The sequence below is a fragment of the Bacteroides sp. MSSM.1001136sp1_RTP21357st2_D2_RTP21359_211015 genome (assembly GCF_040913205.1).
Classification (GTDB): Bacteria; Bacteroidota; Bacteroidia; order Bacteroidales; family Bacteroidaceae; genus Bacteroides; species Bacteroides ovatus.
Genome location: NZ_JBDFVF010000025.1, coordinates 57,672 through 113,527, shown reverse-complemented (window position 1 = coordinate 113,527; position 55,856 = coordinate 57,672). Strand labels below are relative to the sequence as shown.

48 protein-coding genes, 1 tRNA gene and 1 pseudogene (1 of these 50 only partly in view) are annotated in these 55,856 nt (G+C 40.4%); 24 read left to right on the top strand and 26 right to left on the bottom strand.

All coding sequences use genetic code 11. The features are described 5' to 3' along the window. Positions 1-124: 124 nt before the first annotated feature. Both AB5217_RS16530 and AB5217_RS16525 read right to left on the bottom strand, forming a co-directional pair. Entirely contained in the window at positions 125-1,021 is an 897-nt protein-coding gene (locus AB5217_RS16530) for a LysR family transcriptional regulator (RefSeq protein ID WP_032846940.1), read from the bottom strand. A gap of 70 nt (positions 1,022-1,091) precedes the next feature. Next, a complete protein-coding gene (locus tag AB5217_RS16525) occupies positions 1,092-1,679 on the bottom strand; it encodes a DUF6621 family protein (protein ID WP_004302071.1) in 588 nt (195 codons plus the stop codon). A gap of 285 nt (positions 1,680-1,964) precedes the next feature. Between AB5217_RS16525 and clpB the strand changes: the two genes are divergently transcribed. After that, the gene (clpB, locus tag AB5217_RS16520; RefSeq protein WP_004302069.1) at positions 1,965-4,553 is read left to right on the top strand and encodes an ATP-dependent chaperone ClpB; all 2,589 of its coding nucleotides are present in this window, start codon (positions 1,965-1,967) and stop codon (positions 4,551-4,553) included. Between the two features lie 56 nt (positions 4,554-4,609). Here clpB and AB5217_RS16515 read toward each other — a convergent pair whose 3' ends face one another. From AB5217_RS16515 to nusB, 6 genes are all read right to left on the bottom strand, one after another. Beyond that, on the bottom strand, positions 4,610-4,858 hold the full coding sequence (locus AB5217_RS16515) for a hypothetical protein (protein ID WP_004302068.1): 249 nt from the start codon (positions 4,856-4,858) through the stop codon (positions 4,610-4,612). A 475-nt stretch (positions 4,859-5,333) separates the two neighbouring features. Beyond that, complete coding sequence (locus AB5217_RS16510; protein WP_004302066.1) at positions 5,334-5,762, bottom strand: DUF5606 domain-containing protein; 429 nt, start codon at positions 5,760-5,762, stop codon at positions 5,334-5,336. 20 nt (positions 5,763-5,782) lie between these two features. After that, entirely contained in the window at positions 5,783-6,400 is a 618-nt protein-coding gene (coaE, locus tag AB5217_RS16505) for a dephospho-CoA kinase (protein WP_004305634.1), read from the bottom strand. Further along, complete coding sequence (locus AB5217_RS16500; RefSeq protein WP_032843193.1) at positions 6,390-7,403, bottom strand: CdaR family protein; 1,014 nt, start codon at positions 7,401-7,403, stop codon at positions 6,390-6,392. The genes coaE and AB5217_RS16500 overlap by 11 nt, the downstream gene beginning before the upstream one ends. 20 nt (positions 7,404-7,423) lie before the next feature. Continuing rightward, positions 7,424-7,747 (bottom strand): preprotein translocase subunit YajC, encoded by a 324-nt coding sequence (gene yajC / locus AB5217_RS16495; protein ID WP_004302063.1) that lies wholly within the window; start codon positions 7,745-7,747, stop codon positions 7,424-7,426. A 39-nt stretch (positions 7,748-7,786) separates the two neighbouring features. Further along, complete coding sequence (gene nusB, locus AB5217_RS16490) at positions 7,787-8,713, bottom strand: transcription antitermination factor NusB (RefSeq protein ID WP_004302062.1); 927 nt, start codon at positions 8,711-8,713, stop codon at positions 7,787-7,789. A 168-nt stretch (positions 8,714-8,881) separates the two neighbouring features. On the opposite strand from nusB, the gene AB5217_RS16485 reads away from it, so the two are divergent. From AB5217_RS16485 to AB5217_RS16470, 4 genes are all read left to right on the top strand, one after another. Further along, on the top strand, positions 8,882-9,283 hold the full coding sequence (locus AB5217_RS16485) for a PUR family DNA/RNA-binding protein (protein WP_004302061.1): 402 nt from the start codon (positions 8,882-8,884) through the stop codon (positions 9,281-9,283). A 137-nt stretch (positions 9,284-9,420) separates the two neighbouring features. Continuing rightward, positions 9,421-10,011, top strand: coding sequence for a 50S ribosomal protein L25/general stress protein Ctc (locus AB5217_RS16480; RefSeq protein WP_004302060.1), 591 nt, complete (start codon positions 9,421-9,423; stop codon positions 10,009-10,011). Between the two features lie 136 nt (positions 10,012-10,147). Then, complete coding sequence (pth, locus tag AB5217_RS16475; RefSeq protein WP_032843194.1) at positions 10,148-10,714, top strand: aminoacyl-tRNA hydrolase; 567 nt, start codon at positions 10,148-10,150, stop codon at positions 10,712-10,714. 101 nt (positions 10,715-10,815) lie between these two features. Continuing rightward, positions 10,816-11,232: an RNA-binding S4 domain-containing protein gene (locus AB5217_RS16470; RefSeq protein WP_004302058.1), complete on the top strand. Its 417-nt coding sequence runs from the start codon at positions 10,816-10,818 to the stop codon at positions 11,230-11,232. A 144-nt stretch (positions 11,233-11,376) separates the two neighbouring features. Here AB5217_RS16470 and AB5217_RS16465 read toward each other — a convergent pair whose 3' ends face one another. The 6 genes from AB5217_RS16465 to AB5217_RS16440 all read right to left on the bottom strand — a co-directional run bounded on the left by AB5217_RS16465 (position 11,377) and on the right by AB5217_RS16440 (position 20,533). After that, entirely contained in the window at positions 11,377-11,802 is a 426-nt protein-coding gene (locus tag AB5217_RS16465; protein ID WP_004302057.1) for an HIT family protein, read from the bottom strand. A 49-nt stretch (positions 11,803-11,851) separates the two neighbouring features. Then, a complete protein-coding gene (locus tag AB5217_RS16460; RefSeq protein WP_004302056.1) occupies positions 11,852-14,125 on the bottom strand; it encodes a cation:proton antiporter in 2,274 nt (757 codons plus the stop codon). Between the two features lie 151 nt (positions 14,126-14,276). Continuing rightward, positions 14,277-15,362 carry a glycine cleavage system aminomethyltransferase GcvT gene (gene gcvT / locus AB5217_RS16455; protein WP_004302054.1) on the bottom strand — a complete coding sequence of 362 codons (1,086 nt, stop codon included), beginning with the start codon at positions 15,360-15,362 and terminating at the stop codon, positions 14,277-14,279. Positions 15,363-15,423: 61 nt separating this feature from the next. Next, the gene (pepT, locus tag AB5217_RS16450) at positions 15,424-16,647 is read right to left on the bottom strand and encodes a peptidase T (protein WP_004302053.1); all 1,224 of its coding nucleotides are present in this window, start codon (positions 16,645-16,647) and stop codon (positions 15,424-15,426) included. Positions 16,648-16,799: 152 nt separating this feature from the next. Then, a complete protein-coding gene (locus AB5217_RS16445; protein WP_004302052.1) occupies positions 16,800-18,209 on the bottom strand; it encodes an amidophosphoribosyltransferase in 1,410 nt (469 codons plus the stop codon). Between the two features lie 164 nt (positions 18,210-18,373). After that, entirely contained in the window at positions 18,374-20,533 is a 2,160-nt protein-coding gene (locus tag AB5217_RS16440) for a glycoside hydrolase family 97 protein (RefSeq protein WP_004309779.1), read from the bottom strand. A gap of 356 nt (positions 20,534-20,889) precedes the next feature. Between AB5217_RS16440 and crcB the strand changes: the two genes are divergently transcribed. The 4 genes from crcB to AB5217_RS16420 all read left to right on the top strand — a co-directional run bounded on the left by crcB (position 20,890) and on the right by AB5217_RS16420 (position 24,296). Further along, positions 20,890-21,267 carry a fluoride efflux transporter CrcB gene (gene crcB / locus AB5217_RS16435; protein WP_004309778.1) on the top strand — a complete coding sequence of 126 codons (378 nt, stop codon included), beginning with the start codon at positions 20,890-20,892 and terminating at the stop codon, positions 21,265-21,267. 30 nt (positions 21,268-21,297) lie between these two features. Beyond that, entirely contained in the window at positions 21,298-21,960 is a 663-nt protein-coding gene (locus AB5217_RS16430; protein ID WP_008644437.1) for a pentapeptide repeat-containing protein, read from the top strand. 179 nt (positions 21,961-22,139) lie between these two features. Then, positions 22,140-23,420: a phosphopyruvate hydratase gene (eno, locus tag AB5217_RS16425; RefSeq protein WP_004302046.1), complete on the top strand. Its 1,281-nt coding sequence runs from the start codon at positions 22,140-22,142 to the stop codon at positions 23,418-23,420. 402 nt (positions 23,421-23,822) lie between these two features. Continuing rightward, a complete protein-coding gene (locus AB5217_RS16420) occupies positions 23,823-24,296 on the top strand; it encodes a hypothetical protein (RefSeq protein ID WP_004309775.1) in 474 nt (157 codons plus the stop codon). A gap of 169 nt (positions 24,297-24,465) precedes the next feature. Here AB5217_RS16420 and AB5217_RS16415 read toward each other — a convergent pair. Beyond that, positions 24,466-24,539, bottom strand: a tRNA-Thr gene (locus tag AB5217_RS16415). A 308-nt stretch (positions 24,540-24,847) separates the two neighbouring features. Between AB5217_RS16415 and AB5217_RS16410 the strand changes: the two genes are divergently transcribed. Genes AB5217_RS16410 through AB5217_RS16385 form a run of 6 tightly spaced genes read left to right on the top strand, consistent with a single transcriptional unit; the run spans position 24,848 to position 29,359 of the window. Next, entirely contained in the window at positions 24,848-25,405 is a 558-nt protein-coding gene (locus AB5217_RS16410; protein ID WP_004316473.1) for a DUF4199 domain-containing protein, read from the top strand. A gap of 32 nt (positions 25,406-25,437) precedes the next feature. Beyond that, positions 25,438-26,388 carry a glycosyltransferase family 2 protein gene (locus tag AB5217_RS16405; protein WP_004302041.1) on the top strand — a complete coding sequence of 317 codons (951 nt, stop codon included), beginning with the start codon at positions 25,438-25,440 and terminating at the stop codon, positions 26,386-26,388. 21 nt (positions 26,389-26,409) lie between these two features. Beyond that, positions 26,410-26,994: a DUF6452 family protein gene (locus AB5217_RS16400; protein WP_004305613.1), complete on the top strand. Its 585-nt coding sequence runs from the start codon at positions 26,410-26,412 to the stop codon at positions 26,992-26,994. Next, complete coding sequence (locus AB5217_RS16395; protein ID WP_032843191.1) at positions 26,978-27,727, top strand: DUF6048 family protein; 750 nt, start codon at positions 26,978-26,980, stop codon at positions 27,725-27,727. The genes AB5217_RS16400 and AB5217_RS16395 overlap by 17 nt, the downstream gene beginning before the upstream one ends. Before the next feature lie 6 nt (positions 27,728-27,733). Continuing rightward, complete coding sequence (locus AB5217_RS16390; RefSeq protein WP_004302038.1) at positions 27,734-28,315, top strand: manganese efflux pump MntP family protein; 582 nt, start codon at positions 27,734-27,736, stop codon at positions 28,313-28,315. Between the two features lie 30 nt (positions 28,316-28,345). After that, positions 28,346-29,359, top strand: coding sequence for an FAD:protein FMN transferase (locus AB5217_RS16385; protein WP_032843190.1), 1,014 nt, complete (start codon positions 28,346-28,348; stop codon positions 29,357-29,359). An 88-nt stretch (positions 29,360-29,447) separates the two neighbouring features. On the opposite strand, the gene AB5217_RS16380 is transcribed toward AB5217_RS16385, so the two are convergent. Together AB5217_RS16380 and AB5217_RS16375 are read right to left on the bottom strand one after the other, a co-directional pair. Next, positions 29,448-29,819 (bottom strand): DMT family protein, encoded by a 372-nt coding sequence (locus AB5217_RS16380; RefSeq protein ID WP_004302024.1) that lies wholly within the window; start codon positions 29,817-29,819, stop codon positions 29,448-29,450. A gap of 15 nt (positions 29,820-29,834) precedes the next feature. After that, complete coding sequence (locus AB5217_RS16375) at positions 29,835-30,581, bottom strand: ATP-binding protein (protein ID WP_004302023.1); 747 nt, start codon at positions 30,579-30,581, stop codon at positions 29,835-29,837. 183 nt (positions 30,582-30,764) lie between these two features. Here AB5217_RS16375 and AB5217_RS16370 point away from each other — a divergent pair, with 183 nt between their 5' ends. From AB5217_RS16370 to AB5217_RS16355, 4 genes are all read left to right on the top strand, one after another. Further along, complete coding sequence (locus AB5217_RS16370; protein ID WP_009040379.1) at positions 30,765-32,186, top strand: tetratricopeptide repeat protein; 1,422 nt, start codon at positions 30,765-30,767, stop codon at positions 32,184-32,186. A gap of 16 nt (positions 32,187-32,202) precedes the next feature. Further along, on the top strand, positions 32,203-32,673 hold the full coding sequence (locus tag AB5217_RS16365) for an NfeD family protein (protein ID WP_004304887.1): 471 nt from the start codon (positions 32,203-32,205) through the stop codon (positions 32,671-32,673). A gap of 22 nt (positions 32,674-32,695) precedes the next feature. Continuing rightward, the gene (gene floA / locus AB5217_RS16360) at positions 32,696-33,697 is read left to right on the top strand and encodes a flotillin-like protein FloA (protein ID WP_004304885.1); all 1,002 of its coding nucleotides are present in this window, start codon (positions 32,696-32,698) and stop codon (positions 33,695-33,697) included. A 156-nt stretch (positions 33,698-33,853) separates the two neighbouring features. Next, the gene (locus tag AB5217_RS16355) at positions 33,854-34,732 is read left to right on the top strand and encodes a nucleoside phosphorylase (RefSeq protein WP_004302019.1); all 879 of its coding nucleotides are present in this window, start codon (positions 33,854-33,856) and stop codon (positions 34,730-34,732) included. Between the two features lie 117 nt (positions 34,733-34,849). On the opposite strand, the gene AB5217_RS16350 is transcribed toward AB5217_RS16355, so the two are convergent. Together AB5217_RS16350 and AB5217_RS16345 are read right to left on the bottom strand one after the other, a co-directional pair. Continuing rightward, positions 34,850-35,509, bottom strand: coding sequence for an NAD(P)-dependent oxidoreductase (locus AB5217_RS16350; RefSeq protein ID WP_128858385.1), 660 nt, complete (start codon positions 35,507-35,509; stop codon positions 34,850-34,852). A gap of 82 nt (positions 35,510-35,591) precedes the next feature. Continuing rightward, a complete protein-coding gene (locus tag AB5217_RS16345) occupies positions 35,592-37,499 on the bottom strand; it encodes a PAS domain-containing hybrid sensor histidine kinase/response regulator (protein ID WP_080706930.1) in 1,908 nt (635 codons plus the stop codon). A gap of 134 nt (positions 37,500-37,633) precedes the next feature. Between AB5217_RS16345 and mnmE the strand changes: the two genes are divergently transcribed. Both mnmE and AB5217_RS16335 read left to right on the top strand, forming a co-directional pair. Further along, positions 37,634-39,031, top strand: coding sequence for a tRNA uridine-5-carboxymethylaminomethyl(34) synthesis GTPase MnmE (gene mnmE, locus AB5217_RS16340; protein WP_032846428.1), 1,398 nt, complete (start codon positions 37,634-37,636; stop codon positions 39,029-39,031). 52 nt (positions 39,032-39,083) lie between these two features. After that, positions 39,084-39,926, top strand: a complete 843-nt coding sequence (locus AB5217_RS16335) for a TrmH family RNA methyltransferase (RefSeq protein ID WP_004310964.1) — start codon at positions 39,084-39,086, stop codon at positions 39,924-39,926. A 14-nt stretch (positions 39,927-39,940) separates the two neighbouring features. Here AB5217_RS16335 and AB5217_RS16330 read toward each other — a convergent pair whose 3' ends face one another. Together AB5217_RS16330 and AB5217_RS16325 are read right to left on the bottom strand one after the other, a co-directional pair. After that, a complete protein-coding gene (locus AB5217_RS16330) occupies positions 39,941-40,417 on the bottom strand; it encodes a low molecular weight phosphatase family protein (RefSeq protein WP_004310965.1) in 477 nt (158 codons plus the stop codon). A 15-nt stretch (positions 40,418-40,432) separates the two neighbouring features. Beyond that, positions 40,433-41,473, bottom strand: coding sequence for an alcohol dehydrogenase (locus AB5217_RS16325; RefSeq protein ID WP_229115816.1), 1,041 nt, complete (start codon positions 41,471-41,473; stop codon positions 40,433-40,435). A 249-nt stretch (positions 41,474-41,722) separates the two neighbouring features. Between AB5217_RS16325 and AB5217_RS16320 the strand changes: the two genes are divergently transcribed. The 3 genes and pseudogenes from AB5217_RS16320 to AB5217_RS16310 form a co-directional block, all read left to right on the top strand. Then, positions 41,723-44,500, top strand: a complete 2,778-nt coding sequence (locus tag AB5217_RS16320; RefSeq protein ID WP_042994148.1) for an AAA domain-containing protein — start codon at positions 41,723-41,725, stop codon at positions 44,498-44,500. Between the two features lie 464 nt (positions 44,501-44,964). Beyond that, positions 44,965-46,041, top strand: coding sequence for a YhcG family protein (locus tag AB5217_RS16315; protein WP_032845663.1), 1,077 nt, complete (start codon positions 44,965-44,967; stop codon positions 46,039-46,041). A 10-nt stretch (positions 46,042-46,051) separates the two neighbouring features. Further along, a pseudogene (locus tag AB5217_RS16310) lies at positions 46,052-46,870 on the top strand (AAA domain-containing protein); the annotation flags it as partial. A 1,030-nt stretch (positions 46,871-47,900) separates the two neighbouring features. Here AB5217_RS16310 and AB5217_RS16305 read toward each other — a convergent pair. The 5 genes in view from AB5217_RS16305 to AB5217_RS16285 are tightly spaced (at most 43 nt apart) and all read right to left on the bottom strand, a layout consistent with a single transcriptional unit that may run on beyond the window. Next, a complete protein-coding gene (locus tag AB5217_RS16305; RefSeq protein ID WP_004310970.1) occupies positions 47,901-49,151 on the bottom strand; it encodes a DUF1735 and LamG domain-containing protein in 1,251 nt (416 codons plus the stop codon). A gap of 32 nt (positions 49,152-49,183) precedes the next feature. Beyond that, positions 49,184-50,845, bottom strand: coding sequence for a BT_3987 domain-containing protein (locus AB5217_RS16300; RefSeq protein WP_032846438.1), 1,662 nt, complete (start codon positions 50,843-50,845; stop codon positions 49,184-49,186). A 12-nt stretch (positions 50,846-50,857) separates the two neighbouring features. Next, positions 50,858-51,808, bottom strand: coding sequence for a glycoside hydrolase family 18 (locus AB5217_RS16295; RefSeq protein ID WP_004310972.1), 951 nt, complete (start codon positions 51,806-51,808; stop codon positions 50,858-50,860). 43 nt (positions 51,809-51,851) lie between these two features. Beyond that, the gene (locus AB5217_RS16290) at positions 51,852-53,459 is read right to left on the bottom strand and encodes a RagB/SusD family nutrient uptake outer membrane protein (RefSeq protein WP_004310973.1); all 1,608 of its coding nucleotides are present in this window, start codon (positions 53,457-53,459) and stop codon (positions 51,852-51,854) included. A gap of 19 nt (positions 53,460-53,478) precedes the next feature. Continuing rightward, positions 53,479-55,856: the 3' portion of a TonB-dependent receptor gene (locus AB5217_RS16285; protein ID WP_004310974.1), read on the bottom strand. 964 nt of this gene lie beyond the right edge of the window; 2,378 of the gene's 3,342 nt are visible here — the last part of the coding sequence; its start codon lies beyond the right edge, outside the window; its stop codon occupies positions 53,479-53,481.

Sequence of the window (55,856 nt, the reverse complement as noted above, 5' to 3'; positions counted from 1 at the left end):
GGGCAGGAATTAAACTACTGAGAGCGAAGATTATTTATTCACAATAGAAGAAGTACCACCAAATTTGACGAAGAACCATTTTTCTTATTCTGGAGAAGCGATTGCACGAGAGAAAAAGACAAACTTACAGGCTTTTACTATGATGTCCGGCGAAACGCATAAACACCTGTGACAATCCTCCCTCCTGCCCTTGCAGCTGTACAAAGTTAAATTCGCGCAGCATCGGCATTCCTTTTATTTCGACTACACGGAGATTGCCAGCTACAAGCTCTTTATGCACCGAACGGATAGAAACAATTCCCATACAGTCCGTATGTTCCAAAAAAAGCTTGATACTCTCTGTACTACCGAGATACATCAATACATTTAAAGAAGAAAGTTTGAGATTATGTTGCAATAAGGCACGTTCAAACACATCTAATGTACCGGAGCCCCTCTCCCGCAAAACCAAAGGAATATTCAGCAAATCTTCCGGAGTAATCTCATCCGTGACAGCTAATTTACTCTGTGTATGCACCACGGCAACCAGTTCGTCTTTCAAAAATGGAGTATATTTCAGATTAGGTAAGCGGAAGATCCCTTCGACCAGTCCCAAATCAATCCGATGCTCTTGCAAGGCAGCTTCCACTCCCCGGGAATTTCCATTAATCAAAGAAAGATTGATTTGCGGAAACTTGGCTATAAAGTTCGCTAACAGAGGAGGAAGTACATATTGCGCAATCGTAGTACTGGCCCCCAATTTCAGTTCGCCGATATATTCATTATGCAACAGATGCATCTCATATTCTAATTGTTTATAATCGTCCAAGATTTTCTCGCTATGTTTCAACAGCAATTCTCCGGCCTTAGTCAGTGAGATTTTGCTCCCTTGACGGTCGAACAAACGAGCTTGATAGTAAGTCTCCAGCTCCTGAATATGTTTGGTGATAGCAGGTTGACTGACAAACAATTCTTGCGAAGCCTTCGTAAAGCTTAGATTCTTCGCTACGCTCTGAAATACTTTTAAACGAAAATCGGACACGGCAATTATGATTAACAGTTAAGAAATCAATGACGAATAATGAATTACAGAAAGAATAAAAGCACAATAGTTATTGCAATTCTTCCGCTTTTATCCCCAACGCCTGCATGACAGGGAAAGCCAGCATATCCCATTTATAATCCACCGGAAGTTCGGGCTCATTCATACGGAATTGAATGACCTCTTTGCCTTTCACTTCATGCAAAGCATCAGTCACTTTCTTTCCATACTCCTCATTGAAAGAAATAACGATCATCCTTTTCACGTCTGCCGAATCGGAAACGATAGAGAGTAAATCCAAAAACAAATCTTCTCTTGACACCATTCCTTCCGATGGAACGCTGGCAAAAGAATATTCACCATAAGGGCTCTGAAACGCAACTCCATTCAATTCTTCCTGCAAACCGGAAGGTTGGCAATATTGCAATCGACTGGATTCTTTATCATACACAAAAAGAAATTGCACCTCGTTCTTCCCTTCTGTAATCCCTGCATCCAAGGTTATATAGGTGGTCAACATCGAAAGGTCTATCTCTTGTAAAGAACGATGCAAAGTTTCTTCAAAATATCCTTTTATATCCGTTATTACAAAATTCAAAAAAGCAGCGTCAATCAACACCACTGTTTCAGCAAGTTTTATTTGGGGCTTATCACTCATATACCATCTATATTATTACAGCGGATAAAGATACTACAATACTTTTATTTATCCACTTTTCAATATTTATTTTCTTTCATCACAGGCTAAGATTACACAAACAAGCGTATCAGGTAACAAATGATATTTTATAGCAAATTCGTCAGTTACTCCCAGATAAAAAGGTCATTTTGTCCTTTAACTCCTTAATACTCATGCTATTTTGTCATATTTTTATACTTGGCAAATCTTTTGCGCCCTCTTAGGTGTTATTAAAAACGTGAAATAAGAAAGGAGAACAAAGATATGAACTTTAACAATTTTACCATCAAATCTCAAGAAGCGGTACAGGAGGCCGTGAACCTGGTACAAAGCCGGGGACAACAAGCCATTGAACCTGTCCACATCATGCAGGGAGTAATGAAGGTGGGTGAAAATGTCACTAACTTCATCTTCCAGAAACTTGGCATGAACGGACAGCAGGTAGCTCTTGTTGTCGACAAACAGATCGACTCCCTGCCAAAAGTATCCGGCGGAGAACCGTATCTGAGTCGTGAATCTAACGAAGTATTGCAGAAAGCAACACAGTATTCTAAAGAAATGGGCGATGAGTTTGTTTCATTAGAGCATATCATACTAGCATTGCTGACTGTGAAAAGTACCGTCTCCACTATCTTGAAAGATGCCGGTATGACGGAAAAAGAATTACGCAATGCCATCAGCGAGTTGAGGAAAGGAGAAAAAGTAACGTCACAATCTAGTGAAGATACTTATCAATCATTGGAAAAGTACGCTATCAACCTGAACGAAGCTGCCCGTAGCGGAAAACTGGATCCTGTAATTGGACGTGATGAAGAAATCCGCCGGGTACTCCAGATATTGAGCCGCCGTACAAAGAATAATCCGATTCTAATCGGTGAACCGGGAACTGGTAAGACAGCAATCGTAGAAGGCTTGGCACATCGTATCCTTCGAGGAGATGTACCTGAAAACCTGAAAAACAAACAGGTCTATTCATTGGATATGGGAGCATTGGTTGCCGGTGCAAAGTATAAAGGTGAGTTTGAAGAACGACTGAAATCAGTTGTCAATGAAGTGAAGAAATCAGAAGGTGATATAATTCTGTTCATTGATGAGATTCATACACTGGTAGGAGCCGGAAAGGGTGAAGGCGCCATGGATGCTGCAAACATTCTAAAACCTGCCTTAGCTCGTGGAGAACTACGTTCTATCGGAGCAACAACCCTCGACGAATATCAAAAGTACTTCGAAAAGGACAAAGCTTTGGAGCGTCGTTTCCAAATCGTACAAGTGGATGAACCGGACAACTTAAGTACTATTTCTATCCTTCGTGGACTGAAAGAGCGTTACGAGAACCATCACCATGTGCGTATCAAAGATGATGCCATCATTGCAGCCGTCGAATTGAGTAGCCGTTACATCACCGACCGTTTCCTGCCGGATAAAGCCATTGACCTGATGGATGAAGCTGCAGCCAAACTGCGTATGGAGGTAGATTCTGTTCCTGAAGAACTGGATGAAATCTCCCGCAAAATCAAGCAGTTGGAAATCGAACGGGAAGCTATTAAACGTGAAAACGATAAACCGAAACTGGAAATCATCGGTAAGGAGCTTGCCGAACTTAAAGAACAGGAAAAGTCCTTTAAAGCCAAATGGCAGAGTGAAAAAACGCTGATGGATAAAATCCAGCAGAATAAGGTTGAGATAGAGAATCTTAAATTTGAAGCAGAAAAAGCTGAACGTGAAGGTGACTATGGTAAAGTAGCCGAAATCCGTTACGGTAAACTTCAGGCTTTGGACAAAGAGATAGAAGATACTCAAAAGCAGCTACGTGATATGCAAGGCGATAAAGCCATGATTAAGGAAGAGGTAGATGCTGAGGACATTGCGGATGTTGTTTCCCGTTGGACAGGTATTCCTGTCAGCAAGATGCTGCAAAGTGAAAAGGATAAACTATTGCACTTGGAAGAGGAACTTCATCAACGTGTAATCGGTCAGGATGAAGCGATTGAAGCCGTGGCAGATGCCGTGCGCCGTAGTCGTGCCGGATTACAGGATCCGAAACGTCCGATTGGCTCGTTCATTTTCCTCGGAACCACCGGTGTAGGTAAGACCGAACTGGCGAAGGCATTGGCAGAATTCCTGTTCGATGACGAAACGATGATGACTCGTATCGACATGAGCGAGTATCAGGAAAAGCACAGTGTTTCCCGTTTAGTCGGAGCGCCTCCGGGATACGTAGGATATGATGAAGGCGGTCAGCTGACAGAAGCTATACGTCGGAAACCTTACTCTGTTGTCCTGTTTGACGAGATAGAAAAAGCTCATCCGGATGTTTTCAATATCCTGTTACAGGTATTGGATGACGGACGACTGACTGACAATAAAGGAAGGGTGGTCAACTTCAAAAATACAATCATCATCATGACTTCGAATATGGGTAGTTCTTATATACAAAGTCAGATGGAGAAGTTGCACGGTTCCAATAAAGAAGAAGTGATTGAAGAAACGAAGAAGGAAGTCATGAATATGTTGAAAAAGACGATTCGCCCGGAATTCCTGAACCGTATTGATGAAACGATCATGTTCTTACCATTGAATGAAAAGGAAATCAAGCAGATCGTACTCTTACAAATCAAGGGAGTTCAGAAAATGCTTGCCGAAAACGGAGTGGAACTGAAACTGACGGAAGGAGCATTGGACTTCTTATCTCAAGTGGGATATGATCCTGAATTTGGAGCTCGTCCGGTAAAGAGGGCTATTCAACGTTATCTATTGAACGATCTATCCAAAAAGTTACTTTCCCAGGAAGTCGACCGCAGTAAAGCAATTACCGTTGACGCTGGTGGAGACGGATTGGTATTCAGAAATTAAGAGTTTCCATTTAAATAGAATACCGGTATGCTTGATAAGAAGCATACCGGTATTATTTATATCCCTGAATATGTAAATCTCCGGACTTCCGGTTGGCAATTCGGATGGCTCATTACCAAAACATAGGTACCCTGTTGAGGGATTTCCATAGTCAATAAAGGCAAAGCAAATTTATGTTTGCCTTTTAATTCTCCCTGTGAATCGTAAAGGAATACCATTGTACCTGCCAACAAACCTGTCAGGCATAATGTCCCTTTTTCATTGTCCAAACGGACGTTTACTTCTTTATTTGTTATTGTCTCCATACCCTACATCAAAAACCATCTGCTCCCCTAGAAGGCTATTAAAAATAAAAAGCGTGGGAACTTACTACAATTATCCCCCCTTGACGCTTTAGACATCTACTAGCTAAATCATGCAAAACAACTAATGTTCAACCACATATTTACATACATGGCAGAACACGAGCGTTTAAACATTATTCCTAAGTAGTTCAATATTGTCCAGATCTCAAGTCTTGAATAATATCTTTATAACGCTTTTGTTCTCTATTGTTATTCACCGTTCACTACTGCTATTCCCAAGAATAGTGAACAGCGACAAAGATACATAAAAAAGCATCATTATTTACAATATAAGTAGAAGATATTTATTTTAGTAAAAGATTACCCAAATAATACTAATTTTTTTCTGAACATACAAGTGTTTATACGAAAAAACATGATAAGCATTTAAAATGCTTATCATGTTCTCTATTTTTGATTAAATAAACGGTACAGATTATTCTGCAGCTGCTTCTTCCTTAACTTCACCTTCCGGTTTAAATTCTGTGATTCCATTAGAAATCAAAATGTTATACCAAGCTACCAATTTCTTGATATCTGCTACATATACGCGTTCACGATCAAAGTTTGGTAATACTTCAGCCAAGTATTCACGCAATTGTTCAGGAGTAGCCTTTTTCGGGTCGATAGAAGCCTGCGCTGATTTCTCTTTCTCTTTTATAGCTTCCAGCACATCATACAAAGGCACTTCTGCATCGTCCGTATACATTGCTATATCGGCCAAAGAAATAATTTTTTCATTACCATAAGCGGGGAAACGTTTCTTCTCAGCATTGACTGATTCAACAATCAACATATTTTTTCCTTGCGAAATAAGTTTGTATAATCCCGGTTTACCTGAGATAGACAAGATAGTCTTCAACATAGTATATATCCTTTTATTTATTAATTATTTTTTGCGGAGCAAAGGTAATGATTATTTTTAGATAGCAAAGAAATAAGCTCCAAAACCTGCGGAATTAACGATGTTTCATCATCATTGACTATCACGAAATCAGCATGACTTCTCTTAACTTCATCACTCATTTGTGCCTCAATACGCTTCATCACCTGTTCTCTCGATGAACAATCCCGTTTTATGGCGCGCTCCACTCTCACTTCCAGCGGCGCATACACCATAACCAGAAAATCAACTTCACTCCTAAAACCGGCTTCCACAAGTATGGCAGACTCCATACCTACCAATTGTTCACCACCAAACCGGGCAGCCCACCGACGAAAATCTTCTTTCACCTGTGGATGAATAATTTCATTCACTTTCTGCACACGATTCGGATGACCGAACATATAGGATGCCAGCAAAGAACGATTCAACACACCATTTTGAAACACATCCTGACCGACCAGCGCACAAAGTTCCTGACAAATCACCGGATCTGTCTGCGTGATACGCTTTGCTTCTATATCTGAAATATAAACAGGAATTCCCATTATTCCAAATAATCTGGAAACCACACTTTTCCCGCTACCGATACCACCGGTTATACCAATCTTAATCGACATTAGAAGTAATTTGTTCTATCAAGAAGTCTACTTGCTCAGGAACAATACGGATTTGATTGATTCCACTTGGGAACGACTTCAATTTAACCGTATATTTATCAGAACCCAGCTTCAACAACTCTTCATAAGAAATATTGATGATAAAATCGCTTGCTTTTATGCTGCGAAACCGCTTCAACCCCACCTGAAAAGTAATCTGAACTTTGGAAGGGAAGGTACGCAATGCCTTATCGGCTGGGAAATTAACTCCGTGTAATGGCACCTCTACTGTTTTCTCCGTATAAATATCTACCGGAAATATCATTTCTACCGAAGCCGGAACAAACTTCACTCCTCTTTCAGAATTCAGCGGAATTCGTCGCCGGGTTGTATCTGAAATATTCTCCAGATTTATCTTTTGAGTATATGCGATGGTGATAGTATCCAGAATTCCTTCCGGAGCATAAACTAATACAGAATCCGGATTACAAATCGTATCTGATACATAATATTGAAGTCCGGCTGTCACTTTCCCCTGAAAGCGGACAGGTACTAACTTAGACTTTCCTTCAGAATAGATATACTCTAATGTATCCGGCTTGATTGAAAGAATTTTGGAAGACACATTCAATTGACTCAATATCTTTTTCTCAAAATCAGATGCGTAAATCTTCACATGATTATCTTTTCCTTTATAATCAAGAAAACCTAGATTTACCGGGAAAAAACTTTTCCCCAGCATATAATTGAGCAGCACCGTACCTTTATCTTTCACTCTGACGCGAAGTTCGGAAGGCGGTTCCGAAGTCAGCACTACATTATTGGGAACATCTTTTATTCGTACCGGAATGGAGAACTCGGCTTCATAGTCACTATTCAGAGTCTGAAGCAGCCAAAATCCACCGGCTATCAAGAAGAAAAATAAAAAAATTAAGAACTCTCTGCTCTTATCACTGAGCAGAAAATCCTTAATTTTCTTTGATAGTTTTAAATATGTATATTCTATTTTCCTACGATCAAACATAGGCACTTATTTATCAACTATTATTTAGATTGATTGCTAGCAGCTGAAGCATCAGCGAAAATAGAATTCTTGTCTATTTTAATCTTTACATTAGAAGCAATCTCAAGTACTATGTAATCGTCAGTAATTTCCTTGATTGTTCCGTGGATACCACCTGCAGTAATCACATTCTGATTTACCTGAAGAGATTTACGGAAATTTGCTATTTCTTTTTGCTTCTTATTCTGAGGACGGATCATAAAGAAATACATGATAACAAACATAGCTATCAGCATGATCCACATCATACTTCCACCTCCGGCAGCACCGGCAGGAGCTTGCAATAATACAGTCAATACGTTCATAAATAATCTGTTTTAGTTTCTACTATATGGACAAAGGTATCAGTTTTTAGTCAACTTACCTTCTTTTTTTAATTGATTAACTATTCCATCCAGCGTACCGTTGATAAAGCTACCGCTTTTAGCTGTGCTATACAACTTCGCTATCTCTACATATTCATTTAACGAAACACTGACCGGAATGTTCGGGAAACTAAGAATTTCTGCTAATGCAGTCTGCATAATGATAACGTCCATAAATGCAATACGGTCCAGATCCCAATTTTTTGTATTCTCACTAACCAAATGACGGTAATAGTCGGAATTCAAAATAGTACGACGGAACAGACGACGTGCAAACTCTTGATCTTCGTCATCCTTAAATTCCGGAAGCAGTTCCTGGTTGGCACCCTTCTTTTCATCAAAACGTTTGATCGTTTTCAGGACGAATGTATCTACAATTTCTTTGTCATCATTCCAATACAGACTCTGATCTTCCAATACCTGATCGAGAGAATCATTATTAAAGATGTATGTTTTATAGAGTTTTCTCCATAATTCACGATCGGCCTCGTATGAGTGGTCGTCAGAAGCCATATAATCTTTATAGATATCGGTTTCTACAATTTTCTCATAAAGTTCCTTGATGAAGTCCTGGTCGTTTGCCCAGGTTCTTTTTTGATTGGCTATAAACTCTACCAATTGCTTATTGACTTCCAATTGAGCAATAAACTTGTTATCTACGAACTTCCTGTTGGGATACAACTCCTCTTTCGTAGGTGCCAATTTAGCTTTTGCCGCATCAATACGTTTTTGTGCATACTCTGTCAATGCTATCATCAGCATTAGCAAATAATTATAAAGGTCATACGCCTTTGAAAGACTAAAGAATAACTCTTTCTCCGCTGAGTCTAGATTTTTGCTGCCATTTTGATAATAGGCATATACTATCTGTATAATCTTAAGACGAATAAGAACTCTGTTGATCATAATTCAAATTAATACTGTTGTTATCGAACTGCAAAAGTAGATATTTTTAATGAGTTTCCACTAATAAATCACATTTTTTAATGCAGTATTTGATTCTCTGCGCTTTTTCTTTTGACAGTTTAAAAAAAATATCCAATTTTGAGGCCGATTATAAACGGACCGAAAGATATGGAAGATTTAAAAAAGAAAATGAGCGCAGACATGAATGATAAGGAGATTGTATTCTCCAAGTCCATTAAAGCAGGTAAACGCATCTATTACCTTGACGTAAAGAAGAATCGTAAAGATGAAATGTTCCTGGCTATTACAGAGAGTAAGAAAGTGATAACGGGAGAAGGTGACGATTCTCAGGTTAGTTTCGAAAAACACAAAATCTTCCTATATAGGGAGGACTTTCAGAAGTTTATGGCAGGACTCGAAGAAGCAGTCAACTTCATTGAGTGCAGTGATGCGAACGAATACATCGCCCGCCTGAACACCGAAGCGGATGAAGAAAGTGAACAGAAAGCAATCGAAGAAGCCCGGGAAAACAAGTTAGAGAGCGAAATTAAGATCGATATTGACTTTTAAGAAAGTAACTCTTTGATATTTCAAAAAAAAGACGTACTTTTGCACCGCTTTTTTGCAACATCGTGTGATAATCCACATCGTGTGATGGTGAATTAAGCAAGCTAACTTAATTTAGAGTAACACAATTTTTTAAAGAAATGAAATCAATTGAAGTAAAAGGAACTGCAAGAACAATTGCAGAACGCTCTTCTGAACAAGCTAGAGCTTTGAAAGAAATTCGTAAGAACGGTGGTGTACCTTGTGTACTTTACGGAGGTAATGAAGTAGTTCACTTCACAGTGACTAACGAAGGACTTCGTAACTTAGTTTATACTCCGCACATCTACGTTGTAGACTTGGTTATCGATGGCAAAAAAGTAAACGCTATCCTGAAAGATATTCAGTTCCATCCGGTAAAAGATACTATCCTGCACGTTGACTTCTATCAGATTGACGAAGCTAAACCTATCGTAATGGAAGTACCTGTACAGTTGGAAGGTCTTGCAGAAGGTGTGAAAGCCGGTGGTAAACTTGCACTGCAGATGCGTAAGATCAAAGTGAAAGCTTTGTACAATGTAATTCCTGAGAAACTGATCGTTAACGTTTCTCACCTGGGATTGGGCAAGACTGTTAAAGTTGGCGAATTGAGCTTCGAAGGCCTTGAACTGATTAGTGCTAAAGAAGCCGTTGTATGTGCTGTTAAGTTGACTCGTGCAGCAAGAGGTGCAGCAGCAGCCGCTGGCAAGTAATTGAGATTATCCCTGTAAAGAGATATACTTCAAACGCAGATTAATGCAGATTAAAGCAGATGTTCAGTCTGCATTAATTTGTATTAATCTGCGTTTCTCTTTCTATATTAATGAACTGTTTTACGGAAAAACGATGATAAAATATTTAGTTGTCGGACTGGGAAACATTGGTCCCGAGTATCATGAAACCCGACATAATATCGGATTCATGACAGTAGAAGCATTGGCCAGAATTAACAATGCTCCTCCTTTTATGGATGGACGCTATGGATTCACCACCAGCTTTTCCATCAAAGGACGTCAGTTGATCCTGCTCAAGCCATCGACTTTTATGAACCTGAGTGGATTGGCCGTTCGCTATTGGATGCAGAAAGAAAATATTCCATTGGAAAATGTGCTGATCGTAGTAGATGATCTGGCTCTTCCTTTCGGAACGTTACGCCTAAAAGGAAAAGGAAGTGATGCAGGCCATAACGGATTAAAGCATATTGCCGCCACTCTGGGCACTCAAAACTATGCCCGCCTGCGTTTTGGAATCGGGAGTGATTTTCCACGTGGCGGACAAATCGATTACGTACTCGGTCACTTCACTGATGAAGACTGGAAGACAATGGATGAAAGACTGGAGGTGGCAGGGGAAATTATCAAAAGTTTCTGTCTTGCCGGTATCGACATCACAATGAACCAGTTCAACAAGAAATGATGAACCCGTTCTATAAAAAATAAAGATAGTAATGAACGGTTAGCGATCAATGATACCGTCCACTAACCGACTAATTACTTATCACTAAATAACTAACTAAAATGGCTGAAGCAAGAATAGATAAATGGATGTGGGCTGTCCGCATCTTCAAGACACGTACGATTGCAGCAGAAGCCTGCAAAAAAGGACGTATTACCATCAACGGTTCGCTGGTCAAAGCTGCCCGTATGATAAAACCGGGTGATGTTATTCAAGTGAAGAAACCACCTATCACATACTCATTCAAAGTATTACAACCGATTGAGAAACGTGTAGGAGCTAAACTGGTATCGGAAATGATGGAAAATGTAACGACTCCCGATCAATATGAATTACTTGAAATGAGCAAAATCAGCGGATTCGTAGACCGGGCACGTGGAACCGGACGCCCGACCAAGAAAGATCGCCGGGAACTGGAAGAATTTACAACTCCAGAGTTTATGGATGATTTTGACTTTGATTTCGATTTTGAAGAATAGGATAAATAGAAAAAGATAAATAAACGATGAATCGTAAATAATGAACGGTGAACAGACTGCGTTATATCCACAGGCTTGCTCACCGTTCATTGTTTACGATTTGTATAGCTTACCACTTATAGAGTTGCAGTTCGCCCTTTCTTTTTACAGATTCGCTTTAACAGCATCAATCAGTTCCTGATATTCTGCGTCAGTCAGATAAACCTTTCCCGGGTTCATTTGGAATATACCTCCATAATCAGGTCCATCCACATATTTAGGTGCTAAATGAAAATGCAAATGAGACAATTTATCCGAGTAAGCACCATAATTAATCTTTTCCGGCTGGAAAGCTTTCTGCATGGCACGAGTGACACGCGCTACATCTGCCATAAAAGCATTACGGTCTTCATCACTCAATTCATTCAAATCGTTCACATGGTCTTTATAAGAAACAAGACAACGTCCACGGTAGGTTTGTTCCTTAAACAAAAACACACGTGACACACTCAATTGCGCAATCTCAATCATCAGATTATGCAACGTTTCATTGTTCTGGCAATACAGACATTCTTTCGGATCACTCTTCATGATATTATTATTTTAAGTTTTTATCGTTGCAAAAATAAGTATTCCATTCTTATCCGGCTTGTACTTTTTCGTTTTTTTGATCGACTAATTGGTACACATCCTCTTTTTCGCCTACCACCCAAACAACATCGCCTTCTTCGAGTGGAGCATTTACATCAGGAACCATCAGTGTACCGTCTTCACTTTCAACACCGGCTATCATACAATGATATTTGTCGCGGATACCCGATTCACGAATCGTTTTACCCAGAAAAACAGAATCACTGTCAATGATAAACTGCTTCAAAGCCATCTCGCTCTTTTCATAAACCTCCCAGTCTATCTTCGCTCCGTTTTGCATCGCCTCATTAAACACACTTAATTGTTCATCCGTCCCTATCACCTGTATCTTATCCATTGGAAACAGACGAACAGAACCACCGGGGATATTAATCCTCCTCTTTCCACGAAGAATAGAAGCAACATGAACTCCAAACTTCTTCCCCAAGTTCAGCTCCATCAATGTCTTTCCCGCCCAACTGGATTCACCCGGAATTTCCATATCGGCAAGATGCAAATCATGCGACAACAAACGACCGGCATACTCCGGCTTTTTCTCTCCCAGATACTCTGCACGTACATCTCTGGAACGGAGATTCTGGAAGAAACGACGTTCAATCAATATCGATTGCTTTTTCAAACGGCGAGACCATACCATCAACAATACAATAAGTACAGCCACTCCAATAATCAATCCGATAGACGCCTTAAATAATCCGGAAATAACAAAGATGACAAAAAGTGCCGCTATCATAATACGAATCACGATTGTCGATACCAGCGGCGCGCGGTTGGCACGGCTATCATGCCATAAGGTCATAAACTCAACCGAATGATTTTTCTTCACCATAATGGCACGCAAGAAAGGAGCAATACACAGAATCATAAATACCGCTCCCAACAACGATGCCCAGAAATGAGGCAGATTCTCTTTAAAGAATGGCACAACAAAACGAAAAGAAAGTGCAATAATCGACATACTGACAATTGAATAAACAACTGTTATACGTACCATTGACAAGATTAGCTTCTTCCACAAATTCTCGTGATTCAGAGCTGTTTGCGAACCGGAAGAATAACGCATCATTATTTTTTTCCATGATTCCGGAAGATGAGCATCCACAAAAGTAGAAGCCGGCTCGGCAAAACGAATCATATAAGGAGTCAGGAAAGTAGTAATCACAGAAACCGCTACCACTATCGGATACAGAAAATCACTCGTTACATGCAAAGAGACTCCCAAAGAAGCAATAATAAACGCAAATTCGCCGATCTGCGTTAAACTAAAGCCGCATTGCATAGCCGTCTTTAAAGGCTTTCCGGAGAGAATAACACCGAATGTACCAAAAACGGCCTGTCCCAAGATAACAGCCAAAGTAATAACTATAATAGGTACGGCATATTCTACAATCATTGCAGGATCCACCATCATACCGACCGATACGAAAAAGATAGCTCCAAAAAGATCCTTTACCGGTTTCACCAGCCGGTCTATGGATTCCGCCTCGATTGTTTCCGCCAGAATAGATCCCATTATAAATGCACCAAATGCAGCAGAAAATCCTGTATGAGCCGCCATCACTACCATACCGAAACAAAGTGCCAACGACACAATAAGCAGAGTCTCCTCTCCCATCAATTTCCGGCAGCGTTTCAAGAATTCAGGAATCAGATAGATACCGACAACAAACCACAGAATAAGGAAAAACAATAATTTCCCGATACTCTCCAACATCTCGGTACCTTCAAAATGTTGGCTTACCGCCATAGTGGAAAGCATCACCATTAATACAATAGCCAAAATATCTTCCAAAATCAAGATACTCAACACAAGTCCGGTGAACTGCTTCTTCCTTAATCCTAAATCATCAAAAGCTTTATAAATAATAGTAGTAGACGACATCGCAATCATACCGCCCAAGAACAGACTGTCCATCCTGTGCCAGCCGAAACCCATGCCGACTCCTATTCCCAACAAAATCATACAAAAGATGATGGTACAGGCAGCAATGATGGCAGAACCACCCACCTTGACAATCTTCTTAAAACTAAATTCCAAACCAAGAGCAAACAGCAAGAAAATAACACCAATATCCGCCCAAGTCTTAATATTGGCAGTATCCATCACTGAAGGAGTATACGGCATATGCGGACTTGCCAGAAATCCGGCAACTACATATCCCAAGACCAGAGGTTGTTTCAACTTCTTAAACAACAAAGTCATAACACCGGCACAAATCAATATAAGTGCGAGGTCAGCTATAAGAGTAGGTAATTGAGACATTATTTTATCGTATTTGATGACAAAATTATATTATTTCTATGGGATAAACAACATATTTACGAATATGTTTTGCAATAACCATCATAAAATAAGTTAGCCCCGGATAGAGTCGTAACTTATCCGGGGCTATACACAATAACAAGCTTATTTTTTACTTTCTAAAAGGCGGTTTCACTACCACAGCTTTCAATTTCCGACCACGCATATCGATACAGATTTCCGTACCCACCTTACTATATTCCGGTTTCACATATCCCATACCGATACCAATCTTACGGGTAGGCGACATCGTACCGGAGGTCACCACTCCCACTTTCTCGCCTTCATCATTCACCAGTTCATAGCCATGACGGGGAATTCCGCGATCAACCATTTCAAAGCCAACCAGTTTACGGGTAACACCTTCCGCTTTCTGTTTTTCCAGCATCGGACGGTTGACAAAATCCTTGCCCTCCACAAACTTAGTGATCCATCCCAATCCGGCTTCTATCGGAGAAGTCGTATCATCCAGATCATTGCCATACAGACAGAAGCCCATTTCCAACCGGAGCGTATCACGGGCACCCAAACCGATAGGTTTAATGCCATACTCTTCACCAGCTTCAAAAATAGCCTTCCATATAGAATCAGCCGCAGACGGATAGAAATAAAGCTCAAAACCTCCCGCACCGGTATAACCCGTATTGGAGATAATCACATTCTCTTCACTTGCAAACGTTCCAACCTTAAATGTATAATAAGGAATAGTAGCAAGATCAATATCCGTCAACTTTTGCAGAACCGAAATAGCCTTCGGACCCTGTATAGCAAGTTGAGCTATGTTATCCGACGAATTTTCCAACTCGGCTCCCTCCGTATTGTGAGAAACACACCAGTTCCAGTCTTTTTCCATATTGGAAGCATTCACCACCAACATGTATTTTTCCGGTTCATACTGATAAACCAGCAAATCATCTACAATCCCCCCATCCTCATTCGGAAAACAAGTATATTGTATTTTACCCGGAGCCAGTGCCGCCACATTGTTAGATGTTATTTTCTGCAGAAAGGCCAACGCTTGCGGTCCTTTCACCCAAAATTCTCCCATGTGCGATACATCAAATACACCGACACCTTGACAAACAGTTATGTGTTCATCAATGATACCGGAGTATTCAATAGGCATATTATAACCTGCAAACTCGTGCATTTTAGCACCAAGTGCTATATGTTTCTCTGTAAACGGAGTGGTTTTCATTATTTTAAAGTATTAAGTTTTAAGTATCAGGTATTAAGTATTACCGGAGCTTACCGTCTTTTTATTTGGAAGCCACCAGTTCTGCTATTTTTACGATCACTTTCATTGCTTTCTCCATATTCTGGATAGGCACAAATTCGTAACGACCGTGGAAATTCAGACCACCGGCAAAGATATTCGGACAAGGCAATCCCTTAAAAGAAAGCTGCGCACCATCCGTACCTCCACGAATCGGTTTTACATTCGGTTTCACACCCACGGCTTCCATAGCTGCAAAAGCAGTATCGATGATGTGCATTACCGGTTCTATTTTCTCACGCATATTATAATACTGGTCGCGCAGTTCGAGTGTCGCAGTACCAGCTCCATATTCAGCGTTCATTTGAGCTACCAGACGTTCTATCTCTTTTTTACGGTTCTCAAATTTTGCACGGTCATGATCGCGGATGATATAAGACACAGTGCTTTGCTCCACATCCCCCTGAATACCAATCAAATGATAGAATCCTTCATAGCCGGTCGTATGTTCCGGTCTTTCCTGTGAGGGAAGCATCGTAATAAACTGATTGGCAAGATAGATAGAGTTAATCATCTTATCCTTGGCATATCCCGGATGCACATTACGTCCTTTAAAGGTTATTTTTGCGGCAGCAGCATTAAAGTTCTCAAACTCCAACTCCCCTACTTCACCTCCATCCATCGTATATCCCCATTCACAACCGAATTTCTCTACATCGAATTTATGAGCACCTTCACCGATTTCTTCGTCAGGATTGAAGCCGATACGGATTTTACCGTGTTTGATTTCGGGATGTTCCTTCAGATAAACCATCGCTGATACAATTTCCGCGATACCGGCTTTGTCGTCGGCACCGAGCAACGTTTTTCCGTTGGTTACAATCAAGTCTTCTCCCTTATGATCCAGCAATTCCGGGAATTGTGATGGAGAAAGGACTACATTCTCTTCAGCACAAAGCACAATATCCGAACCGTCATACTTTTCCACAATGCGCGGAGTGACATCTTTACCCGTCATATCAGGACTTGTATCCATGTGGGCAATAAACCCGATAGTGGGTACTTCTTTATTTATATTGGCAGGAAGTGTAGCAAAAAGATAGCCATGCTCATCCAAAGTAATATCTTCCAATCCCAAAGATTCCAACTCTTTTTTCAAGTATTCAGCAAAAATCATCTGCTTCGGAGTACTTGGAGTAAGCCCTGTCGATTCATCAGATTGTGTATCGAAGCTTACATACTTTAAAAATCTGTCTACTAAAGTCATATTGTTTTAATTACAAGTTACTAATTACAATTTACAAATTGATAGTTTATAGTGCCGTAAAGGTAAAAAAAGAGCCGTGAATTACAAAGCAATTCACGGCTCTTTTTATTGTATACTTTTATCCGGATACTTAAATATCCTATTTGACTACTTTAAAAATGGCTGCTACCATCAAAGCAATGTGTACAAACCTTGCATTTAGGTAATCCGATAGCCTCAATCAGCGTTTCCAGTGTATTAAACTTCAATGAACTGAGACCGAAACGCTCTGCAATAATACTAACCATCTTATCGTATTCCGGAGAACCGGTAGTAGCATATTTCTCCAGGTTCTTATTCTCATCCCCTTCCAGTTCCTTGATAATACGACGGGTAATCAACTCCAATGCATTTTTAGAAGCCGAAAAACCAACAAACGGACAAGCATAAATCAATGGCGGACAAGCGATACGCATGTGCACCTCCTTTGCTCCGTAATCATACAGAATCTTCACATTGTCACGTAATTGAGTTCCCCGCACGATTGAATCGTCACAGAACAACAAACGTTTATTTTGCAGCATGGCACGGTTGGGAATCAACTTCATCTTAGCAACAAGCGAACGCATCTCCTGATTGCTCGGAGTGAAGCTACGAGGCCATGTCGGTGTATATTTTGAAATAGCACGATGGTAAGGAACCCCCTTTCCTTCAGCATATCCTAAAGCCATACCCACTCCCGAATCAGGAATACCGCAAGCACAATCCACTTCCGATTCATCTGTCTGTCCCATTTTCAATCCGCTGGTGAAACGCACTTCCTCTACATTCTTTCCTTCATAACAAGAAGTCGGGAAACCGTAGTACACCCACAAAAACGAGCAAATCTGCATATCCTCATTGGGCTTGCGAAGCTGGTCAACATGATCGTCATACATACGGACAATCTCACCGGGACCTAAATATCTCTCAATCTCATAATCCAGATTCGGAAAACTGGACGATTCGCTCGTTGCAGCATAAGCACCGTCTTTCCTTCCAATCACCACCGGAGTACGTCCCCATCGGTCACGGGCAGCGATGATACTACCATCTTCCGTCAGAAGCAACATCGAACAAGAACCCTTAATGTGCTTAAACACATTTTCGATACCTTCCACAAAAGTTCTGCCTTGTATAATAAGTAATGCGATAAGTTCCGTCTGGTTGGTGTTGCTCGAACTAAGTTCGGCGAAGTGCATGTTTTGACTGAGAAGTTCTTCTTCCAATTCCTGGATATTGACTATTTTAGCGACTGTGACAATGGCGAAGCGCCCGAGGTGAGAATTGATGATGATAGGTTGTGCGTCTGTGTCGCTAATGATGCCGATGCCGGCGTTTCCTTTGAATTTGTCCAGTTCTCCTTCAAACTTGGTTCGGAAATAAGTACTTTCCAAATTGTGAATGGAGCGTATAAAACCTTTTTCCTCACTGTATGTTGCGAGTCCTCCTCGCTTGGTACCCAGATGTGAGTTATAATCTGTGCCGTAGAATAAATCAGTCACGCAGCTAGTTTTCGAGACTGTTCCGAAAAAACCTCCCATGTTGTTCTCTTTATTGATGATGTTTTAAAAAAGATGGCGCAAAAGTACAAAAAAGAATTCGTCCTATAAAAAAAGCGCTCCGCAAAGTTTTAGTTTTCTTTGCGAAGCACAACTAATATTTATTAAAAAGCGGGGAATCCGAAAACAATCTTTTTACCGGAATCTTATTTCCATTTCTTGATCGTTTTCAAGTCAGCGGGAGTTGCTTCAATCAAACTTACTGCAAATCCTCCGCTACGTGCCAGCTTCACAGACATCTTATTCTTGTTTGTAACAAGTCCTTTTTTTATCTGGTAAGAAGTAGGATTCTTTTCAAAATCCGCCTCCTTTCCGTCAGCATAAAGAGTAGCTACATATTGTTTTCCCGGTTCGAGAAAATCAAGTGTAAAAGCAGAAGTACGGGGATTCTCATCGGTGATACCACCTACAAACCAGTTATCAGTACCTTTTGCCTTACGTGCTACGGTAATATAATCTCCCGGTTCCGCTTCCAGATACTTGCTGTCATCCCAATCAACGGCTACATCCTTGATAAATTGAAATGCATCCATGTGACGTTCGTAACTCTCCGGAAGGTCGGCTGCCATTTGCAAAGGACTGTACATCGTTACATAAAGTGCCAACTGTTTTGCCAAAGTTGTACGTACAAAACTGTGGTCGCCTGACAGGAAAGAAAGTTTTGTATCAAAGATACCCGGTGTATAATCCATCGGTCCACCAATCTGACGGGTGAAAGGAAGCAAGGTGGTATGGAACGGCTTATTCCCTGCAAAGGCTTCATATTCCGTGCCACGAGCCGATTCATTACCGATCAGATTCGGATATGTGCGACATAATCCTGTCGGACGGGTTGCTTCGTGAGCATTTACACAGATCTTATATTCGGCCGCTTTTTCCACCGCATATAAATAATGATTGTTCATCCACTGTCCGTAATGATGTTCTCCACGCGGAATAATATTACCTACATACCCGCTCTTCACAGCATTGTATCCGTTATCTATCATAAACTGATAGGCTTTATCAAGATGGCGCTCGTAGTTACGTACAGAAGCGGAAGTCTCGTGATGCATCATCAGCTTCACTCCTTTTTCCTTTGCATACGCATTGAGCATCTTCACGTCAAAATCAGGATACGGAGTTACGAAATCAAAGACATAATCCTTCGAATTTCCGAACCAGTCTTCCCAGCCTTCATTCCAGCCTTCCACTAAGATCTGGTCGAATCCATGCTCTGAAGCAAAGTCAATGTAACGCTTCACTTTGTCATTATTGGCTGCATGACGCCCGCTCGGTTTTGTTTGGGAATAATCCGTCTGTCCCAGTTTCACAGAATAAACATCATCCGTGTACGACCAGGAACTTTTTCCGGTAATCATTTCCCACCACACACCGATGTATTTCACCGGCTTAATCCAGGAAACATCTTCGTAGGCACAAGGTTCATTCAAGTTCAAAGTCAATTTGGAAGCCAGAATATCACGAGCATCATCACTGACAATCACCGTGCGCCAGGGTGAACGGCAAGGCGTTTGCATATAACCTTTATCCCCTTTTGCATCAGGAGTCAGCCATGATTCAAAAATCAGGTTCTGATCGTCAAGGTTCAGATGCATACAAGAATAATCAACCAAAGCCGCTTCATGCAGATTGATATACAACCCGTCGGCTGTCTTCATTTGCAAAGATGTCTGCACACCTGTTGGTGAAAAAGGAGTTTGAGAAGCATTTGGAGTAATTGCCCCTTGCAACAATCCGCGAATCTCTGAAAGCTTGGATTCGGTATAGTCATATTCCTGCGTATCATAATCGCCTGGAATCCAGAATGCCGTATGATCGCCGGCCATAGCAAACTGCGAATGTTCTTCTTTTATAACGAAGTAATTCAGATTCTTTTGCTGCGGGAACTCATAGCGGAACCCCAAGCCATCATTATAAAGACGAAAACAAATAATCAGATTACGATCTTGCGCCTTTTGATTCAGGGTAACAGCCATTTCATTATAATGGTTGCGGATCGATTTCACCTCTCCCCACACCGGTTCCCATGTTTCATCAAAAGCAGAAGTTTTAATATCGGCCAGAGTGAATCCATTCATCAGTCCGGGATCATTTTTCAATTCCAGTCCCAGTTTCGAAGGTTTAATCACCTCTTTTCCTTTATAAGAGAGTTCATACACCGGTTCTCCTTGCATGTTGACAGAGAAATTAAGTTTTAATTGTCCGTCAGGAGAAGTGATACTTTCGGCCTTTGCTGATGTGCCGAAGAAAAAAGAGAGCAACAGGCAGACCCACATTGCAGTTCCTATTTTCATGTTCTTCATGATATAAATGAGTTAGTTAATAATCGTATGGCAAAGATAGACCGGAAATCCAAGTAGTGTTTTTCTTTATAAAGAAAATATAGAGGAATACAGATTCAAAAACGAAATAAGTACTTAATAATAAAACAGATAACACATTTTGTCTCCCCCAAAAATATAGTGTCTATGGTGATTAAATTAAAAGGATTAAATATGAATATTGCATAATCTTTCTATATTTGCAGATTATTATCTCAATCACATCAACAAACATTTTATTATTTATATGACACAACACCTTAGTTTATCCCGGAGGCTTCCAACAATTCGAAAAGGATTTTGAAGCCGCCTACAAATAATATCAATCTTTCAATCAAATGAGTAAAGAAGTTATCTATATCTTTATCGGTGGAGGAACTGGTAGTGCACTACGTTATTTTATCCAGTTGTTAATGCACGAACGAATCGTCCCTTATCATTTTCCATGGGCCACTTTCACGGTCAATCTTCTCGGCAGTTTTCTCATCGGTCTGTTCTATGCTCTTTCAGAGCGATTCCACCTTCCGTTCGAGGTCCGTTTGTTTCTGACAACGGGTTTATGTGGAGGTTTCACAACGTTCTCTACTTTCTCCAGTGATGGCGTAGGTCTGCTGAAAGGAGAATTTTACGGAGCATTTGTTCTATATACATTATTAAGTATAGGAATAGGATTAGCCGCAACGTTAGCCGGCGGATATGTGGGAAAACAGATTTAATAATTCGAATATAAATCCTACCTTTACGGCATGATTAAAAGAAACCCAACCAAACCCGTCCGCGTTGTTCCTCCCATGATGGAAGAACAGGAAGTCAGTACTATTACCCTACAGGAATGGCTCGACAGAGAAGAAACCGTCTCTCATCTTTTATTCTGCAAAGGAAAAGAAGAAGGCATCGACAAATCTTACAAAAGTTTCAAAAACTGCACCTTTCAGCATCAGACATTCAGCGAATGTAAATTCCGTTCCTCTCAACTGAGCGATGTCAGGTTCGAGAACTGCGACCTATCCAACATTTCTTTTGCTGAAAGTTCGCTCTACCGGGTAGAATTCATTTCCTGCAAACTATTGGGTACCAATTTATCGGAAACAACGATGAATCACGTCTTGCTGCATGACTGCAACGCAGGTTATATCAATCTGGCTATGAGTAAAATGAACCAGGTACGTTTTGCACACAGCCAGCTCCGCAACGGAAGTCTGAACGACTGCCGTTTTTCATCCGTCGCATTTGAGAGTTGCGATCTCGTAGAAGCCGATTTTTCACACGCTCCGCTTCGCGGAATAGATTTGCGCACTTCCCGTATCAGCGGAATCACGCTTAACATCAGCGATCTGAAAGGGGCTGTCATCACTTCCCTGCAAGCAATGGATTTGCTTCCACTGTTAGGGGTTATTATCGAAGATTAAAATCCTGCAAATTCACCCCGCCGCACTCAAACAAAAAGCATCGTCCCGTTGTTATAGTATAAGGTCGGACTAACGACATATAGGGAATAGGCACAAAAAGAATACCTATTTATAGTGATTTCTCACTCCCCGTCAAGTCCGTACTTTTGCAGAAATCTTATTCAAAAACAATAGAAACGATGAAAATTGAAAAAATTGTAGCTCGAGAAATTCTCGATTCAAGAGGTAACCCCACAGTAGAAGTTGACGTAGTATTGGAATCCGGCATTATGGGACGTGCATCTGTGCCGTCAGGTGCTTCCACAGGTGAACACGAAGCATTGGAACTTCGCGATGGTGACAAACAGCGCTATGGTGGAAAAGGAGTACAAAAAGCGGTTGATAATGTAAATAAAATCATCGCTCCGAAACTGATTGGTATGTCTTCACTCAATCAGAGAGGTATCGACTACACAATGCTGGCATTGGACGGCACTAAGACTAAATCGAATTTAGGTGCTAACGCTATTCTCGGTGTATCTCTTGCCGTAGCTAAAGCTGCTGCCAACTATCTGGATCTTCCTCTATACCGCTATATCGGTGGAACAAATACGTATGTAATGCCTGTACCGATGATGAACATCATCAACGGTGGTTCACATAGCGATGCTCCGATCGCATTCCAGGAATTTATGATCCGTCCCGTAGGTGCTCCTTCTTTCAGAGAAGGTCTGCGCATGGGTGCTGAAGTATTCCACGCTTTAAAGAAAGTCTTGAAAGACCGTGGCCTTAGCACTGCTGTAGGTGATGAAGGTGGTTTCGCACCTAACCTCGAAGGTACGGAAGATGCTTTGAATTCTATTCTGGCCGCTATCAAAGCAGCAGGATACGAACCGGGCAAAGACGTTATGATCGGTATGGACTGTGCTTCTTCCGAATTCTACCACGATGGTATTTACGATTATACCAAGTTTGAAGGTGAAAAAGGTAAGAAACGCACTTCCGCAGAACAAGTTGACTATCTGGAAGAACTAATCAACAAATTCCCTATCGACTCTATCGAAGACGGTATGAACGAAAACGACTGGGAAGGCTGGAAAAAGCTGACCGAACGCATCGGCAACCGTTGCCAGTTGGTAGGTGACGACCTGTTCGTAACCAACGTAGATTTCCTTGCAATGGGTATCGAAAAAGGCTGTGCCAACTCTATCCTGATTAAAGTAAACCAAATCGGTTCGCTGACAGAAACACTGAACGCTATCGAAATGGCTCACCGTCATGGATACACTACTGTTACTTCTCACCGTTCGGGTGAAACAGAAGATGCTACTATCGCCGATATCGCAGTAGCTACTAACAGCGGACAGATCAAGACAGGTTCTTTAAGCCGCTCAGACCGTATGGCTAAATACAATCAGTTACTCCGCATTGAAGAGGAACTGGGAGATTTGGCTGTATATGGTTACAAGAGAATTAAATAATTCAATATTCTCTTACTTGAATAATTCATCCCCGGACAATTAGATTATCCGGGGATTTTTACATATTAACCATTCACTAAATCTTTTTGCATTGTAAGAAAACTAGCTTCACTAAGCATCAATAAATATCTCCAATATTTTGCGAATTGAATTAATAAGGCTACATTTGCAACGTCTAACATATTAACAGACGGTGGGGAAACCTGCCTACTATCGCAGCGAGCATTTTTATGTTCGTATGTGAACTCTTATATGGGCGGTTTCGTACCCCCATAGAGAGTGTTAATGCACCTCTAAACCTGCCGTCGGTATGTTAGACAATGGGACAGGCGAAACCGCTTTTTTATTAGCACTTCTTCCTCTCCCATCAATCTATTATTCATCTTTTAAATTCTAATGATTATGGAAAACAGTCAATTAAAAGACTTACAGGAAGAGGTTTCAGAAGCTACGAAACAGTATATCCTGACTACATTCAATTCTGAAAATGGAATGAAAACGTATTATTTGCAGATGTCAAACATAATACGCTCTGCGCACATTAATCCTCCCATTGACACCGAATACAACAGTTTAAAAAAGCTAAGCAAAAAGCTCAAGCAATATTGTACTTTCATTCAAACACTTGGCGAACATGAATGGGACAAGGGAATAGCCGATATTCAGAAAGCATTAGGCATTTATCTAATGCAAAATAACATCGAAAGTAAAGAACGCAAACAAACGAACCAAGAAATTGCCTCTCAACTGCAATTCATCGTTTTTCTCTCCGGGAATATAAATATCATCAAGCAACTTCATGGAATATTGCAACGCCATTTATCCAATGTGATGCTTTTACTCAGATCCTATCCTGAGCATAATATACAAGAATGAATAACAATGATGAATCAAAAAGAAACTGTAAATCTTTGCTTTTCTTAAAAATGGAATATTACAACAATTAGGGAACTGTGCATTTCGATAATATGCGAATATATATAAAAAAGCATCCAGACTAATACCTGAATGCTTTTTTCTTGGATTTGTTATATATCCTTTTTTGAGCCTCTTGTCGGATTCGAACCAACGACCCCGAGATTACAAATCACGTGCTCTGGCCAACTGAGCTAAAGAGGCGGGTGGGTAAGCTATCTATATCGCGCCGCTACAACCAACTACCTTTGCTGCGATCAAGCCCTGGAGGATTCGAAGGGAGCTGGCCGTATAGGACTTACCCGTTTTTCGGTTGCAAAGGTAGGCATTTTTATGTATTCTGCAATAGCTGCAGACAACTTTTTTACTAACAAAAGACTAACAGGCTACATTTCAGGCAATTAAAATTGCAAAAAAATATTCAGACAGCAACTTCCTCTGCTTTATTAACTTTAACAACCAGATTTCCCCTACCAACCGATATTATTTGTACCTTTGTGCGCAATTTATAAATGAAGATGACAGAGAACAGAAGCTATTTACAAAAATATGCCATGCATTTTGGCACGTATATGGGAATCTACTGGATATTGAAGTTCATATTATTTCCGCTGGGATTCCACATACCTTTCCTTTCGCTTTTATTTGTAATCCTGACATTGTCCGTACCTTTCATCGGATATCACTATGCGAAAATGTACCGGGATAAGATTTGCGGAGGAAGTATCCAATTTTCACATGCCATGCTCTTTACCATATTTATGTATATGTTTGCTTCTCTGCTGGTAGCTGTGGCTCACTACGCCTATTTCCAATTCATCGATCATGGATTTATCATCAACTCTTACATCCAGTTGTGGGACGAACTGATGACCAACACCCCGGCTCTGATAGAAAACAAAGAAGTTATAAAAGAAACAATAGATACCGCCCGTTCACTTACTTCCATCAATATCACCATGCAACTATTGTCATGGGATGTATTTTGGGGAAGTATCCTGGCCATTCCCACCGCATTGATGGTAATGAAAAAGGCCAAATCGGAAAATGACGGAGTGTCTCAATCGTAATTTGTAATTCGTAAGTAATTAGTAATAAAAAAATGGATATATCAGTTGTAATCCCATTATTCAATGAAGAAGAGTCACTACCCGAACTCTATGCTTGGATAGAACGGGTAATGCAAGCCAACGGATTCTCATTCGAAGTGATTTTCGTTAACGATGGAAGTACCGACCATTCATGGGAAGTGATCGAAAAGCTTAAAGCTCAATCGGAACATGTAAAAGGTATCAAATTCCGCCGTAACTACGGTAAATCACCTGCACTCTACTGTGGATTCGCTGAAGCGGAAGGAAACGTAGTCATAACGATGGATGCGGACCTACAAGATAGCCCAGACGAAATCCCCGAACTTTACCGGATGATTACAAAGGATGGCTACGACCTGGTATCCGGCTGGAAGCAAAAGAGATATGATCCAATTTCAAAGACACTGCCCACCAAGTTGTTTAATGCTACTGCCCGCAAAGTATCAGGCATCAAAAACCTGCACGACTTCAACTGCGGATTGAAAGCCTATCGCAAAGAGGTCGTAAAACATATCGAAGTGTACGGTGAGATGCATCGTTATATACCTTATCTGGCAAAGAACGCCGGATTCAAGAAAATCGGTGAAAAGGTGGTACACCACCAGGCGCGTAAATACGGCACAACAAAATTCGGACTGAACCGTTTCGTAAACGGGTATCTGGATTTACTCTCTCTTTGGTTCCTCTCCAGATTCGGCATCAAGCCGATGCATTTCTTCGGACTGTTGGGATCATTGATGTTTCTGATAGGAATGATTTCTGTCATCATCGTAGGTGCCAGCAAACTATATGCCATGTACAACGGTCTCCCCTACCGACTGGTGACCGACTCTCCCTATTTCTATTTGTCACTTACGGCAATGATTATAGGTACGCAATTATTCTTAGCCGGATTCCTTGGCGAACTCATCTCGCGCAATGCACCGGAACGGAATAACTATCAGATAGAAAAGAAAATTTGATTCACATTCAATAAACTGACTATGAAGAATTTAATTCGTATCTTTCTCATATTGACTATCATTGGCGGTGCAGTCAGCTTACACAGTGCCTGCTCGGATGAGAACGATTGCTCATTGGCAGGACGTCCGATGATGTACTGCACAATATATACCATTAATCCGGATAACCCTACTATTGCATTAAAAGACACGCTTGATTCATTAACAATCACAGCATTAGGCACCGACTCTATCATTCTGAACAATGAAAAGAATGTGCATACCCTGATGTTGCCACTACGATACACAAGTGACACTACTGTGTTCATATTCAGATACGATCCCAAACGTAGAGAAAAAGATTTTGACACATTATACATTGTACAACAAAATACTCCTTATTTCCAGTCCATGGAATGTGGTTATATGATGAAACAAAATATAATCAGCGCTAAATTTGGGAAACCGGGAAGACCGGGTAACCCTCCTCCCTATGGCAACGAGCAGCCGGACCAGATAGATTCTCTTCATATAAAAAATAAAGAAGCCAATACAAATGAAATCGAGAACTTGCAGATATTCTATAATTATCGGCCAGAACGCACACCTGATGAAACGACTAATTAGTCTGCTTCTGCTCTTTTGCATTGGGCTTCCGTTGCTGGCACAACAGCAACGTCCGGCGCAAACGCCCAAAAGAGATCAGAAGAAAAAAGAGGTTGCCGAGATAGATACCATTCCGCTCTACAATGGTACGTATGTCGGTGTGGATTTATATGGCATTGGAAGCAAGCTGCTGGGAGGCGACTTTATGAGTTCTGAAGTCAGCGTAGCCGTTAACCTCAAGAATAAATTCATCCCTACTATTGAGTTTGGTATGGGAGGAACAGATACCTGGAGCGAAACAGGCATACACTATAAGAGCAAAATGGCTCCATTCTTCCGAATCGGTGTGGACTACAACACCATGGCAAAGAAAAAAGAGAAGAATAGCTACTTGTATGCAGGACTTCGCTATGCATTCAGTCCATTTAAATATGATGTTTCCACAATGCCGGCAGATGATCCTATCTGGGGAGATGTAATAGGTAACCCCAGTTTGGAAGACGGTTATTGGGGAGGAAGTGTGCCATTCAGCCATCTGGGTATGAAAGGATCGGTGCAATGGCTGGAAATCGTTTTAGGCGTCAAAGTACGTATTTACAAAAACTTCAACATGGGGTGGTCGGTACGTATGAAATACAAAACCAAAGCATCTACCGGAGAATATGGAGACCCATGGTACGTGCCCGGTTACGGAAAGTTTAAATCAAATAACATGGGAATCACTTATTCCCTTATTTATAAATTGCCTCTTTAGAATACAATGACAGGACTAGAGATTTGGCTGCTTGCAATAGGTCTGGCGATGGATTGTTTCGCTGTCTCAATTGCAAGCGGTATTATTTTGAAACGTACCCGTTGGAAACCCATGCTAATCATGGCTTTTGCTTTCGGCTTTTTTCAGGCAATCATGCCATTTATCGGATGGATGTGTGCAAAGACATTCAGTCATCTTATAGAAAGTGTAGACCATTGGATTGCTTTCGCGATCCTTGCCTTCTTAGGCGGACGAATGATTTTAGAATCTTTCAAAGAAGAAGAATGTTGTAAACTGTTCAATCCGGCAAATCCGAAAGTGGTATTGACTATGGCAATAGCCACAAGTATTGATGCATTGGCAATCGGCATTTCCTTTGCCTTTCTGGGAGTTCAGGACTATACCGAAATCCTTCCTCCTATCAGCATCATCGGGTTTGTTTCATTTGTCATGTCACTCATCGGTCTGATCTTTGGTATCCAATGTGGCTGCGGCATCGCCCGGAAACTGAAAGCAGAGTTATGGGGAGGTATCATTCTAGTCATTATCGGACTAAAGATATTAATTGAACATTTATTTCTTCAATAAAACGAGTTTTCTCATCAAATAGAAGAGCGTATGAAAACAAAAAAAAGTTTCCTTTGGCTGGCTTTCCTGATTTTGGCAACTATCTGGATATTAGTCAGACATAATCAACAAGTTGGCTATTACAGTGTCAAAGGTTTGGTGTTTGGGACAGTATATAAAATTACTTATCAGCATGACGGTGACTTAAAACCGGAAATAGAAGCTGAACTAAAACGCTTCGACCAATCTTTATCGCCATTCAATGACAGTTCTGTTATCAGTCGCGTCAACCGCAATGAAGAGCTGGTGACTGATAGTTTTTTCCAGAAATGCTTCCATCGCTCGATGGAAATTTCCCGCGAGACAAAGGGTGCTTTCGACATTACAGTAGCCCCTCTTGCCAATGCTTGGGGATTCGGTTTCAAAAAAGGTGCTTTTCCTGATTCATTAATGATAGACAGTCTGTTACAAATCACCGGATATAAAAAAGTGAAAATGGATAACGGCAAAGTTATCAAACAGGATCCTCGTACCATGTTAAGTTGTAGTGCCGTTGCCAAAGGGTATTCGGTAGACGTAATTGCACAACTGCTCGACCGTAAGGGAATAAAAAACTATATGGTAGATATAGGAGGCGAGGTGGTAGTGAAAGGGAAAAATCCTTCCAAAGGCTTATGGCGCATTGGAATCAATAAGCCCATCGACGATTCACTGGCCGTAAACCAAGACTTACAGACAATTCTTGAGATAACAGATTTAGGCTTGGCTACTTCCGGAAACTATCGCAATTATTATTATAAGGATGGGAAGAAATACGCCCATACGATTGACCCTAGAACTGGCTATCCGGTACAACACAATATCTTGTCCTCTACGGTAATCGCCAAAGACTGTATGACTGCCGACGCCCTTGCCACCGCCTTCATGGTGATGGGACTGGAAGAAGCGGAAGCTTTCTGCAAAGCGGATACAACGATTGACGCCTACTTTATTTATAGTGGAGAAAATGGAGAGTTCAAGACTTATTATACGGAGGGAATGAAAAAATACATAACTACTCCGTAATATATATATATATATATATATATTTATATATTATACAAACAGAGGTTCTACTTGAGTAAAACAGAACCTCTATTCAATTGGCAAATATCTATTTCATAAACACGAAATACACTGCTGCAATCAGACAAATAAATGCAGCCAGATGATTCCAATGTAAAGCCTCACCTTTAAAGAAGATGGTAGTGAACACTGTAAAAATAACAAGTGTTATTACCTCTTGAATGACTTTTAGTTGCATCAATGAAAACGGGCCTCCATTGCCTATAAAGCCAATACGATTGGCCGGTATCTGACAGGAATATTCAAAAAAGGCGATCGCCCAGCTGAACGCAATCACACCAATCAGCGGAAGAGCTGCGAACCAACTGTACTCCTGTTTCATCTTTAAATGTCCGTACCAAGCAAATGTCATAAAGACATTAGATACGATCAGCAACAAAATGGTATAGAATCCTTTCATAACAATCTATTCAAATTAATCTATTTTATCCGGTAATAAATCTTCCTGTACATTGGTCATACTTCCCCAAAGACTGTAACGCGCCTCCGGGTTCATCGCTTCCAGTTGCCTCAAAATACCTTTCATATCACTCCGGCTGGACTGCGATTCATAAGGACAATTCTTCACTTGCTTCTGATAATGACGCAAAGCTGCCAATTCTACCAAATCGGCTTCATGAACCAGACACATCGGACGAATAATTGTCATATCAAACTTCTTCATCACCAACCGGGGCGGCATTGTACTGAAAGCTCCCTGATAAGTGATATTCATCAATAAAGTTTCCAAAATATCATCCATATGGTGACCGAGAGCGATTTTATTGCATCCGTGTTCCTTAGCAACTGTGAACAGGGCTTTCCGACGGTTCCATGAACAGAGGAAGCAGGGAGATTTACGTGTGTCGGTAGCAGGATCAAAAGCTGTCTCATACTGCACAAAGAGAACTCCATACGTCTCACAGTGCGCTTTCAAATATTCCGTATCACTCTGATAAGGAATATTCTTCATCACTACATGGACAGCAACGACAGAAAAGCGAGGTTTATAGATACGTGCGCGTCTCCCCAACAGTTCCACAAGCGCCAACGAATCTTTTCCTCCCGATAGTCCGATAAGGATTTTGTCTCCTTCTTCTATCAATCCATATTGCACCACTCCTTTATTAAACCGCCGTTCAATGCGGCGAATGGTTTTCTCTTCTTCCGTAAATTGTGTCATATCTTTAAAAATCGGCTGCAAAAGTAAGCGAAAAGAATGATTTAAAGAAGAATTAACATAATAGAATCACTGAAAAAGGGTTTATTTCTAATAAATTTGTACTTTTGAACAATTGATAAATGGACCGGTGCCCGAAAGCAGCAATGTTTTCAATCTACCCGTCACTCATAAACGCTCAAAACGATGAAAGGAAAATATATTCTATTTTTAATTTGCAGCCTCTTCCTTTGCGAAGTCTCTGCACAAACGTTGGAACAGGCACGCACCTTATTTACCAAAGGTGAGTACGAACAAGCCAAACCAGTTTTTAAGAAGTATACTAAATCACAACCGTCGAACGGGAATTATAATTATTGGTATGGCGTATGTTGCCTGAAAACCGGAGAGGCAGAAGAGGCGGTGAAACCTCTTGAAATAGCGGTAAAGAAACGTATCACCGGTGGACAACTCTATTTGGGACAAGCATATAATGAGACGTACCGCTTTGAAGACGCAGTGAACTGCTTTGAAGAATACATCGCAGACTTAAGTAAACGCAAGAAACCGACGGAAGAAGCTGAGAAACTTCTGGAGAAAAGCAAATCTGACCTTCGTATGTTGAAGGGGGTTGAGGAAGTATGTATCATCGACAGTTTCGTTGTGGACAAAGCAACTTTCCTGAACGCTTACAAGATCAGCGAAGAATCGGGCAAACTGTTTACTTTCAATGAATTCTTCAAGACAGAAGGAGATCATCCGGGAACTGTTTATGAAACAGAAATCGGAAATAAAATTTATTATAGCGAAAAGGGCGAGAAAGGTAATCTTGATATCTTTTCAAAGAACAAGTTGTTGAATGAATGGAGTGACGGACGTCCGTTACCGGGTAGTATCAATGCTTCCGGGAATGCGAATTATCCGTTTGTTCTATCGGATGGAGTCACCGTTTATTACGCCAGCGATGGCGAGGGATTGGGTGGCTATGATATTTTTGTCACTCGCTACAACACGAATACCGACACTTATCTTGTTCCGGAAAATGTGGGTATGCCGTTCAACTCGCCGTACAACGATTATATGTACGTCATCGATGAATACAACAACCTCGGATGGTTTGCTTCCGACCGTTTCCAACCGGAAGGAAAGATATGTATTTATGTATTCATCCCTAACACTTCCAAACAGACTTATAATTATGAAGCAATGGAGCAGCAAGAGATCATTCGTCTGGCACAGATTCATTCGCTGAAAGAAACCTGGAAGGATAAACAAGCGGTTACCGAAGCACTGCAACGATTGAAAGCTGCTATCAGTCATAAGCCCAAAGAACGCCGTGCCATGGACTTTGAGTTTGTCATTGACGACCATACGACTTACTATCTGATGAGCGACTTTAAATCCGCAAAAGCCAAGACACTTTTCCAACGCTATCAGCAGATGGAAAAAGACTATTATCAACAAGAAGAAAAGCTGAACGGCCTTCGTCAACAATATGCCGGTGCCAACCAACAGGGAAAAGCCAAAATGGCTCCTGCCATTCTCGACCTCGAAAAGCGGATACTGCAAATGTCCGAAGAACTCGATGCTCTCGAAGTGAATGTACGTAATGCAGAAAAAACAAAATAAATAATAACTCTGAACTATGGATATACTCATTATCGCCGTTCTCATTATTGCCGCAGTCATACTGTTTCTGGTAGAACTGTTCGTCATCCCGGGCATTAGTCTGGCCGGAATTTCTGCATTGGTTTGCATCCTGTATGCCAACTACTATGCATTCACCAATTTAGGTATGGCAGGAGGATTTGTCACTCTTGGCATATCAGCGGTTGCCTGCATCGGATCACTGATTTGGTTTATGCGATCGAAAATGCTGGACAAACTGGCGTTGAAAAAAGATATCGATTCAAAAGTAGACCGTAGCGCAGAAGATAGCGTCAAAGTGGGTGATATAGGAATCAGTACTACCCGCCTGGCACAAATCGGTTATGCCGAGATTAACGGAAAAATTGTAGAGGTAAAGTCAATAGACGGGTTCCTCAATGAGAAGACTCCGATAATCGTAAGCCGGATCACCGACGGTACAATCATGGTTGAGAAACACAAAGAATAATATTCACTTAATAAAAACATCAATGGAATCATCTTTCTACTTGCCTATCTTTCTGATAGCCGGAGGTATTATCTTCTTGATAATATTTTTCCATTACGTGCCGTTCTTCCTTTGGTTGTCGGCTAAAGTTTCGGGAGTTAACATCTCGCTGATACAACTATTCTTAATGCGTATACGTAACGTTCCGCCGTATATCATCGTTCCGGGAATGATCGAAGCTCACAAAGCCGGTCTGAAAAATATCACCCGCGACGAACTGGAAGCCCATTATCTGGCTGGCGGACACGTAGAAAAGGTAGTTCACGCCTTAGTATCGGCATCGAAAGCCAACATCGAATTGCCTTTCCAGATGGCTACTGCTATCGACTTGGCAGGACGTGACGTATTCGAAGCTGTACAGATGTCTGTAAACCCGAAAGTGATTGATACTCCTCCTGTAACGGCTGTTGCGAAAGACGGTATCCAGTTGATAGCTAAGGCTCGTGTTACAGTACGTGCCAATATCCGCCAGCTGGTCGGTGGTGCAGGTGAAGATACGATCCTTGCCCGTGTAGGTGAAGGTATCGTTTCGTCTATCGGTTCTTCTGAAAACCATAAATCGGTATTGGAGAATCCGGATTCTATCTCTAAACTTGTACTTCGTAAAGGTCTGGACGCAGGAACTGCTTTCGAGATTCTGTCTATTGATATTGCGGACATCGACATAGGTAAGAACATCGGTGCGGCTCTGCAAATCGATCAGGCTAATGCAGATAAGAATATTGCACAGGCAAAAGCTGAAGAGCGCCGTGCTATGGCAGTAGCTTCCGAACAGGAAATGAAAGCAAAAGCACAGGAAGCTCGTGCCAAAGTGATTGAAGCAGAAGCTGAAGTTCCTAAAGCAATGGCTGAAGCTTTCCGCAGTGGAAACTTAGGCATCATGGATTATTATCGCATGAAGAATATCGAAGCTGATACTTCCATGCGTGAGAATATCGCCAAGCCGACAACAGGCAATGCTGGCAATCAGCCATTGAGCAAATAATCGTTCACAAACGCCGGAATCCGATTTTATTTCAGTCGTAAGACGTTCTCCCCTTTCCTATGGAAAAAGAAAGAGACTTCTTCTGAACTTAAATCCGGTTCCGGCGTTTCTATTTATAGATACAATCCTATTATAAAACTAAAACCTTTCAATGACATGAAAAAGTACTTTCCATCCTCTGAATTGATAATCAATGAAGACGGTTCAGTATTCCATCTTCACGTAAAACCCGAATGGTTGGCAGATAAAGTAATCCTGGTAGGTGACCCCGGACGTGTAGCACTCGTAGCTTCTCATTTCGAAAACAAAGAATGTGAAGTGGAAAGCCGCGAATTCAAAACCATCACGGGTACTTATAAAGGTAAACGGATTACGGTAGTCTCTACAGGAATCGGTTGCGATAACATCGACATCGTAATGAATGAATTAGATGCACTCGCCAATATCGACTTTGTCACCCGCGAAGAAAAGGATCAGTTCCGCCAACTGGAATTAGTGCGTATCGGCACATGTGGCGGTCTGCAACCCAATACGCCTGTCGGAACTTTTGTATGTTCGCAAAAGTCCATCGGTTTCGACGGGTTACTGAATTTCTATGCCGGACGTAATGCCGTATGCGATTTGCCTTTCGAACGTGCTTTCCTCAATCACATGGGTTGGTCGGGAAATATGTGCGCTCCTGCTCCTTACGTCATTGATGCCAGTGAAGAATTGATCGACCGGATCGCCAAAGACGACATGGTACGTGGAGTGACAATCGCTGCCGGAGGTTTCTTTGGTCCTCAAGGACGTGAACTTCGTATCCCGTTAGCAGACCCGAAACAAAATGATAAGATTGAAGCGTTCGAATATAAAGGTTACAAAATTACCAACTTCGAAATGGAAAGTTCAGCTTTGGCAGGACTTAGCCGGTTGATGGGACACAAGGCAATGACCGTCTGCATGGTGATAGCCAACCGACTTATCAAAGAGGCCAACACCGGATATAAGAATACAATCGATACGCTAATTAAGACAGTACTTGACAGGATATAAATCTATATTTAGGAGAGTTAAATTGTAATCGAAAGAATAAAAATGCAATTAAAAGAATGTATAATGGCTTGAATCTTTCACTGATAATATGTGTAGATTCAAGCCATTGTTTTTTTATTAATAACCAATCGTAAATCTCTCCTGGTGGTGTTTCGGATATTCCAGTTCATCAATCATGGCGGCGGCATAATCTTCAACAGAGATATGGCTGTTTCCTACAATATCTACAATCATATCATCTTTTCCCAACCGATAACGTCCTGTACGTACTCCCGGACGCATATCCGCTGCCGGAGAGAAAAATACCCAGTCTATTTCCTTTTCTTTCTTTAAAAAGTTCAGATAGAACTCTCCTAGAGCTTTCACTCCCGGCAATATATTTTCGGGTACTTCACCGGAATCCATCAGACGCAAGCCCGGAGCGATAAACAAAGAACCGGCACCGCCCACCATCAAAAAACGATTAACACCCGCTTTCTTCACTCCATCAATAATGGTCAGATAAACTTTGATTGTTTCATCGTATATATCAGGATTATTCCATCCCGGATTGAATGCACTAATAACAGCATCTGCACCTTTACAAACGCCAGCCACTTCATCAAGCGCGGAGACATCGGCTTTCACCACTTTCAGATTTTCATTCTCTATCTTTATCTTTTCCGGATGACGAACTACTGCCGTAACCTCGAAACCACGATTCAATGCTTCATTCAGAAGGGCAGAGCCCACAAAGCCGCTTGCCCCGATAAGGACTATCTTTTTCACTTTCTCCATATTCTAATATATTATAATGTTACTACTATATAATAAATAACACTACAACATTCAGAATGTTAGTTCTCTTTTAGAAAATTAATTATCCGATATAAGATTCTATTGTCTCTTTCAACCTTTCCAAAGAATAGGGTTTTGAGATAACAGCGTTGCATCCTGCCTGAATAGCCTGTTGCTGTTCTGTATAGAAAGCATACGCGGTCACTGCAATAATAGGTACAGTCAGAGAAATAGTACGAATCTTTTCAGTGGCTTGAATACCGTCCATGATCGGCATACGGATATCCATCAGAATCAAATCCGGCTTTTCGCGGATGAAACTATTGATGGCTTCCTGTCCGTTGCGTACCCATGAAATAATATATTCCTTATTCAGAAGAATATTAAGTTGGGCAAAGTTCGACTCAATGTCTTCTACCACCAATATCTTTTTACGTTTATCCTCATCGACATTCTTCTTATGCGGAAGTCTTCTTTCGACAACCTCCTTCGGTATTTCCTGATAGGGTAAATAGAGTGCAAACACACTCCCCTGCCCTAATTCTGAAGTTACTTCGATACGGCCGCCCAGTCGTTCTACAATGCTTTTACAAATTGAAAGCCCTAATCCGGTGCCCTGCACAAAGTCATTCAGTTTCTCAAAACGGGTGAAAATTTGAGGGAGTTTCTCTTTGGATATACCACAACCCGTATCGCTGACATACAGTTTCAGCCAGGATCCTTCATGTTTCAAGCCTAAAGTTATACTTCCCTTTTCCGTATTTTTAATTGCGTTCGACAAGAAATTGAACAATACCTGCATCACACGGTTACGATCAGTAGAAGTCCAGTATTCTCCTTCGGGACGAATCACTTTCAATTCTACATTCGACTTCATCTTCAGCTGGTGCACTTTTTCCACTTCTTCCACTAGTCCTGCGATCTCAACCTGCTGGAAATGCATTTCCGATTTGCCGGATTCAATACGGGAAAGGTCTAAAATATCATTGATTAACTGTAATAACAAGTTACTGTTTTTCTGAATAATTTCCAGATACTCCATTTTCTCTTCTTCACTTTCTGTCACTGCGATAATCTCCGAAAAACCAACAATAGCATTCAACGGAGTACGAATTTCATGGCTCATATTAGCTAAAAAGACCGACTTCATTTTATCAGCATCTTCCGCACGACGTTTAGCTTCGATCAATTCCTGCGAACGCTGAATCCGGTCTCCGATGTCATGTATCAACGCAAGTACCCTGTTTCCTTCAAAGGGGGCGATACGTGCCTGAAAATAATGCAGACTTCCATCCACTTCAAGCGGATATTCTATTTCCTTCAACTTACCATCACGCAAACATTCCCTAATGTTACAAATAAACAAGTCGCTAACCTCCGGTGAATAAATAGATCGTCCATCTGCTCCGCGTAGCACTTCCACAGGGTGAAGCAATATCGTTCCCGGTGCCATCAGGACATCGGTAATAAAGAAATTATCATCAAAAATAAAAATGAATTCCGGCAATGCTTCAATTATTTTGCGATTATACTCTTCCAGATATTTGATATGTTGCTCCTTTTCGCATTGTGAAGTGACGTTCACCGTATATGCCAGCAGTTTACCCGGATGACTTTCGCAACTCTCTTTGTAAGACAGAAAATGATCTTCCAGCCAAATTACTTTCCCTTGTTCACTTATACAACGAACTCTAATTTGTGAAGTCTTAGAGTCTGATGAAAGCATTTCTGCAAAGGCTTGTTTATAGAATTCAATATCTTCCGGATGAATAAACCGATAGAAATCATCTATATCTTCAAAAATGATCCCGGCATCCTTTAATCCCAGTGTAAAAAAATAATCGTTTGAAAAGGAGCATTTGCCCGTAATGATATCATATTCCCACAAAGCTATTTGATGAGCTGCAAGGACAGAAAATATTTCTTGTGAGTTCTCCCGTATGAGTTCACTCTTTTCATTGGAAGAATATAAATTAATCGCTGGTTCCATAAGCATTATTGTTTTATTTTGTTTGGTGTACCACTGCACGGCAGCAAATATAAACAAATAAAGCACAAGTTGTGCTCAATTTTCTGTTTTTTACTTAGAAACAATTATCTTTGCTCATCCAAAAAGAAAAAAGAATGATTCAAGATACTATCTGTGCCATCGCTACCGCTCAAGGCGGTGCTATCGGAAGCATCCGCGTTTCCGGTCCGGAAGCTATTTCTATTACCGGCAGCATCTTCAAGCCAGCCAAAGCTGGCAAATTATTGAGCGAACAAAAACCATATACTTTGACATTCGGGCGTATTTATGACGAAGACGAGATGATTGATGAAGTGCTCGTCAGCCTTTTCCGTGCTCCTCATTCGTATACGGGAGAAGACAGTACGGAAATCACGTGTCATGGTTCCACTTATATTCTTCAACAGGTAATGCAGTTGCTTATTAAAAACGGTTGCCGCATGGCCCAGCCGGGAGAATATACGCAACGTGCTTTCCTCAATGGAAAGATGGATTTAAGTCAGGCAGAAGCTGTGGCGGACTTGATTGCTTCTTCATCTGCTGCCACTCACCGATTGGCAATGAGCCAGATGCGGGGTGGATTCAGTAAAGAGCTGACAGATCTACGCAACAAGTTGTTGAATTTCACTTCCATGATTGAATTGGAGTTGGATTTCAGCGAAGAGGATGTGGAATTTGCCGATCGTTCGGCATTAAGGAAACTGGCAGATGAAATTGAACAGGTCATTTCGCGGTTGGCTCATTCATTTAGTGTCGGCAACGCCATTAAGAATGGTGTTCCCGTAGCTATCATCGGTGAAACAAATGCCGGAAAATCGACTTTACTGAATGTATTATTGAATGAGGATAAAGCCATTGTCAGTGATATTCACGGGACAACACGTGATGTAATCGAAGATACTGTCAATATCGGAGGAATCACTTTCCGGTTCATTGATACCGCCGGAATCCGGGAAACCAATGACACGATTGAAAGTTTGGGTATTGAACGTACTTTTCAGAAGTTGGATCAGGCGGAGATTGTTCTTTGGATGGTAGATGCTGTGAATGCCGCTTCTCAAATTGAACAGTTATCGGAGAAAATAATTCCACGTTGTGAAGGAAAACATTTGATTGTTGTATTCAATAAGACTGATTTGATTGAAGATAAACAGAAAGAGAATGTATTATCTTTATTAAAAGACTTCCCCAAAGAATCTACGGAATCTATTTTCATCTCGGCCAAACAACGGAAGAATACAAGTGAATTACAAAAAATGCTTATTGATGCAGCACACTTGCCTACAGTGACACAGAATGATATTATTGTGACAAACGTAAGACATTACGAAGCTTTAAACAAAGCTTTGGAAGCTATTCATAGAGTACAGAACGGACTTGATTCGCAGATTTCCGGAGATTTTCTTTCGCAAGACATACGAGAGTGCATCTTCTTCATTTCGGACATAGCGGGGGAGGTTACGAATGATATGGTGCTTCAAAATATCTTTCAACATTTTTGCATTGGTAAGTAAGAAGCGCATACTATCATTGCTGCAATAAAATAGATCGTTTAAAGAAATCACTATGCCCATTATAGAAATATCATCCTTAACAGACTCTGGAGTAGAAATATTCAGTACCCTCACCGAAGCTCAATTACGGAATCGTATCGAGCCTGATAAGGGATTGCTTATTGCAGAAAGCCCCAAAGTTATCCATGTAGCTCTGAATGCTGGTTATGAGCCTTTAGCCCTCTTGTGTGAACAGAAGCATATCACTGGTGATGCGGCTGGCATCATTGAACGTTGTGGTGATATACCTGTCTATACCGGTGAAAGAAAGTTACTTGCCACATTGACCGGATATACACTGACGCGCGGTGTCCTCTGTGCCATGCGTCGTCGGGCACTACCAAGTGTAGAGGAGGTGTGTCGGAAAGCTCGACGGATCGTAGTCATTGAGGGCGTGGTAGACGCTACTAATATCGGAGCCATCTTCCGTTCCGCAGCCGCCTTGGGAATAGATGCTATATTATTAACACGCAATTCTTGTGATCCGTTAAACCGACGTGCAGTCAGGGTTTCGATGGGTTCTGTCTTCCTGATACCATGGACTTGGTTGGACGGTTCTCCCAATGAGTTGCGTAAACAGGGTTTCCGTACAGTCGCTATGGCACTCACGGAGAAATCAATCTCTATCGATAATCCTATCTTAGCAACCGAACCCAAGTTAGCCATCGTAATGGGAACAGAGGGGGATGGTCTTCAAAACGAAACAATCAATGAGGCGGACTATGTAGTCCGCATTCCTATGGCAAACGGTGTCGATTCTCTCAATGTAGCCGCCGCATCCGCTATTGCTTTCTGGCAACTTCGCGTTCAAAATGACACAGATCTGCCACCATCACCGGATGATGTACATATATGATTTTACTTATATTCCTACTCACACCTACAATACGTATTTGCGCCACAGGAACAGCGAGGTAACAACTTTTCCATCAATTCACTTCGAAAGAACTCATACAGTTCTTTATGCATGATGTCATATAGTGCCCTAACCCGTTCTTCCTGCTCATCTTCTACATGAATTCCTCCCTGAAAGGGATCTGTAAAGTTGAAAGAAACGTATTTTCTCACTACACCCTGTATTTCCTTTTGCACTTCCTCTGCTTCCGGACAAAGGGTAATGACATAATCCCACGTCTGTTGGGCATACGTCGCAACATCACAGGGCTTTCTACGCGAAAAGTCATATCCATTTTGTTCCATCACTTGGCAAACAACGTCAGGGACAGAATTTCCAGCCAAAATACCGGCAGTACTAATCTTCATCCCTCTACCGAAGGAGTTCAAAATTTCCTGTGCCATACGACTGCGGCACATATCATTATTACTTACTATAAGTATATTCTTCATACACAAATTCTATTTTTATTTATTTCCTGATATAGCTACTTTAATAACTCCATCTAATTTGTTTTCAAAGATACGATAGGCCTCCTCAATCTCATTCAACGGAAATCGATGTGTAATAAGAGGAGTAGTATCAATTTTACCTTCCTCAATCAGCATGAGAATCTCGTTACAATCGCAGCCATCCACTCCACCTGTTTTAAAAACCAAATTCTTGCCATACATATCAGGTAAAGAAAGAAGTTGTGGTTTATCATAGAGGGCTACAATCGTGACAATAGCATTAGGACGGGCACAATCCCAAGCCAAATGGAAGGAATCGTCACTCCCTGCCACTTCCAAAACGACATCTGCACCACCATGGTCACTGTTCTTGAGAACAAAATCCTTGCAGTTTTCCGGTTCAGTCACCAACACATCAGGATAATGCTCGCGGACAAACCGAATTCTTTCAGGAGACTTCTCACAGATAATAATGCGTTTTGGCTTCTTCAGCATCACACACAACAAAGTACAAATCCCGGTAGGTCCGGCACCGATGATAAGAACAGTATCTTCCGCGGTTATTTCCGAGATGCATGCTGCCCAAAAACCTGTTGCAAGCACATCACCGACAAACAAAGCTTGTTCATCACTCACTGTATCCGGAATACGATTCAAACCTTGATCCGCATAAGGAACTCTGACATATTCCGCCTGACCGCCATCAATTCGACAACCTAAAGCCCAACCGCCATTAGGATCAGTACAGTTATTCACATATCCATGCTTACAGAAAAAACACTCACCGCAGAAAGTTTCGACATTCACAGTCACCCTGTCACCAGGCTTCACCGAAGTGACATCAGCCCCTACTTGTTCTACCACACCTACCATCTCATGCCCGACAGTTATTCCGGGCACAGCACGCGGCACACTGCCATGTTTAATATGAAGATCACTGGTGCAGATGCTACCAAGTGTTACACGCACGACTGCATCCCGTGAATCCTTTATTTCCGGTCTTGCTTTCTCCTGCAATTCAAACTTTCCGTGTTCAATATATGTGTATGCAAGCATAATATCCTCCTCGTTCATTAATATATACCTTGCAAAGATAATGATTTCATTGGCAAAACAAATCTCTTTTATCACGTTCAATACTCCCAAACCGAATCTCACTCTATATTTATAACAATACAAAGCTGAATAAAGTCATTCACTGTTTTTTCTACTTCAGCTTTGATATTCTGGAAAATATTCTTACTTTTATATCCTAAATAATAAATAAAAACAGCAGCATGACTTATTATATTTACACACAAGCCTATGATAGATACTTCCGAAAATCTGATTATTATAAAAGGTCAAATCAAGACTCCTGAAATAGAAAGTTGCCAAAATCATAATGGCAACTATAAGGTAGTATTCCGGAATGTTCCCAGTGCGTATACTTACAAAGAAGAAAATGTCCTTTGGCTGACTGATCCGGACAAACCGGACCCCAATAATTATCAAATAATCAGTAAAGGGAGAACTTTATCAAACATCAAAGCCTTATCTATTTTTAAGGCCGGATCACACAACTATTGGCACATTCGTTTTCTGAATGGTAAAGAGTATGATTACAGAGAAAAGGACTTAGAAATTATCGAATCATGCTTGGGAGAGAGTCGTTCGAAAAGTATATTCGAATATTTGAAGAAAGTTGCCGATGCGAACGAATTGAAAGCTGATGACGGAACGAAGCTATTGGCAAAACAATATGAAAAGATTCATTTCATCGCAAACAACAGAGCTATTGCTGTATATCTGAATCCTCAAAAATATAAAATGCAGACCCAGCCTGCCTCAACCTTGATTTTTCCTTTCGGTTGTAATGCAAGCCAGCAAAAAGCAGTCCAGGCAGCTTTTGAGAATCAAATCAGTGTTGTGCAAGGACCTCCAGGAACCGGAAAGACCCAAACGATTCTGAACATCATTGCCAATATCCTTGTGCGTGGTAAGACTGTTCAGGTAGTATCTAATAATAACTCCGCCATCGTCAATGTACTTGAGAAGTTATCCAAATACGATATGGGATTCATTGTTGCATTGCTTGGCAGCACAGCTAACAAAGAGAAATTCATCGAGACTCAAGAAGAGGAAAAACAATATCCGGAGCACTTTGAGTCATGGCATGATGTGGATGCCGACCAACCTCAATTTCTCGATCAGATACATCATCAGACAGAAGAACTAAAAAGCATATTTTCCAAACAGGAACGCCTTGCCATGGCAAGACAGGAAATACAAGCTTTAAAAATAGAGTGGCAACATTATCAGCAAGAGTTCGGAACAAAAGAATTTACTTTCCAACAACGGAAAAATTCCAGTTCGGCAGACCTTCTGAATTTATGGAATGAATGTCAACAATTTGCAGAAAAAGAACAATCATCAAGTCTTCGGGGAATAGCAGCTTTTATTCAACGGTTGAAATGGTTCTTCTTTAAATTCAGGAGCAAAGCGATTTGTAAAATCCCCGATAAAGGTTTTTATAAACGGGAGATGAGTTTGATTATCGCCGACTTCCAAATCTTATTCTACCAAACAAAGTATGCAGAACTGGAAGTTGAAATAGACACATTAGAAAAGGAACTTGCCAACAAAGATGCAGCAGAAATGGCTAGACAAATGGCCGATACATCAATGAAATATCTAAAGAATCAGTTATTTCATACCTATGGCAATAATCATGACAAGCCTATCTTTACGCTCCCTGATCTAAAAAATAATTGGCGAGAGGTACAGAAAGAATACCCTATTATCTTAAGTACGACCTTTTCATCATTAAGCAGTCTGCAACGAGATGCCGTATATGATTATATCATTATGGACGAAGCATCACAGGTTTCCGTTGAGACCGGAGCTTTAGCCTTGTCATGTGCTAAAAATGCAATCATTGTCGGTGACACCATGCAACTTCCCAATGTGGTCACGGAAGAAAATAAGGAAAAGCTAAACTTTATCGCTAATGCGTGCCTGATTAAGCCGGAATATGATTGTGCCAATATGAGTTTTTTGCAATCCATCTGCAAAGTTATTCCGAATATACCGCAGACCTTGTTACGGGAACATTATCGATGCCATCCCCGAATTATCAACTTCTGTAATCAGAAATTTTATGGTGGAGATCTTGTCATCATGACACGTGATAAAGGAGAAGAGGATGTCATTTGTGCCATACGGACAGCCAAAGGTAATCACTCCCGCAGTCACATGAATCAACGGGAAATAGATGTTATCAAAGAGGAAGTACTACCGAATCTATCTTATGAAACAGATGAAATTGGCGTCATAGCTCCATATAACAAACAAGTAGATGCAGTAAAATCCGCACTTGAAGAGGATATTGATGTTGCAACAGTCCATAAATTTCAGGGAAGAGAAAAGGATGCTATCATTATGACCACTGTCGACGATGTCATCACTTCCTTTTCCGACGATCCCAACCTGCTCAATGTTGCTGTTTCGCGGGCTAAGTCACAATTCTATTTAGTCGTATCGGGAAACGAACAACCCAAAGACTGCAATATCAGCGATTTGATTGCTTATATCGAATATAACAATGGCATTGTTTCCACCAGTAAGATTCATTCTATATTCGATTATCTATATGAGCAATATACAGATGCCCGAATTGCCTATTTGAAGAAACACAAGAAAATATCCGAATACGATTCCGAGAATCTTACATTTGCATTACTTGAAGATATTCTGAAAGAGAATATCAATATGCGTCATTTGAATATCATTTGCCATTTACCACTCTATATGTTGATTCAGGATTATTCTCTATTGAATGAAGAGGAAAGCAAATATGCTGCAAATATAAATACTCATATCGATTTTCTAATTTATAATCGTGTGAGCAAACAACCGGTATTGGCTATTGAAACAGATGGTTATACATTCCACAAATCGGGGACGAGTCAGTCAGAACGTGATATTAAAAAGAATCATATTTTAGAGTTGTACGGAATTCCGTTAGTGAGATTGTCTACTATTGGTAGTAATGAGAAGAAAGTTATTGGAGATAAGTTAAGTGAAGTATTAAACTTGCATTAGAATGTTCATTGCAAATCATATTTTTTTAGAATAGGAGTTTCTGCATATTCTAACAACCAAAAGAATAAATTTTACTCCAACTATAACAATCACATCAATAATAATGCCTACATTTACTTCTCATTTAAAGTACGACAGCACTATGGAAATTATTTTCTACTTTTGCATCAACCTCATTAAAAGTTTCTAAGAACTTAAAGTGAGTACATAAATAAACATTAATCACAATGACAAAAAACTATCTCATCGTAAATACATTAATTAAAATGCGGATAAGATACAATACATATAACAATAAGAATCATCTGTTTTACAAAAATAGGCAGATAAATAAACCGTATTTCGACCAAATACTAAGAAATGAACAGGAAAGTATTAGGTTAACAATTCTACGCGACACACTTCTCCCGAAGCTGATGTCAGGAGAACTAAAAATTAACGCAACTGAAGTATTATAGATTACGATGAACAAGTCAATAAACATACTTGATAAAGAATATCTGCAATGGGTGAAAGACCTTTGCGGTCGCTATCGTCAAAGCCAAATAAAGGCAGCGGTGAAAGTAAATGTGGAACAGTTGAAATTCAACTGGCTTTTAGGTCGTGACATTGTTGAATTGCACGTAGAAGAACGCTGGGGCGAAAGTGTTATCACTCGATTGAGCAAAGATTTACGTGAAGCTATACCCAATGCGGCTGGTTTGTCAAAGAGCAATATTTACTATTGTAGGAAGTTTTATTTGTTATACAAGGATGCTCTGAAAACTTTCCACCAATTTGGTGGAAAAAATGAAACGGAATTATTCCACCAAGTTGGTGGAATATTTGAAGTCCCATGGAGACACCATTGCTTGATAATGGATAAAGTGAAAGACGATATAGACAAAGCTCTGTTCTATGTTCACCAGACGGTGGAGAATGGCTGGAGTCGTAGTATGCTGCTCAATTTCATTAGCACCGACCTTTATGAGCGGCAGGGCAAGGCACTGACTAACTTTACAAAAACATTGCCTGATGCGATGAGCGACCTTGCACAGGAGTTGACCAAAGACCCCTACAATTTTGCTTTCACGGGTATAACTGGGCGTTACAATGAACGATTGCTCAAAGATGCTCTACTGAATAACATTACCCGATTCCTGATTGAACTGGGTACGGGTTTCGCTTATGTGGGCAAAGAATATCGTTTAGAAATAGGCGAAACGGAAAACTTTATCGACTTACTCTTTTATAATCTTTCGCTTTCCTGCTATGTAGTGGTAGAGGTAAAGATCGGTAAATTTGCTTTTGCCGACATCGGTCAATTAGGTGGATATGTGGTAGCTTGCAATCATTTGCTGCGTAAGGAAGGACGGGATAACCCAACCATCGGCTTACTGATTTGCAAAGAGAAAGACCGCATACAAGCCCAGTATGCTTTGGAGTCGAGCAGCCAACCTTTGGGTATTTCCGAATATGATCTGGAGAAGTTCTATCCCGAAAAAGTGGAAGGTACCATGCCTACCATTGAAGAGATAGAAGCTAAATTAAGAGATAACTAACATTGACTGGCAGAAAGTACTACCGAATCTATCTTATGAAACAGATGAAATTGGCGTCATAGCTCCATATAACAAACAAGTAGATGCAGTAAAATCCGCACTTGAAGAGGATATTGACGTTGTAACAGTCCATAAGTTTCAGGGAAGAGAAAAGGATGCTATCATCATGACTACTGTCGACGATGTCATCACTTCCTTTTCCGACGATCCAAACCTGCTCAATGTTGCTGTTTCGCGGGCTAAGTCACAATTCTATTTAGTCGTATCGGGAAACGAACAACCCAAAGACTGCAATATCAGCGATTTGATTGCTTATATCGAATATAACAATGGTACTGTTTCCACCAGTAAGATTCATTCTATATTCGATTATCTATATGAGCAATATACAGATGCCCGAATTGCCTATTTGAAGAAACACAAGAAAATATCCGAATACGATTCCGAGAATCTTACATTCGCCTTACTTGAAGATATTCTGAAAGAGAATATCAATATGCGTCATTTGAATACCATTTGCCATTTACCACTCTATATGTTGATTCAGGATTATTCTCTATTGAATGAAAAGGAAAGCAAATATGCTGCAAATATAAATACTCATATTGATTTTCTAATTTATAATCGTGTGAGTAAACAACCGGTATTGGCTATTGAGACGGATGGTTATACATTCCATAAATCGGGCACAAGTCAATCAGAACGTGATATTAAAAAGGATCGTATTTTAGAGTTGTACGGAATTTCATTGGTGAGATTGTCTACTATTGGTAGTAATGAGAAGAAAATTATTGGAGATAAGTTAAGTGAAGTATTACATTTACATTAGAATAACCATCTCAAACCATAATTATATTTAACGTACACTCTCTTACCCAAATCAATATTCAGATTAATATACAAAAAGATAAAAAGGCTTCCATTATTACGAATCAGAAGAAATACAAGAAGATGCAACTATCTGAAAAATTCAGATAGTTCAGTAAGAGGAAAAAGAGTTTTATCCCGAACGTCAAAACATAACTTTGAGAATTGTACTTTGCATAATCACTAAACTATATCGCACGTTTCATTACTCAATCAATACGATAAGCGATACATAAAATAATATTTATATTGCTAAATTTTCCCATTTACAGGGTCATTTACAGGGTCTTTACAGAGTCAAGTTCTAAATCAATATAAAAAATACGGTCCTGCCGACCCGTTGCATTACATATCTATGCCGAAGCCTAGGATACAGTGGGGGCATTAACCCTCCACACGGGGACAGAACCGTAATATCGCGAAACTACGAACATATTTTTAATATGTTCGTAGTCGTTTACGACTAAAGGCTCCTTGGCTTCCAGTCGGCAAAATAGACATGTAATGCCCTACAAAGATAAGACTATTTCCTTATAAAGCCAATAAAATCAATGTTTTATTATAAAATAATACAGAATGATATATAAAAATCTCAATAAAAAGATACGACCCTGATCCCCCGCTGCATTACAAATCTATTAGCCGCAGCCTAGGATATGAGTGGGGTAATTAACCTACCACACGAGGAACACAGAGCCGTACTATCATTAACTGCAAAGTATATATATACCTGCAACTGACGACAACTAAGGATCTCCTAAGACATATAAACGACTTAAATATTGTAATGCAATACAAAGGTGAACATAAAATCCGAGAAAACCAAAGCACCAAGCATTATTCTTATAGCAAATGCACATTATATATCGCCTAAGATAAAATGACTGATATTTTAAAGAATTGAATCTAAACAGAAAAATCACCTTTGAAACACAATGTAACAAAGGTGATTTATTTGCACTAATTTCATTTCAAGATATTATTCCCGAAAGCTACTCTTTATTTTTCTGCGGTACTTCAATCCCCTCCGGCCATATAGCAGTTGTATAAGCCACAGCATCATTTCCATTACCGGTCAAGTCTTTTGCAATGTTATTTCCTTTACCTTCGTTGAACTTCCAGTAAGCTTTCAAACCAGTAGTTTGGGGATCAACATCATACATATTCCTGTAAATTTCTTCTTGTGAACGGAGCACATTCCATATACGTACTTCACAAATCTCTCCATTTAATTGCCGACTCATATCGTCGGGGTCTCCATAAGAGTGTCCTATCTTAAACATAAAGTCTCCTTTCTTCTGTTTTCCAAGGTTTATGGCTTCCCCATTTCCGTAATCGTCAATGCGGCTCTGCTCTTTACCATCTACATACATAATAGCAGCCTTTGTCTCCGTGTCATAAGTAACGGCAACATGATACCACTCACCAGGTTGCAACAGTTTACCATCATTGGCATTTGGAAATTTCATTTCATTAACCGCAAATTGCAATTGCTGTCTAGGAAAGCCAGAATCACCAAAACGTAACAAACAATATTGCTCAATGCCCATAATGGATGAGATTTCAGTAAGAGGATCAAATCTATTCACTCGAACAACAGCTTCGAAAGTAAGTTGCTTCAATCCGTTTACTACATTAGCAGTAGGACTACCGGCAACAAATCCCGGTATCTCAAAATAATTGTTAGCAAGACTGACAGCAGTAGTTATAGCACTGGAACGACGCACTATGTAACAGATATTTTTAGATCCGCCCAATATGCTCATCCCTCCTGATGCTTCTCCAATAGTAACAGGTAATAGAAAGCTAGTGTCAATATCCAAGTCTATCAGGTTGGAAAATTCAATAGTTACCATTTCCGAATCTACACTTCCCTTAGGAATGACAACATGCTGGGTGGAGAACTTATAATACTTAGCATCCAACATTGCATAATTATTCCCTAAACGTGCATTATAATAACTTATCAATGAAGGATCTGTCCGAAAGCTGACATCTATATCCTGCTCAGCAGGATATGCCAATACAGCAGAAATCTGTTGCTGTCCATCCTGTTTAAGATTATTAAATGTAAAATTAGCTATATCCTTCACTTTCGCCGCATCAATATATACACTATTACCAAAAGGAGATTCCTTAGTATAATCTTTGTTGTCACAACCTGTTATTAATAACAGGAAAACCATGACCAAACAATTATTACTTATTTTCATTATATTCTTGTTTTGAATTATCAGACTCATTATATCTTTAGTTTTAAGATTCATTTTATTTCTCACATTCCGGACGGACGTACCCATCCTTTTGAATACACATTATACATCTGGCGCAAAAGCCAGTCCAACGGTTTATAAGTATAAGAATACTCACCGGAAATAAATCCCCAATCATAAGGAGGATAGATGGATTGCCCCCAATAAGCACCATCATCCATCATAGCGTTAATGCCATCTCCTATCGCGATATCGTTCACCATTCCTTCATACATATTTTGCTCATTGGCTGTAAGATCAAACGCATATACAACAATATTATTTTTTTTACGCTTATTCATTTTCCAATCCACCATCCTATATTGCGATTTATCTCTCAAAGGATTTTCTCCTTTTTCATATAATGGAATAACCAAACTTCCATAACATTCCGGTGCCAGCCCTATAATAGGTTTACGAGTATATTCACTATAAGGATGCTCTGCGTCCCATGGTTCTATAATCTGTACCACTTCTTTTCCACTATCATACGCATGCCACGCATAGTCTATATACTTACCTACCTCAATGCCGCCACATCGATTTACATCATAAAAATATTCAGTAGCTTCTCCCTTATCAACAACTGTCAGCAACTTTTCAGGAAGTGCATCCCGCAATGCTTTTATTAGTTTAGGATAAGAGACTGTATTCATAGCAAACATACCTTCCTTGTTATAAGTACTCACTTTGTCCCAGAGATTTATTCCATCCAAACGATAAAGTTCTACCACATTTTTCACCTGTTGAACAAAATCTGCAAGCTGCATATCGTTTAAATTACAAAAGCCAAACCCTTTATTACCATTTTCAATGCTAAGACATACTTTACGTCCGTGTTCCTGAAGCGGACGAATAAACTTATCCGCCTTTTCCAACACATCACGTATGTCACTACTCAAATTGAGCAGTGCACGTCCTGTTGCAGACTCATAGTCCATTGTCACAATTCGTAGATTCACGATACTACCTATATTATGTAAAGCTTGAGTATAATCTATCTGATTAATTTTTTGAATTCCATAAACATCAGCTATCAACGGTTGATAAGTTGAAGTATTCACATAGAAAACAACAAATGCATCAGGTCGCATTGGCGGCATATCTATTTGTTCATACTGGTTATTAGGATAACAAGTCGTTATTCTTTTCCGAATATTTACAATATAATAAAGCACCTGTTTCTTAGTATCCACCTTTACTCCTGTAGGTATTTCTTCCATAGTTAATGGCAAAAGATATGGAGTATCAGTATTCAGTCCGGCTGTGGATATAGTAAATTTGATTTTGGCAGATTTTTGTTCTCCAGCATCTATTGAAAGAACTCCGCCATTTTCGAACTGCACATTCCCAGCCGGCAATGTATTCAATTTGGAATTGTTTTCCTCATTATAATCTTCTACAAGCTTCTCGTTTACAACGGCTGTGACAGTCAACCTGCTTCCGGCTGATTGTGACAGTGAATAGAATATTTCCTCTGTGGCAGATTCGTCCCCTTCCGTCAACTCAATAAATGCTTTATTAGTCAATGTAGTTGTGTTACGCAGGGCACCTGCAATATTATCCATAGCCGTCTCGTCAGGCATTCTGTCCGCATTCATTGAGATAGTCTCTTCGGTACACCCTGTTACTCCTATTTTCAGTAACAATACTAATATAAAATGTATGATAAGATTCTTTTTCATATTAATTCTTTTTTATTTCGATGGGTTCATTAGTTGAATAGCCGTTCGTGTAATCTCGTAATTCCTTATCGGGCTATAATAATCATTGCCTATAGCATAAATTCCCAATCCAGCTAATGGACCAAGAGCAACCACACGGTCAGTCATTAAAGTTACAGCCTCTTGTTTTACACCAGTCTCATCAATTACTTGTCCGCCCATTTGAACAGATAACAATAATTTATCTTTAGACAATAAACTATTGGCAAGAATCCCCGTCACCTGCAATTTCAAATCGGTTACATTGGTCAACTCTGCAGTATTCAACACAATATAATTCAATTTGTCAAAGTCTGCTTCATCAACGAAAGCCGGATTTCCTTCCAATACCAATAATTTATCCTGTCCCGTAGCAGTAGATAATTTAGAAACAATCAGCCGTGATTTCTCTTTATACGATGCCAATTCAGCATCAGTTCCATTATAGAGCGGAAGACCGGTAAAAGCAAATCCGTCCAGATTGAGTTCGGCCGACGTAGCAATTTCTTTATCCAACCAACTATTTAATGCCGTGATATCTGTTAAGGAAGAGGCGTGAGCTACATAATCTATCAAATAAAGCACCCGGATACTCTTTTCCTGCAATAGAGGGATATCCTCCCGATCATAATCAGAGATTTGGTGAGAATTACCCAAGGTCACAATATCCAACGAATCCGGCAATGCCCGAAGATAACTACCTTCATTTAGCGATTTTTCCGGAGAATTATCAAAGTGCGCATATGACAAGTAATGTTTACTTTGTTTGTAGGTACGTAATGCCTGCATATAACGCGCCCATAGTTCCGGATTCTGTTCTTTCGCACTATTAATATCAATATCTACAATTTCAGGTTCATTCCAGTCATCACAAGCAACAGGCAATAAAAAAGCCGTTAAAAACAGAAGACTATAAATGAATTGTTTATATATTATTGTTTTCATATAAATTCTTTTTCATTCTTTTATTCGTATTCAAACTCTCTCGTCAATTGAGATAAGATTTCTTATCCCACCACAATCTCGTTCCCCCATTGTCAGGACCTCCTAACATACCTATCGCCAAATTGATATTCGAAAGATTTTCAGTATATTCTGTAGGCGGATACCACAAACGACGGATCATATGCTCGGAACTGATGCTACCACCACTTTTGTTTTCTATAACCGGCATAAGATGAGGATATCCTGTACGGCGGAGTTCACTCCATGACTCAACACCTAAAGGGAAATTAGCAATCCATTTTTGAGTGATGATACGTTCAAGATTACGTTCAAAATTATCCGCACCATCTTCCCAAGCAATAGTAATAGTACTTCTCGGACCTTCCCAATCAGTATAGGCAAATGTCGGATCATTGTACGCTTCCGGAGTGTCAGTCGAATTCTCCGCATAGGTTTCAGAGCCCGACAGACCATATTGTTCAAAAGAAAGAGCTATCGCCATATTATATAAATCTTTAGCTTCCCCACCCATATTCCAGCCTCGCAAGGCACCTTCGGCACGTAAGAAAGTGATTTCTGCGGCATTCATCCATAAAAAAGGACTGGTACTGCTGATAATCGGTATGCTGTATGCATTTACCATCTCATCCTTGGTAGTCACATCAATGCCAATACGAATACCCGCGTATCCATCAACCTCTTGCGGTTGGAAGTTTTCATCATATACAATCATTTTCACTGTAGTGAACATCTTTTCCCGACGCGGATCTTTATAACCATTCATATATGAGATAATATCAGCCCCCGCACGCTGGTCATTCCAGTCATTAAAAATCATAGCAACCCTATTTTCTTCCACTTTCAAGAAAGCGTTATCATTTATTTCCGTCATTACGCCTGCCGTTACAGCTTCTTCGGCTATTCGTTGTATTTCCGCCTGCATTTCCGGTACATAAGTCAAGCGCATGGTCATACGCAATTTGAGTGAATTAGTAAATTTGAGCCATTTGGAAAGATCGCCTTGATATACATCATCAAATTTACGAAAAGCTTCCGCACTCAAATTGAGATTATCCCTAAGGACATCACTCACTTCGTCCAATTCACTGAACATTTGCTTATATACCTCTTCCTGCGAATCATAAGGTACGGTAAGAGAAATCTTACCTGTTTTAGAAATGATTTTTGAATAAGGAATCGGACCGTACATATCTGTCACACGCTGCATGATGACCACACGAAACAGTTTCCCCAGTGCCAACGCCACAGGATCGTCTGTTTTATCCAACAAGTCCCGATAAAACGGATAAGTACGGGTGACTAAATCTGAAAAAGGAGCTTCTTGCCAATCTATTGGTGGATTATACGTTTCAAACTTAGCCGTCCATTCTACAGTACAACCAATGTAACCGGCAAACGCACCTGCGCCAAGTGCTTCAACAAACTGATAGAGATGTTCTTCCGTAGGAATCACCAACCCTTGTAATCCTTTAAGACTGGCGCCTACGTTATAACTTTCACGCCCCAGCTCTTCTTTGTCAACCTGATAATCCTTCCGGTTGACTTTATCGAAATTATCCGTACAAGCGTAACCGACAATAAGCAATAGCGCTAGCGAAAGCAATTTTATGGTAGATGTTATATATTTCATAGTGACTACTTTTTATCTGTTAAAAGTTGATTTTCACATTCAAACCGACATTACGGGTACTCGGCAACATGAAAAAGTCGATCCCTTGATAATAGTTACCAGTCGTTGCAACGGCTTCCGGATCAAAAGGAGCTTTATTATAAATCATACAGAGATTGCGTCCCACAACAGACAACTGAATATCGCATACATCATGCAACCATTTACGTGGAAGCGTGTAACCGATAGCCGCCTCCTGCAATCGAATATTGGTAGCACTATAAGTATAATACTGTGGCAGACCACTTTGTGAACCGATAGCCGTGAACCATGTCTGCGCATCCACCCTATTACGTCCATTCACTAATACCCCACCATTATCACGGGCAACCGCCGAACTTTCAGATACCCCATATTGATCCATGGCCGCTGCAGTAGCCGAATAAACAATACCGCCTATACGTGCAGTAACTAAAGCACTGATATTAAACCCTTTCCATGAAAACTGATTGTTCCATGCCAAATTACATTTAGGGAAAACACTTCCTAATTTAATATCAGGTCGATTATTCACTGTTACTAATGTACCCGCAGGAGAAATTTCTACCATTCCATTGTCGTCCCGCTTCAAATCAGACTGTGTGTAAAGGTCACCCAGCGAACCTCCTGTTTTCAATATGAATCTGGCCTTTCCGAGTCCGCCTACATCCAGCCGATCTTTATTTATAGGCTCACCAGTCTCCGGATGTATATAGTCCTTTACCAATTCTATAATTTTGTTCTTGTTATGGCTTAATGTAAAATTACTTTGCCAGCGAAAATCTTTCTTCCATGTATGTCCGTAACCAAATGAAAGCTCTACTCCCTGGTTACGTACATATCCTGTTTGAAGGTAAATGGTAGTATATCCGGATGATACGGAAATTTTCGGATCGAACGTCTGATTAAACGTATTAGCCAAATACCATGACAAACTGAGATTAAAGTCCTTGAAAAGCCGCATATCCAAGCCTAATTCCCATGAATCGGTCCGTTCAGGTTTAAGGTCACCAATGGGATAATGTGTTTTCGGCTTCCACGTTTGAGTAGTTTCGTCATACTCAAAAGTAGGCGATGTCAAGTTACGAGGATAAGGCATACCCACCGAACTAAACGAACTGCGCACTTTCAGATAATCAACGAAAGAAGGTAGTTTCACCATTTCAGAGACGACAGCCGAAAGTCCAATTGACGGATAAAAGAAACAAGTAGAAGATGAGTTTGCCAACTGTGACGCCCAGTCATTACGTCCGGTCAGCGTAAGATAAAGCATACTCTTCCACCCTACTTCAGCACTGGCAAATATAGACTGCGTCTGTTCTTCCCATTCATCCTGACGTGCTTTTTTCTGCGTATTGTCAAGATCAAACACATTAAAAACATTGGGAATACCATTGGCACGTATCGGCCCACGATAACTCAATTCGTCATACTTATTATCTACGATGCTCGCCCCGATATTGACCACAATAGAATAATCACCCAAACGTTTATTTATATTTGCCAACGCATCAGCATACACTTGTGTTTCGTCAGGTTTAGATATAGCATAAAATCCCTGTGCACTACCTTCAGTAAGAGTAGTATTGGAACTTGCATATAATTTTTGTTCATATTTGGTACTGGAATTATCAACCCGAACACGCCCTGAAATATTCAGCCAGTCTGTAATATCATAACTTAAAGAGACAGACAGCATATAACGCTTCTTGTCATTCGTCCGTAAATTGCGATAAGCGATCCAATAAGGATTCTGCATCCGCAAGTCTCCTTCCCCTTGAGGCCAAAACATAGTTTTAATCTTACGGGCCGGATCCCAACGTTCGAACACTTTTATCAAATTAAAGTCGTCGCCACGTGGAAACAAATAAACAGGAACTATCGGATTTGAGTAAGCACCTTGATTAGTCATATTGCGGTCATTCTGAATAATATAACTTGCACCTACATCAAGCTTCATCCTGTCATTCAGAAAGTTTGTAGTGTTACGGAAGGTGAAATTAAAACGGTTGTAACGGTTGTTTGGTACAATCCCTTCCGAATTAACCGCAGCAGCAGAAAAGAAGGTCTGATTCTTATCTGTTCCCGTTGATAATGTAATGGAATTGGTATAAGTTATCCCCGTATCAAAGAAATCACGTGGTTCATAGTTTCTACGAGATGCGTCATTTAATAAAGTCCCCCAACTCAACGTAGTAGAATTACCTGCTTTTCCCGAACTGCCTGTACCATAGCGATTTTGAAAATGTGGAAGTACGAATGGTTTAGCGAATTCGGTATTACTAGACACAGAAACCTGCAATTTACCAACTTTGCCACGTTTCGTATTAATAACGATGGCTCCATTTGCCGCATTACTTCCATAAAGGGCGGCAGCTG

Coding starts and splice junctions, on each gene's coding strand:
- AB5217_RS16525 (WP_004302071.1), bottom strand. CDS start 1,679: ATGAGTGATAAGCCCCAAATAAAACTTGCTGAAACAGTGGTGTTGATT.
- clpB (WP_004302069.1), top strand. CDS start 1,965: ATGAACTTTAACAATTTTACCATCAAATCTCAAGAAGCGGTACAGGAG.
- AB5217_RS16515 (WP_004302068.1), bottom strand. CDS start 4,858: ATGGAGACAATAACAAATAAAGAAGTAAACGTCCGTTTGGACAATGAA.
- AB5217_RS16510 (WP_004302066.1), bottom strand. CDS start 5,762: ATGTTGAAGACTATCTTGTCTATCTCAGGTAAACCGGGATTATACAAA.
- coaE (WP_004305634.1), bottom strand. CDS start 6,400: ATGTCGATTAAGATTGGTATAACCGGTGGTATCGGTAGCGGGAAAAGT.
- AB5217_RS16500 (WP_032843193.1), bottom strand. CDS start 7,403: ATGTTTGATCGTAGGAAAATAGAATATACATATTTAAAACTATCAAAG.
- yajC (WP_004302063.1), bottom strand. CDS start 7,747: ATGAACGTATTGACTGTATTATTGCAAGCTCCTGCCGGTGCTGCCGGA.
- nusB (WP_004302062.1), bottom strand. CDS start 8,713: ATGATCAACAGAGTTCTTATTCGTCTTAAGATTATACAGATAGTATAT.
- AB5217_RS16485 (WP_004302061.1), top strand. CDS start 8,882: ATGGAAGATTTAAAAAAGAAAATGAGCGCAGACATGAATGATAAGGAG.
- AB5217_RS16480 (WP_004302060.1), top strand. CDS start 9,421: ATGAAATCAATTGAAGTAAAAGGAACTGCAAGAACAATTGCAGAACGC.
- AB5217_RS16470 (WP_004302058.1), top strand. CDS start 10,816: ATGGCTGAAGCAAGAATAGATAAATGGATGTGGGCTGTCCGCATCTTC.
- AB5217_RS16465 (WP_004302057.1), bottom strand. CDS start 11,802: ATGAAGAGTGATCCGAAAGAATGTCTGTATTGCCAGAACAATGAAACG.
- AB5217_RS16460 (WP_004302056.1), bottom strand. CDS start 14,125: ATGTCTCAATTACCTACTCTTATAGCTGACCTCGCACTTATATTGATT.
- gcvT (WP_004302054.1), bottom strand. CDS start 15,362: ATGAAAACCACTCCGTTTACAGAGAAACATATAGCACTTGGTGCTAAA.
- pepT (WP_004302053.1), bottom strand. CDS start 16,647: ATGACTTTAGTAGACAGATTTTTAAAGTATGTAAGCTTCGATACACAA.
- AB5217_RS16445 (WP_004302052.1), bottom strand. CDS start 18,209: ATGGGAGGTTTTTTCGGAACAGTCTCGAAAACTAGCTGCGTGACTGAT.
- AB5217_RS16440 (WP_004309779.1), bottom strand. CDS start 20,533: ATGAAGAACATGAAAATAGGAACTGCAATGTGGGTCTGCCTGTTGCTC.
- crcB (WP_004309778.1), top strand. CDS start 20,890: ATGAGTAAAGAAGTTATCTATATCTTTATCGGTGGAGGAACTGGTAGT.
- AB5217_RS16430 (WP_008644437.1), top strand. CDS start 21,298: ATGATTAAAAGAAACCCAACCAAACCCGTCCGCGTTGTTCCTCCCATG.
- eno (WP_004302046.1), top strand. CDS start 22,140: ATGAAAATTGAAAAAATTGTAGCTCGAGAAATTCTCGATTCAAGAGGT.
- AB5217_RS16420 (WP_004309775.1), top strand. CDS start 23,823: ATGGAAAACAGTCAATTAAAAGACTTACAGGAAGAGGTTTCAGAAGCT.
- AB5217_RS16410 (WP_004316473.1), top strand. CDS start 24,848: ATGAAGATGACAGAGAACAGAAGCTATTTACAAAAATATGCCATGCAT.
- AB5217_RS16405 (WP_004302041.1), top strand. CDS start 25,438: ATGGATATATCAGTTGTAATCCCATTATTCAATGAAGAAGAGTCACTA.
- AB5217_RS16400 (WP_004305613.1), top strand. CDS start 26,410: ATGAAGAATTTAATTCGTATCTTTCTCATATTGACTATCATTGGCGGT.
- AB5217_RS16395 (WP_032843191.1), top strand. CDS start 26,978: ATGAAACGACTAATTAGTCTGCTTCTGCTCTTTTGCATTGGGCTTCCG.
- AB5217_RS16390 (WP_004302038.1), top strand. CDS start 27,734: ATGACAGGACTAGAGATTTGGCTGCTTGCAATAGGTCTGGCGATGGAT.
- AB5217_RS16385 (WP_032843190.1), top strand. CDS start 28,346: ATGAAAACAAAAAAAAGTTTCCTTTGGCTGGCTTTCCTGATTTTGGCA.
- AB5217_RS16380 (WP_004302024.1), bottom strand. CDS start 29,819: ATGAAAGGATTCTATACCATTTTGTTGCTGATCGTATCTAATGTCTTT.
- AB5217_RS16375 (WP_004302023.1), bottom strand. CDS start 30,581: ATGACACAATTTACGGAAGAAGAGAAAACCATTCGCCGCATTGAACGG.
- AB5217_RS16370 (WP_009040379.1), top strand. CDS start 30,765: ATGAAAGGAAAATATATTCTATTTTTAATTTGCAGCCTCTTCCTTTGC.
- AB5217_RS16365 (WP_004304887.1), top strand. CDS start 32,203: ATGGATATACTCATTATCGCCGTTCTCATTATTGCCGCAGTCATACTG.
- floA (WP_004304885.1), top strand. CDS start 32,696: ATGGAATCATCTTTCTACTTGCCTATCTTTCTGATAGCCGGAGGTATT.
- AB5217_RS16355 (WP_004302019.1), top strand. CDS start 33,854: ATGAAAAAGTACTTTCCATCCTCTGAATTGATAATCAATGAAGACGGT.
- AB5217_RS16350 (WP_128858385.1), bottom strand. CDS start 35,509: ATGGAGAAAGTGAAAAAGATAGTCCTTATCGGGGCAAGCGGCTTTGTG.
- AB5217_RS16345 (WP_080706930.1), bottom strand. CDS start 37,499: ATGGAACCAGCGATTAATTTATATTCTTCCAATGAAAAGAGTGAACTC.
- mnmE (WP_032846428.1), top strand. CDS start 37,634: ATGATTCAAGATACTATCTGTGCCATCGCTACCGCTCAAGGCGGTGCT.
- AB5217_RS16335 (WP_004310964.1), top strand. CDS start 39,084: ATGCCCATTATAGAAATATCATCCTTAACAGACTCTGGAGTAGAAATA.
- AB5217_RS16330 (WP_004310965.1), bottom strand. CDS start 40,417: ATGAAGAATATACTTATAGTAAGTAATAATGATATGTGCCGCAGTCGT.
- AB5217_RS16325 (WP_229115816.1), bottom strand. CDS start 41,473: ATGCTTGCATACACATATATTGAACACGGAAAGTTTGAATTGCAGGAG.
- AB5217_RS16320 (WP_042994148.1), top strand. CDS start 41,723: ATGATAGATACTTCCGAAAATCTGATTATTATAAAAGGTCAAATCAAG.
- AB5217_RS16315 (WP_032845663.1), top strand. CDS start 44,965: ATGAACAAGTCAATAAACATACTTGATAAAGAATATCTGCAATGGGTG.
- AB5217_RS16305 (WP_004310970.1), bottom strand. CDS start 49,151: ATGAGTCTGATAATTCAAAACAAGAATATAATGAAAATAAGTAATAAT.
- AB5217_RS16300 (WP_032846438.1), bottom strand. CDS start 50,845: ATGAAAAAGAATCTTATCATACATTTTATATTAGTATTGTTACTGAAA.
- AB5217_RS16295 (WP_004310972.1), bottom strand. CDS start 51,808: ATGAAAACAATAATATATAAACAATTCATTTATAGTCTTCTGTTTTTA.
- AB5217_RS16290 (WP_004310973.1), bottom strand. CDS start 53,459: ATGAAATATATAACATCTACCATAAAATTGCTTTCGCTAGCGCTATTG.